This is a genomic window from Dethiosulfatarculus sandiegensis, from assembly GCF_000931935.2.
GTDB lineage: Bacteria > Desulfobacterota > Desulfarculia > Desulfarculales > Desulfarculaceae > Dethiosulfatarculus > Dethiosulfatarculus sandiegensis.
Genome location: NZ_AZAC01000037.1, coordinates 1 through 46,426, shown reverse-complemented (window position 1 = coordinate 46,426; position 46,426 = coordinate 1). Strand labels below are relative to the sequence as shown.

Here is a 46,426-nt window from a genome sequence, read left to right as displayed (position 1 = left end):
TGCGCCATCTTTCAATATGGCTGTATATCCGCTTATTTAGTTTACTGACCGTGCCGGGGCTTACTTTGGTTCCCCAAAGCGCTTCGGTTATGGATTCGACCCGTCTTACGCTTACTCCGGCCAGATACATCTCGATCATCGCTTCTTCAACGGATGATTCCCGCCGCTTGTAGCGCTCAATAATCGCGGTCTCGAAGATGGCCTCCCTAAGTTTTGGCACCTTTAATTTCACTTCCCCTGCCTTGGTCAAAAGCTTCCGCTCGTAATGACCGGCACGACTGTCAACCCGGTCAGGGGATCTGGAATATTTGGGAGCATTGCAGAGTCTATCTGCTTCGGCATCCAGTAAATCGTTTAAGGTCTGCTCCACTGTGCCCCTGACCATTTCGTCCAAATGGCCCCGAATCTTACCCTCGTCGATATACACGACATGCCCGAGCTTTTTGGTGTTATCCTTGTCCAAGGTGGTGGTCCTTTCGTTTGGTGGGTGAAATATTGGCAATTTCGATTTCACCATACGGAGACCACCACCTACTATTAAAAGCGAAAAATATCTTACGTTATCTACAAATTTGATTAGCCCAAGCACTACATGAAAGCTTTTTCCCAACGTTTCTTAGAGTTGCAAAAACGAACGTCTTTAGGATCAAATTCGTTTGGGTCATAAGGATAGTAATCCTTGAGATGGCCTTGTAGCCAGGCCATCTCGTCTTCATATTCCGGGTGATTTGGATTAGCCAGTATCTCTAGAAGGTTATAATAACCCGGGAGGCCTCCGCAATCCTCTGGCGGGCAAGCACCTTCACCGCCAATGCACTGAGGGTATTTAACCCCCTTTTCCTTTAAAATAATTCCTTCCAAAACGATTTCGTGCTGCCAACTATCACCAAAATCGTATTCATAAATTAGCTTCACGCCAGGTTCAATAAAAAATTCTGCGGTTGGAACATCCCAACCTGGAATGGTTGATGTTTCACCAAATTCATTATCCGGTATGCCTATACGGATGATCTTACGCTTATATTTTGGACGTAGTCTAAATTCATGCAAATGGCAATCAAGCCAGCCCATCGAATCTTGAATGGCAACATGCAAATCCCAAAAATTAAATTTGATTGGCACTTGTATCCTTCGCCATATTGCAGGCTCTGTTCCGATCAAGCTGATCTTGAACTGGTGAATCAGATTATTGTTTTGGGCCATATGAAAGCCTCCTCAATTCTCATGATTAAAATCCTTTATCCCCAAGGCTGCATGGGTAAAAATTGGACGCGGAACCACACATTTTAAAGCTCACTATGCCGTACTTCTTATTGTTGAGAAAGTCTAAAATTTATCTTGAGCACCTAAAAGCCCCCGACTGACGCCGACATCCTGAAAAAGCCTCTGCCCAAAAAACACCTGGCCGGTAAATCAGATTCTGGAAATACTTCCTTGTCTGTCTTATTATTCTATTAATATGGTTTTTTTTGGTTTTTTTTGAGAGACTGCCCCCAAAAGCCGATTCCGAAAAAACAGCTCAATATTCACATGACTTGACCGCTTTCAGAAAGGAACTCAGATGGATACCTATTATGATCCCAAAGATTTGGATAAATTCCCCGAGATAGGTAAAGAAGCGCCGGACCTGGCCAAAAAATTTTTTGATTATTATGAGGCGGTCTTTGCAGAGGGAGCCCTTACGGAGAGGGAAAAGGCGCTGATCGCCCTGGCCGTGGCCCATGCGGTGCAATGCCCCTATTGTATTGACGCCTACACCAACGCCTGTCTGGAGCAGGGGTCTGATCAGGCCGAGATGACCGAGGCTGTGCATGTGGCCTGCGCCATAAGGGGAGGCGCTTCACTGGTGCATGGCGTGCAGATGCAAAAACTGGCAGACAAACTCTCCATCTAGTCAACATCGGTTGGAAGAGGTCATATGGTTTCCTTTGCCCAGACCCTGAAACAACACCATATCAAGCTGACCAGGGCAGAAACAAAAACCCTGCAGATCAACTTGGGACTGGTCTGCAACCAGGCCTGCAAGCACTGCCATCTTGAATGCGGTCCGCACAGAACGGAATCCATGTCCAGGGATACTGCCCGTCAAGTCATCGAATACGCATCGCAGTGCGGTTTTCACAGTATAGACATCACAGGTGGCGCCCCGGAACTAAATCCCAACACCCCCCGGCTTTTGGAAAAATCCAAAAATCTGGCCCAAAAGGTCATGTTCAGGGCCAACTTAACCGCGCTAACCGATGGGGAGCACGATGATCTCATCGCTCAAATGGCAGAACTGGAAATCGTAATCATGGCCTCCTTCCCCGCCTTGAACGCCGGACAGACCGATTCAGTGCGGGGCAAGGGGGTCTTTGATCGAACCGTCAGGGCGTTATCCATTTTGAACAAGGCGGGTTACGGTAAAGAAGACACCGGCCTGGAGCTTAACTTGATAACCAATCCGGCCGGTGCCTTTTTACCGCCGGACCAGCAAAAGAGTGAGCAGCGTTTTAAAAGGCAGCTTTTAGGCAAGCACGGCATTTCCTTTAACAACCTTTACAGCTTTGCCAATGTGCCCCTGGGCAGGTTCCGCAACTGGCTACAGGAAAAGGGCCTTTTGGACGACTATCTGGGGAGGTTGGCCACTGCCTTTAATCCCGGCGCCGTGGAACAGGTAATGTGCCGCAACCAGGTTTCGGTTAATTGGGACGGTTACCTGTATGATTGTGATTTTCACCTGGCTGTGGATAAGCCCCTGGCAGGAAGAAAAACCCATGTAAGCAGTCTTTCCCAGGCTCCTGAAGCGGGAAGCCCCATTCCTTTATTGGACCACTGCTACACCTGCACGGCAGGAGCAGGTTTTACCTGAGGTGGGGCCATTGTCACCTGAGTTCAGGGAAAACTCTTATTAAGATTGGATCGGTAAAACGCCTTGGCAGCCAAAAGTATTGCGCCGTGAAAAAAAGCACTTTAACAAAATTTGTCATCTCGGGGGTTTTAATTCTGGTTTTAAGCCTTTTCTTTGGGTTGGACCTGCATCGGGAGCTTACCTTTGCCAACCTGGGAAAGCTTAAAAATCAGCTGATCGGGTTCCGGGAGGCAAATTACGCGTTCACCCTGGCCGGTTTTTTTCTGCTCTATGTCCTGGTGGGGGCGTTTTCCCTACCCGGAGCCGGGCCCATGACCCTTTTGGGCGGGGCCATATTCGGTTTTTGGCCTGCCTTGATAACAGTCTCCTTTGCCAGCACCATAGGGGCCACCCTGGCCTGTTTTTTCTCCCGCTATGTACTGGGAAATTGGGTTCAAAAGCGCTTTTCCGACCAGATAAAACCCATAAACAGAGGCATGGAAAAAGACGGTCTGTTATATCTTTTTGCCCTGCGCCTGGTGCCGGTGTTTCCCTTTTTTATAATCAACCTGGTTATGGGCTTGACCAGGATCAAACTGGTTTCCTTTTACTGGGTCTCCCAAGTCGGCATGCTTGCAGGCACTGTGGTCTTTGTGAATGCAGGGGCTCAACTCGGAGCGATCACCTCGCCCGAGGATATCCTCTCGCCTGTGGTGGCGGCCTCCTTTGCCGCCCTGGGACTGTTTCCCTTGATTGCCAAATGGATGCTAAACAAAATCAAGGCCTCAAAAAGCCTTGATCAACCAAACTCTCATGGCAAATAGAAAACCAAACTCCTCCCGGCTTAACTTTTTAAGATTCAAAGGCAGCCGGAACAAAGGAGACAAAGCCGATGTCTGATTACGAATATGATCTGGGCGTAATAGGAGGCGGCGCGGCAGGCCTGACCGTGGCTGCCGGCGCGTCTCAACTGGGAGCCAAGGTTGTTTTACTGGAAAAGGAAGAAGCCCTGGGAGGAGATTGCCTTCATTTTGGCTGTGTCCCCAGCAAAACCTTGATCAAGTCAGCCAAGGTTTTTCATCTTATGAAAAACGGCCCGGTGTTTGGACTGCCCAAAATCCAGCCTCCGCCGGTTTCCTTTGCCCGCATTGCAGCCCATATTGCCGAAGTCCGGCAAAAGATCCAAAAACATGATTCAGAGGAGCGCTTCTGCGGCCTTGGGGTGCAGGTGGTAAAGGGAAAAGCCTGTTTCACAAGCCCTCACTCTGTTGCCCTGGATGACAGAACATTCACTGCCAGGCACTGGGTTATCGCCACAGGCTCCAGCCCGGCTGTTCCGGATATTGAAGGGCTTGAATCAACCCCCTTTCTCACCAACAAAGACCTCTTCACCCTGGATTGCCTGCCAGGCTCTCTTATTATCTTGGGCGCGGGGCCTGTTGCCGTTGAAATGGCCCAGGCTTTCGCCAGGCTCGGCAGCCGGGTTTCCGTTGTTCAGAGAAGCGGCCAAATCTTAAGCAAGGAAGACAAGGACCTGGCCGACCGAATCATGGAAAGCCTCAAGTTCGAGGGAATTGAATTTTACTTGAATTCATCAGTAAGCCGGGTGAACTCAGTACACGGGGTTCCTGAACTGGTAATTAAAAATGAAAACAGCGAACAGATTCGCCTTAAAGGGGAAAAACTCCTGATCGCCTTGGGTAGAAAGCCCAATCTGGAAGGCCTTGGCCTGGAAAAGGCCGGGGTGGAATATTCAAGCAAAGGCATTACGGTGGACAACCGGCTGCGCACCAGCAATAAGCATATCTTTGCGGCGGGAGATATCACGGGCCAATACCAGTTTACCCATGCGGCCGGTTATGAAGGAGGCGTGGTTCTGGCCAACACCATATTCCGGCTGCCGAAAAAGGCCGACTACACCTGGCTGCCCTGGTGCACCTATACGGATCCGGAACTGGCCAGTATGGGGCTCAATGAAAAAAGGGCCAGACAAAAAAATATTGAGTACAAGGTATGGCAAGAGGAATTTTCTGAAAACGACCGCGCCCTGACCGAAGGCCAAAGCCGGGGCTGTATAAAAATGCTGGTGGATTCCAATGAAAGGCCCTTGGGCGTCCAGATCCTGGGACCCCAGGCCGGTGATCTGCTCGGCGAATGGGTGGCTGTGCTTAACGCCAAGGTGAAAATATCGACCCTGGCCTCTTCTGTGCACCCCTATCCAACCCTGGCCGAAATCAATAAAAAGGTGGCCGGAGATCTTATGGCCCAAAAACTGTTCAGCGAAAAAATCAAAAAAGGCCTTAAGCTGATCTTTAACACCAAGGGAAGGGCCTGCACCCCGGAGCAGCCTTAAATGGCCGCTCAAAAAATCACCTCAAGAAGGCTTATTGTATTCACCCGTTATCCCAGGGCTGGAGAGACCAAAACCAGGCTCATTCCAACCCTGGGCCCGCAAGGCGCGGCCAGTTTACAAAAACGCCTTACCGAACGCACCATGGCCCAGGCCCGCAGGCTCCGGCTTATGCTGGAACTTGAGCTGGAGGTGCGGCTTCCGGATGAACTGGAGATGGCCCGCAAGTGGCTGGGGCCTGATCTTTTGTACCGGCTTCAGGGTCCTGGAGACCTGGGCCTGCGCATGCAAAGAGCCGTTTCAGAGGCATTTAAACAAGGAAAAGGCCAGGTTGTGCTGGTGGGAAGCGATATCCCGGAATTGGATTCCGCACTTCTGGCCCGGGCCTTTGAGCTGCTTGACCAAAAACCAATGGTTCTGGGCCCTGCCCTGGACGGCGGATACTATCTTTTGGGGTTGACTAAAGACCAGCCTGAACTTTTTGCACCGGGCAATTGGGCAAGAAGCCGCCCGCTATTGCAAACTGCAGGAAAATACGGCCTTGACGCCCGGATTCTGCCCGGCCTGAGGGATTTGGACAATAAAGAAGATCTGGCCTGTTGGAAGGAAGCCAAACAAAGAAGATCTCAGACTATAAGTGTGATTATCCCCACCTTAAACGAAGAAAAAAACATATCAAGAACCATTGACCAGGCCAGGGCGGAGCATCCCCTGGAAGTGATAGTGGCGGACGGTGTTTCAGAAGACAACACTCTGGACCTGGCCAAAAAGGCCGGAGCCCTGGCCTTTACCTGCCAAAGGGGAAGAGGCGGGCAAATGAACGCAGCCGCCAGGCTTGCCTTGGGAGAGCACCTTGTTTTTCTGCATGCAGACACCAGGCTCGCTTCCGGCTGGTCAAAAGAGGTGTTAAAGATTCTGGCCCGGCCCCATACAGCAGCCGGTGCTTTCACCTTTAAACTGGACAATAAGTCCCCGGGACTTTGGCTCATAGAAAAAACCGTGGCCCTGCGCTGTTCCCTGGCCTCCCTGCCCTATGGGGACCAGGCCCTATATGTAAAAACAGATCTTTTCCGGTCTGTGGGCGGATTCAGGAATCAGCCCATTATGGAGGATTGGGACCTGATAAAACGACTCAAGCAAAAAGGCAAGATAAGGATTTCTCCCCTGCCCGCAGTCACCTCTGCCAGAAGGTGGGAAAAGCTGGGGATTTGGCGCACGACCCTGGTCAATTACCTGATACCCGCAATATACATGTTGGGAGGAGATGCGGATCTTTGCTACCGTATTTACTACGGCTCAAAAACCACCCATAACCTGAAAAGTAAAGAGCCATGAACAAAAAGCAGGCAAACAAGGAAACCATAACCAGCCTGATCAGGTCTTTTTTGGCTGACCCGCATAACAACAACCTGGGAGAACCTGACCAGGCCAGGGCCTGGGACGATCCCCTGGTGGGTTTTGCCCGGGCCGACGATCCCCTTTTTGAATTCTACCAACAGGATATTGGTGACTTTTACTGGCTTCCCCGGGAGGCCTTTGGCCTGGTTCACGGCCCGGCCAGGGACCAGGACCTGACTATCATAGCCTGGGTCTTGCCCCAGACCGAAACCGCCCGCCACGACAACCGGAAAATGGATTTTTACCCCTCCCGGGCCTGGGTGAGGTCCCGCTGGCAGGGCGAGGCGGTCAACAGCGCCTTGAGAAAGCACCTGGTGCATAGGTTGGCCGATCTGGGCATCAGGGCGGTTGCGCCTCTGTTGCTTAAAGACTGGCAGATAAAAAAATCTCCCAAATACGGCAGGTCTTCCTGCTGGTCTGAACGTCACGCCGCATATGCCGCCGGGCTCGGCACCTTTGGCATCTGCGCCGGGCTGATCACCCCGAAAGGCAAGGCCGTGCGGGTGGGCTCGGTGATCGCCGAGATAAACCTAACCCCGGATAAAAGGCCCTATAAAACCCACATGCAATATTGTCTCATGGCAAGCCGGGGCATCTGCGGACTTTGCATGGAACGCTGCCCTGTGGGGGCCATCACGCCAGAAGGCAAGGACAAGGCCAAGTGCATGGCCCACAGCAGGGGCAAGGTGGCTCCATACCTTCTCAGTGAATACGGGATTAAAGGATACGCCTGCGGCCTTTGTCAGACCGGGGTTCCCTGTGAAAGGTCCATACCCCGGCCCCAAGATCTTGAGCGACTGAATCGTAAAGACTGATTTCAGCCTGACCCGTTAGCCGCCAAAATGGCCTTGGCGCAGACCAGGCCTGAGGCCGAGGCCTGGATCAGACCCCTGGTTATACCCGCTCCATCGCCTATGACATAAAGGCCTTTGATCGCCGTCTCCAGGCTGGAGGAGAGTTCAATACGGTGGGAATAGAACTTCACCTCCACGCCATAAAGGAGAGTATCCCTTTCCGCCAGGCCCGGAGCCAGCTTATCCATGGCCTGGATCATCTCGATTATGTCCTGCAGTATCCGGAAAGGAAGCACATAGGAAAGATCACCGGGCGTGGCCTGCTTGAGGGTGGGCCTGGTGAGGCAGCGGGCCAGGCGTTCGGGCGTGGATCGCCTTCCGGCCAGAAGATCACCCAGGCGTTGCACTAAAACGCCCTCTCCCAAAAGATTGGCCAATTTGGTAACGGAACGGCCATAGGCTATGGGATCATCAAAAGGCTCGGTAAAGGTGGCTGAGACCAAAAGGGCGAAATTTGTGTTCTCTGTTTTTTTCCTGGCATAGGAATGACCATTTACACTTATCAGATCCCCGGCCTTTTCCATAACCACCTCGCCATAGGGGTTCATGCAAAAGGTGCGCACCTTGTCGTCAAAGGTGGAAGAATAGTAAACCAGCTTGGATTCATAGAAAACCTTGGTCAATTCCCGCATCACCGCGGCCGAAGTCTCCACCCTCACCCCTATGTCAACCGGATTGGGTCTGGTGGCCAGACCAAGTTTAGCCGCCTGGGCCTGCATCCAGTGATTGCCCACCCTGCCCGGCGCAACAATCACCTGAGAGGTTCCAACAAAATCACCATTATCCAGGGAAACGCCTTTAAGTACACCGTTTTCAACCTTTATCTCCGTGGCCTGCACCTGGGTCAGGACATCGCATCCCTTATCCAAAAGGTATTTGTAAATATCAGCCAAAAGTTGACGGCAATTTTCAGTGCCCATGTGGCGTACAGGCGAAGGCACGAAAATCATCCCGGCCAGTCTGGATTTAAGTTTAAAATCGGCGTTCTGCTCGGGGTCCCCCTGAAAAACCTGCTCCGGGGCCCCGAAATCCAGCCAAAGACGGTCGGCTTCGGCCATGGCTTCGCTTAGTTCCCTTGGGCTTAAAAGCTCACTTAAAAAACCACCCACCTCGGGGCTCAGGGTGAGCTTACCGTCAGAAAAGGCCCCGGCGCCTCCCCAGCCCTTCAGGATATCCGGCTTTCTTGACCTTGAACGCTCTTCAATGGACCTGCCTTGCTCAACTATCAAGATCGGACAATGGCCGGATTCACAAAGTCCCAGGGCGGCAAAAAGGCCGGCCGGACCCGCACCAATAACAACCGCTTTGTAATCAGGCATAAAGTCTCCGGATATGGTTTATTGTCATAATGCCAAAATAACTCTAACACTACAATATTTGTAGCCTAAACACAAAAGATTGACACCTCTGACCTAAAAGCGTAATCTTGATTTTCCTGGAATGCGCCTCAATTTTTTATAAAATTCTTCCGGCTTTTGCGCAAATGAGATTCCATTTTTTTGAGCAATCCTGACTTTTGCATGAATCTGGCCATGGATTTTTGTGAACGTTCAGTTACAGGATCAAGCTCATGAGAACCAAGGGCCGGTTTCAGGAAAAATAAAAAAACAACCAATGCGGCTTGAACAGGCAAAAGGCAGAAAAAAAGTTTATTCCATTTATTGGGCGCCTCCTATTTATTCTCAGAAACCTGTATGAAATGACCAATCACTCCTTCATCAAAAACACGGCCTGTTTAATACTACTTTCCACTGTTCCGGTAACATTTTTTTTCGGACTCATTCTTTGGGGAAACGGAGGTGAACTCAGCGAAGCCCTCTGGTATATGGCCGGCGGCTGCTTTTGCATGGCCTTGGCCGCGGCGCTGGTGGCATCCTTTTATTGGCACAAAAGGCTGGCTCGTCAGGCAGAAAATCTGATCGACTACTGCAACTCCCTTGCCCTGGGCAATTCAGAGGCAATCTACAACCCACCGACCGACCTGCCCGATTTAAGCAATCTGGGGCTTGCCATTCAGGTAATGCGGGATGTGCTGGTGGACTACTTAAGCCTGTACCGCCGCTTTTTCGAGGCCTCGCCGGATATGTTTCTGTCCCTGACACCTGCCGGAGGCCGCATTCTTGATGCGAATCAATCCTTTTTCAAGGCTCTGGGGATGCTCAGAAAGGAAGTCCTGGGACAACCTGTAGATAAATTTGTCAAACTGAAAGCTCCATTGGAGGAAATTTTAGCCTCCCCTCAAAGTGACCGCTTAAAAGCCAAATTGGATTCCGCTTCCGGGCCCCGCCAGGTGGAGATGAGCATCTCCTGGGAACCAACCCCACAGGGAAGGCCCTGGGTGTTGGGTGTAATGCTCAGGGATGTCACGGAGCGCGAAGAACTGCATAACCGATTGCTTCAAAAATCAGCAGCTTTGGAGAATGCCTTGGAAGAAATCAAGGGAATGGAAGCCTTGAAGGATCAGTTCCTGACCACCCTCACCCACGAACTGAAAACCCCCCTGGTTGCCTTGAAGGGGTTTATGGAATTGTTAAAGAGCGGTAGGGTGCCGGAGGAAAACAAAGAGGAGTACCTGTCCATCTGCTGGAGAAACCTGGAAAAGCTGGAAAAGCAGATCAACAACCTTTTGGACTTGGCCAGACTGAGCCACGGCCGGGAGCAGGTGCAAATGGTAAAAGTGGATCTGGCCGCCCTTTTGCACAATGAAATTGAAAATTTAAAACCAATGGCCGCTGAAAACAAGGTTGCACTCTTGGTCAAGCGGCCTGAGAAACTGGTTGTAAACGGGAATGCGGAAAAGCTTATTCAGTTGGTGGATAACCTGCTTTTAAACGCCATAAAATACAACAAGGAAGGCGGTGAGGTTCAGGCTCTGCTGCAACAAAAGGAGCAGAAAGCCGTCCTTATGATACGCGATACCGGAGTGGGAATTAACCGTGAGGATATTGCCCATATATTCAACAGGTTTTATCGTTCACAAGAGGTCTCTGGTTCCGGCAGGCTGGAGGGCTTGGGTATCGGGTTGAGCCTGGTGCAGGAAATTGTGAAGCTGCATAAAGGTAATGTGCATGTAGATAGCACCAAAGGAAAGGGGACTACCTTTACAGTGGAAATTGGGGCTGACTGTTAAAAAAAATACTATCAACACTTCGACAGGTGAATCAACCGCTGCCATCAATCTTACCTTTAAGCCCGAATCGGGTATTTTATAGTATTAATATCGGCAAAAACAACCCGATTTATGTTTTAAACTTTAGTAGTACTAATAAGCTGAATCATATTTCAAAAGCGACACCTTCCCCCCGGAAGCGCACGCCTTAAATTTTTATCAGCTATTTATTATATTTAAAAACAGACAGTTATATATCGTCAAGCAATAATAGAGAAAAAAAGTTGCGCCCGCACAAGAACCCTCCCTGCCTGCCCCTGTTAGGAGAGTGTAAACGTGCCGAGCGCAACCATTCCCAATAGGATGCAATACCTATGCCTAATTCCACATATGTCTAATACATATGAATTAGAGACATCCAACGCCTGAGCCAACCCGAAAAATCTAATAAGCGCCTGGGGTGGCGCTGTGGGAAATTCATTTAAAGTTTTAGCGGTGCCTCGCGAATTGAAGTAAAACCTTGAGACAAACTCGTTTAGTGGATTTTCCGTATATTTCATTAATCCTAATAAATTATCTAACTAATTAATTAATTCTTGTATTATAATTTTTTATGAGTTAAAAAATTTTGTAGAGCTTCAAATATTCTATCCAGACTGCTCACTAAAAGTATACAAATATGACACTGTTTTTAGATATTCAAACTCCTCTTCCCCTTACCGGTTCCGACCAACTACCAGCGTGGCCCCAGGAAAAAATAATCTACATTTCCCATACGGTAAATGGTGCAGACGATCAAAACCAGCTGGTTAAGTTGAGAGACTGCCTACTGTTTGAAACCATCGATAAACGCCTGCCGCGAATTGAGCAACTCCGTTACAAAATCAAAGAATCTCCAATATGCATCTTTTTCCACATCAAGGGCGGAATGAGGTTCAAGCCTGACTGTTGCGCCCAAAACGATCTGGAATACATAACAACCACAGGCACATCTACTATTTGCTGGGCTCCCCATAGCCAGGGAACAGTGCAATTTGACAGCAGTTCAGGCTGCACTCATTTTTCCATCTTTGCCGCGCCCAGTTGCTTTTTGGAGATAATGGGAGAAGAGCCGCCCGCCCCTTGGCGTCGGCTGGTGGATTTACTGAAAAACAAAGACGGAAAAGGTCCCTTTTTCCATTGCTCGGCTATGCTCCCGGCCATGGAATGGATAATAGGGCAGTTGGTTAACACCCCATATAAAGGGACGCTCGCCAAACTGTATCAAGAAGCCAAACTGTGGGAGCTGATCGCAATGCGGCTCAATTTTGGCAATTTTTCAGCAAGTTCAGCAAAACTGCGACAGCCTGAGCAGGAGCAAGTGCGCCATGCTCATTTTATTCTGTTAAACAACCTTAGTGATCCGCCGGATCTCATCAAACTGGGCCGCATGGTCGGGCTTAACCGGAATAAACTTAACAGGGGATTCCGGCAACTTTTTGGTGATACTGTTTTCGGGCTGCTGCGAAAGGAAAGGCTGGCTCAGGCTTACCGTTTACTGGTCAAGAGCGACAAGCCCCTGGCGGAAATTGCGCAGTCCGTGGGTTTTGCCAGTCAATCCAGCTTTTCGCAAGCCTTTTTTTCCCATTTTGGTCACCCACCTGGAGCCGTACGCCGCGTCTTGCATCAACTCCCCTGCCCGGACAGCTCTCATAAAACAGTGCGGTACGCTAAAAAATAAGTGCTGTGCTCGAAAGACCCTCCTGTTTTAGATTGTTATAACAACCCCAAATTAGTGATAGCGGTGTTTCTTATAACGGGTGATTTGGTTGATGTATATTCTGTAAAGTAAGAATTAATCATCAGTACTAAACACCTCAATTAGGTGGAAAGCCGTCCCAAAATAACCACAAAAACAGGACACAAAACAACTCGAAAGTTGCACCAGTTTTGGGGATGCGGAAAGCCGACCAACACGGCCGCCAAACTTTATTTTTTTCGATTCAACTAGTTGTTTTCATAAATAAAAATTAATAATATTTCACAATTCAGCCCTGGGGATTTTTATGGTTTTAATGTTTTGTCGATCTGTTCACTGATCAAGACCGAGGCCATATCAAATCATATCAGAAAATACTGTCATTATATGTGTTGATGCTTCTTCTTATTACCTTTGCCACTGGGTAACAAGCTTGCGTTAATTTAAGGGGGTATGCAGAAATGATTATTGTGTATGAAAAGAATAAACATCTAGAAAAAACAATCAAAAAACTGGTTTTAGCATTCTTTTTACTTTTGGTTATTATTCAATTGCCAATCTCCGGGACCACCTGGGCAAAGGAATCGGCAGACGAAGGGATTGCTTCACACCAGCTTGGAAAGATGGTGGTAACCGCACAGAAACGCGAGGAGAACATTCAGGACGTGCCGGTGAGCATAACCGCCTTTTCCGAAAAAGACTTGGAAGATGCCAATATAACGAACATGGCGGATGTGGCCCGCTTCACCCCCAATGTCTACATGTATGAAAGTCAAGCTGAAAATGTCATTGTGATACGCGGTAATTACAGTTTCCTGGCCTCAATTTACTCACCCACCGGTTTATACGTGGATGGCGTGGCCATGCCGCTTCATCTCATGCACAACCCGGATCTTTACGGTGTGCAGCGGGTGGAGGTGTTAAGGGGACCGCAGGGAACCTTGTATGGCCAGAATACCGAATCAGGGGTCATCAACATAATAACCCGCCAGCCTGACGGCGAATTCACAGCCGGTGTGTACGGCGATCTTGGTGTCTATGATACGCCTCACGACCGTGAACCCTATTACCGCATGGGCGCCAACTTGATGGGCCCCCTGGTTCAAGACAAACTTTTCACGGGTTTTTCCGGGCAAATCACCCTTAGCGACGGTTTCATGACCAATGATCTCACCGGCCGTGATGACGCGGCAAAAATCGACCGTATGGACGGCAGGTTCACCCTGCGTTGGACCCCGAAAAAAGAGTGGGACATAAGTTTAATCAGCGATTTCCAGGACTGGGACGACAAAAACGGCACCTACCGTTTCATGACTGGATACAGAAAGGCCGACCGATGCGCCATTAACTGGAACAGCAGAAACCTGCTTGAGCGGAGGGGAAACGGCCAGGCCCTGAAAATAAATTACTCCGGCCATTCTTTTGAGTTAACCTCAATCACCGGACACCGCAAAACAAAAATTGATCACACCCAGGATATGGACACCGCTTTTCTTAACTGGGGCGATGCCGACGTTTTTTATGACAACGAACTGTGGAGCCAAGAGGTGAGACTGGCCTCGCCACAAGGTTCCTCGCCTCTTAACTGGCTTTTCGGACTGTATTTTTCTCATGGGAAAAATGACGTGATTTCAGATTACCCGTTTTTCGCCCAATACCGCAGACTGAATTCCAAAAGCGACAGTCAGGCCGCCTTTGGACAGGCCACCTACACCCTGTGGAATAAGCTGCATCTCACTGCCGGGGTTCGCCTTGACTTCACTCAAAAACAGGGGGACGGGTTATTTTTAGATCAAGGAAGCAACTCTACTTATTCCAAGGATCTTGACTATTGCGAATTTTTACCGAAATTAGCCGTAGCCTATGATATCCAGCCAAGCCTGACCACCTATGCCTCCATATCAAGAGGCTATCTCTCAGGTGGATACTCTCATGCCTTTGCCATTAACACCCAAACCTTCACCTATGATCCCGAATACACACTGAACTACGAGGTAGGCCTTAAGGGACAATGGCTTGACGGAACCTTATTCGCTGATTTGAGCCTCTATTACATCCAGATTACCGACAAACAGGTGGTTGAACGCAGCAATCAGTTCATGGTCAATCACGTGCGCAATGCAGCGGAGGCCTACTCCAGAGGCGCCGAGTTAAGCGTGGCCTGGATCCCGCTGAAAGGGCTGAACCTGCAAGCCGGCATGGGAATTTCAGAGGCTAAATTCGAAGATTGGAGTGCAATGGACAGCGACGGCTCCATCTTTGATTACGCAGATAACTACACACCCAACGCCCCCAACTATACATACAACCTGAGCGCGCAATACCAGTGCGCATCCGGTCTGTTTTCCAGGTTGGACCTGTTGGGTGTGGGCCGCATCTACCATGACCCGAAAAATTTCCTGGAGGCGGATCCCTACCTTACAGTCAACCTGCAATTGGGTTACCGCGCCCGGAACTGGGAAGTGACCTTATGGGCCAAGAACCTCTTTGATGAAGAGTACTATACGGCCTTATGCGATTGGGCGGGAGACACCATCGCCCAAGACGGAGCCCCGCGCTTTGTGGGAGTCAGACTTTCCTACAACTGGTGAAAAAAATATTTCCCAATTAAACCTGGAGAACCAAGAATTATGACCGGCATGCCAAGGCCCGACCAAGATTGCGAACCGCTCTTCTCCATCTTCACTGATTTGACCGCAGGCAAACTGCTCATCGTTGCCATTGATTTGGATTTGTTCAATCTTTTGCATAAACCAATGACCGTTCAAGAGGTGAGCCAAGCCTTGGAAAGCCACCAGTCAAACACCAGGCTCTTTCTGGACGCCCTGGTGGCCGTCGACCTGCTGAAAAGACAGGGCCCGCATTATCAAAACAGCCGACTATCTGATTTGTATCTCACAGATGACAGCCCTTATGCCATCGGCAAGATGCTGCGGCAAAGTTATGACGAGCAAACAAAATATCTGGACCATCTGGAAGACCTTGTCAAAACCGGGAACTCGGCTCTTCGATTTTCCGGCCAGAGCATGGATCAGCCTGAGATATGGCGAGATATGGTCAAGGGTATGGGCAACTATTCGCGTAGCTCAGTGGCCCAGGATTTGGCCGCTGTCATTAAGCGTCAAAAGAGATTTCCTCAATTAAACAAAGTGCTTGACCTGGGAGGAGCCCATGGGGTCATGGCCCTGGAGCTTCTCCTGAATCACCCAAACTTGCAGGCCGTGATAATGGATCGGCCCGAGGTGCTTGAGGGCGCCAAGGGATTCATAGCCGAATACGGCTTGCAGGACAGAGTGTCGCTAAGGGGTGGTGACTATGTGACAGATGATCTGGGAGAAGGCTATGATCTGGTGCTGGCATGTTCCACCTTGCATTTTCATTATGAATTCCTGACCGACCTGTTGAAAAAAATCCATGCATCCTTAAAGCCAAAAGGAATCCTGGCGGCCTTGAACGCCGGTTTGACCGAAGAAGGATGCGCCCCAAGGGAGATTGTCTTAACCATGTTGCCCTGGCGGCTGGCGGAACGCTCCAATTGCCTGGATCAAGGCGAAATTGCCGATGCGGCTTTCCTGGCGGGCTTCAGGTCTGTACGGTCCATGACCATAAAAACTCCGGGCGGTCCCATGGAACTGGATATCGCCCGAAAATGAGGTGGCTTGATCGGGGGAAAAAACTAAGGGTCAACAGGCCGTTACTGATTAAAAAATCCGTTCTTCTGGCTGTCATGTACACCAGTCAGAGCCTCCCCTTGGGATTCACCTGGGTGGCGCTGCCCATAATAATGCGCCGGAATGGATATGATCTCCAATCAATAGGCATGTTGGCCCTTTTATACCTGCCGTGGGCGGGAAAATTCATTTACGCCAGCGTGCTGGACCGCTACTATTTCTCCTCCATGGGCAAGAGGCGCTCCTGGATTTTACCCTTGCAAGGGTTGGCATCGGTCCTGCTTTTTCTTTTGGCCATTTGCCCAAATACAGCCGGCGGCATGCTGCCCGCGCTTGTGCTCATATTTACCTTGAACCTGGTCGTTGCCACCTGTGACATTGCGGTGGCCGGCTATGCCGCTGATATGCTTGAACCAGAAGACATGCATTTGGGCGGCATGATTCAGACCTTTTTCGCCCTCCTGGGCACCATGCTCGGCGGTGGTGTCCTTTTCATGGCCTATGATCTCCTGGGCTGGCAAAATTCCTTTTTATTGCTGGGCATATTGGCGCTGGCATTAAGCCTTCCGGTTTTATTCCACACCGAAAGAGACCTGTTGGCCAAGGCCCGGCAAAAAACCCAAACCTTGAGACACAAACCGAGCCTCTTTAATTTCGCCACCCGGCCGGAAACAAAATGGTTTTTGTTTTTCATGTTTTGGATGGCCATCGTTTCAATGGGAGGTTCGCAGCTTTTCCCGCCCATGATGAATGATCTGGGGTTAAGCCCGGCTCAAATCGGTTCCATCATGTTCTGGTGGGCCCATCCGGCCGGACTGGCGGGTTCCTTCATCGGAGGACCGCTGATGCGTTACCTGGGGGTGCGCAACCTGGTGAGGGCGGCTTCTGCGGCAGCCATAATTTTATGCTGGCAGATAGCATTGGTGGCCAAAGGCCATAGTATTGATCAAAGTTTGGCCGCGGTTCTTTTAATGGGGCAACATCTCATGCAGGGGATAATAATGACCTGCATGCACACGCTGATGATAAGGCTCAGCGCCGGTCCGCAAGCAGCAACAAACCATGGCTTTCTATGTGGTTTTAACCATGTGGTAATGCTGACCCAGGCTCCGCTGGAAGGCTGGATAGGCAATATGTTCGGCTATGCGGGTCTCTACGCCACCCTGTCGTTTGTTCTCCTTTTTTCCCTTTTTGCCGCGGATTGGACGCTTAAGGCTCGGCTCAGATCACTTTCATGAACAACAAACATTGCCTTTTCCTTTGGGATATACTCGAATAGCAACCAAAAGCGGCGCTCCGAACAGGCGGCTATATTCACGGTTAAACTGGGAGGGGCTTTCATAACCCACCTGAAAGGCGGCAGTGGAGGCATCCAGGTGATCTGTCAAGATCAGCCGCCTTGCCTCATGCAACCGAATTCTCTTTTGAAATTGCAAGGGAGTCATGGCGGTCAAGGCTCTGAAGTGGTGGTGAAAGGTTGAGGTGCTCATACGTGCATGAGTCGCCGGATCTTCATTTTGATCCGGTTGGTGTAATTTTCCCTCAGCCAACCAATGGCCCTTGCGATTTACCGGAGCCTTTGCCCCTGTTCTCCCACCAGAAGGCGCTAGATAATTTCCTTTTGGACAAGAGGCGCAAAGATGGGAATATCATCCGGTTCTTCAAGTAAATCAATTAGGCTTTGCAAGGCGCTTACGAGAGATGGGGCAACCTTGCGAATCTGCTGGGACTTGAGGGCGAGGAAATCACTTCCACCAAAATGGCCTATGAACACGGCCTGGGAGAGATCAATTTAAGGCGTCTGAAAATCCGGGAGGTATAAGGTTAAGCTTGAAGGTGGTGTGTCTGGTCGTGTTCCTATTTTTTTTAGCCTGAATATGGGCAAATTAAGTCTTGATGCACCACCATTTATTTGCCGAATAGTGGAGATGAAATTGACAAAATTCAATCTTACTTAAAAGATTCAGGCTGAGCCCGGGGGGAATATCAGCCCTGAACTGACCTCCCGCATTAGTCAGTAATGTTAATTAGTTGGGGCAGGTGGAGATTAGCGTATGAATGAGATGGCCTAATCGGCCGACAGATTAAACACCGGTCGAAAAGGCCATCTATATATTTCCTTCAAACGTCGCCAAACTTGAACAGGAAGAGCTATAGTTCATCCAAGGCCCTTTGATAGGCATCAAGAGCAGTCTGGTCAAAAAGCACCATTTTGATCTCCTTGAAAACACCTGCATGAGCCATTAAGTAATCCCTGACAGCACTCAATGCCACCAGGGCCGCCTGATCAAGGGGATAGCCATAGGCCCCGGTTGATATGCTGGGAAAGGCTACTGTGGCAAGCCCGTTTTCCCGGGCCCTTTCCAGGGAATTTACATAGCAGTCGGCCAGCAATTCCGCATCCTTGGGAGAACCTCTGTAGATCGGGCCCACGGTGTGGATCACCTTCAGGGCCTTCATGCATCCTGCCCCGGTTATCACAGCCTGGCCTGTGGGGCAGCCCCCTATTTCACGGCATTCGGCCATGAGTTCAGGTCCTGCGGCCCGGTGTATTGCGCCATCCACACCTCCGCCGCCTGCCAGGCGGCTGTTGGCCGCATTCACCACAGCCTGGGTCTCCACCTGGGTGATATCTCCTTTTTGCAGGGTAAAAAGGGTGTCACCCCAATTTGCTTGCAGCATGCCGTCTCCTTAGCTGAAAAACACCGTGAGGTCTTACTAAAACGCTAATTTTTCAGTCTCGTTTTGGCGCCAGGAAAAAAAGGTTACCCGGGTATTTCATTCTCCCGGCCAGGCTGCCTGCCTGGTCTCCGCTGCCAAAATAAAGATCCACCCTGCCCGGGCCCCTGATGGCCCCGCCGGTATCCTGATTAAGCACCATTCTGCCCATTGGGGCTGTTTTTCCTCCCGGCGCCGGAATCTCTCCGACAATATAGGCGGGAGCCAAGCCGGGGAATATGCGCCGATCCGTTGCTATGGACCTGCCTGCGGTGAGGGGCTTGCCAAAACACCCCAGGGGGCCATCTCTGGGGGGCAAGGGGCGGAAAAACACATAAGACGGGTTGTGAGACAGAACCTCTCTTCTTAATTCAGGTTTTTCCTCTAAAAAGGCTTTTATGGCCTGCATGGACATGTTATCCAGACTCATAAGGTCTTTTTGAATCAATAATTTTCCAATCGACCGATAGGGATGGCCGTTCACACCGGCATAACCAAGCCTCAGATGGGAGCCGTCCTTAAAGACCACCTGGCCGGATCCCTGTATATGCAGAAAAAAGGCCTCCACCGGATCAGCCAGATAGGCCAAAGGCTCTGCCTTTTCCTTTAGAACCCCGTTAAAGTCAATCTCCTCCCGATCATAGTAGGGAATGACTTTATCACCATAGACCCGGGCCACCAGATGACGCTTGTCCGCCTTGATCCCAAAGTCTCTAAGGTCAATCTTTACCAAATCTGTTGGAATGGCGTAAAGCGGATACACAAAAGGCTTCTCGGGTTTCATTCTGGCTGCCAGCACCGGTTCATAGTAACCAGTGAAAAGCACCCTGCCCTCACCATCGGAGCCAATGGACTTGAACAATAAAAATTTTCTTTTCAAAGCCTCGGTCCTGGCCCTGGGATCCGGCTCCCTTACCAATATATCCCTCAGCTGGTTGAGCGCCGTGATCATCTCACTTGCGGTTCTTTTGTGTTCACCAAAGGTAAAGGTTCTATCCGGCGGCACCCTTTCCAGATAGGCCAGGGATTCCATACAGGCCTTTTCCAGGCTCTCTGAATCCATGTCATCATAAAAAACCGGCCAATCGGTGGGCGGAACCAGCTCCAGCACAGCCCTTTCACCTGTGGTCGAAGTGGTTTGGCTGGGCGTACAGCCAAAAAGACCGAGACACAATATCAGGGCGCAGATTAAAAGGCCCATTTCCTTTAGTGTTTTGTATTCAGTATTGTTTTTCATTTGCATTTTTTAACACGGCATGAGTTTCAGGGGTAAAAATTGTATAGATCGCAAAGCAACTTTCTCCGCTTCTGCAAACCGGTATAAAAACGGTATTTGGCGCCGAGTGGCTGACAGACAAAAAACGTTCTTATAACAATACCTTGATTTTAAACAAACTCCTCTGGTTTATTATTAAAAAACCCCGCAGGCAGAGAAGCCATTAATCCTTCTATTGCATCCGGTTTGATTCCCAAAGAGGACAACTTGGCGTAAATATCATCATGAGCCATCCTCTCTATTTCCAGGCCGGGAGCGTATCGACTCATAAGAAGATCAGCCAGATTCACCAGTTGAACCAGTTCCGGCTGCAAGTTTGCCTCATGGGGTGCGTGATGTTTCTCTATCACTTCACAAATATTCTCCGGAAGCCCCCACCTGACAGCCAGCCAATACCCCACCGTCGCATGATCCTGACCAAATATCTTTTGCTCCACCTCCATAAGGGTGTGTCCCAGATCATGGGTGGCCCTTAGAAGAAAGTTCCTTGTCTTTTCGGCATGCTGATCCAGAGCCACTTTCCCCAGATCGTGCATCAAACCCGCGGTGTAGGCCACATCTCGAGGGACCAGGGCTGTTTTTTCGGCCAAAGCGGCGGCTAAAATGCCTGTTCCGAGCGAATGCCTGAAGAGACCGCCTTTTGCCAGGGAATACCCATCACGGACGCGGGAAAAGGAATCCTCCACTCCGGCTGCCAATAAAAGCCGAACGATATTTTGCTCACCTAAAACAGCCAAGGCTCGATCAAGGGAATCCACTTTAAACCTCAGGCCGAAAAAGCTGGAATTACACTGCCTGAGCACCTTGGCGGCCAAAACCTGATCTTCAGAAAGCATTTCAGCCAATTTGCTGAAATGGTAGTCACCATGGTTTATCATGATAACCAAGTCAAAAATAATGTCTTTTATGGGCCTTATATTGGCAAAGGTAAGTTCCATCTTATCAGGTGTAAGAAAAACTTCCTTCAAAGGGACACGACGGCTCTTTATATCCAACGATCTGATATTGCAGCTAAAGTCGTGCCCCCTTAACTCCATTTTGCATGAATAATGCTCTTGTGTTTCAAAATCGGCCTTTATGGAATGAGCCCTGAGAAAACGCTCCACCTCCAGGCGCACCCTGTTTCCCAGATCCAAATGCGCTAAATTATCCGGGGTCAACGATCCCCCCCCGGCAACCCAGGCGGTCAAATTTTCCGGTTTTGCGCCCAACTCACAGATTGCCTTATAAAGAAGCGGCAACCCCGTCTCGGCATATTTGGCGGGCTGGCTCCTGTCGGCGGATTCCAAGGGCTTTGGCAAAAGCAAATTGATCATACCGCCGACTTTATTGAGGCGGTCTGCCAGGCAAACGCCGACACTGGCCCCTAAAAAGGCTTCCAAGGTGGCTTTTTCATCTTTGATTACCTTGTAGCCACCGGGTTCAACCACCTCGTAATTTATGACTTGCTCCATTTGACAAAACCCGACCTTAAATTGTTTTATTTCAGGTCAGCTCTGCAAGATCCTTTTGAAGATCCGCAACCAAGTCCTTTAACCCATCAAACAGTTCCACCGAGCCTTCCAGCTGTTCCTTTCGCCCCATCTGCTCCAGATTCAAAGCCGCCTGAAAAGTCTCATCCATCTCGAAGTTACCCACAATCCCCTTTAAGGCGTGTGCGCTCTCAGCCAACAGAGCCGCATCCTGTTTTTGCACAGCCTTTTCAATCTCCTTGAGGTGAATCTCCGACTCCTCCTGAAAAATCTCAATCAGCATGCCAAGGCTATCACCGAATTTTTCTTGCAAATGTTCGGCGTTTACCATTTTTTCATCTCCCCCCAAGTCCACTTCCGGCTCTTGGGAAACAGGTGGTTGGTTTATATCAGAATAATTCTTATTTAATATGTCGGTAATAGCTTTCATTATATCTTCGGGTCGGACCGGTTTGGGAACATAACCGTTCATACCCGCTTCCAGGCACCTTTTCCGATCACCTTTCATGGCGTGGGCCGTCATGGCTACAACCGGCACCGTGTGATCCAGCACCTTGCTTTGGGGGTCGCGAATCGCTCTGGTGGCGGTAAAACCATCCATTACGGGCATCTGCACGTCCATAAAGACCAAATCGTATTCCTTTTCGGCCAGCGCATCCAGGGCCTCTTGACCGTTTGCGCAGATATCCGCCCCATACCCCAGTCGATTTAACAAGGCCAAAGCGACCTTTTGATTGGTCTTGTTGTCCTCCACCACCAAGATACGCAAGCCCCTTTTTTTGTTTTCCGCAAGGGTGTGCCTGGTGACAAGGTCTATCTCACCAGGCTGCGCCCCCTCTCTCGGGGCGCGCCCCATCAGGGTGGCCAAACATTCATGAAGCTGAGATCTTTTCACGGGCTTGGTCAGGTAGGCTTCAAAACCGATTTCCTTCAACAAGGCGGCATCCCCTCTGCGGGCCAGAGAGGTGACCATAGCCAAACGGATGTCCTTCAGTAAGGGGTCGGACTTGATCTGCCTGCCCAATTCCTCCCCATCCATACCGGGCATATTCATATCCAAAAGAGCCAGGGTGAAAGGGGCTCCCTGGTTATGTGCCTCGCGCAGCATTTTCAGGGCAGTTCGGCCCTGATTCGCCTCACTGCATTCCATACCCCAGGCCGAGAGATAGGAATTAAGCACCATGCGGTTGACTTTATTATCATCAACCACCAGCACCTTGACACCTAAGAGGTCTCTGTCGTCCGGACCGGCCCAGGAATCTGTTTTTTCGGCCTGCTTTTTTAACCTGGCCGTGAACCAAAAATTTGAGCCTTCTCCCGGTTTGCTCTTAACCCCAATGCTGCCATGCATCATCTCCACCAGTTTTTTGGATATGGCCAGGCCAAGGCCCGTACCTCCGTATTGCCTGGTGGTGGAAGCGTCCGCCTGGGTAAAGGCCTCAAAAAGCAATTCCTGGTGCGATTCCTCAATGCCTATTCCAGTGTCCCTCACCTCAAAAAAAAGGGTTGCCGATTCGGAATCTTCTTCCTTGACATTGACCTCAAGAACGATCTCGCCTTTTTGGGTGAACTTAATGGCGTTGCCCAACAGATTGACCAAGACCTGCCTTAGCCTGCCGGGATCTCCTTTTAGAAGTGAAGGTATGGAGGGGTCAATGTAGCCGGCATATTCCAATCCCTTTTCCTGGACCCGTATCCCTACGGAGTCGTTTATATCGTCCAAGGCGGTGCGCAGGTCGAAATCAATCTCCTCCATCTCGATCTTGCCTGCCTCAATTTTGGAAAAGTCCAGGATATCGTTGATGATAACCAAAAGGGCGTCCGCACTTCGGGTTATGGTATTGGCATAATCCCTTTGTTCTTCAGTGAGTTCAGTGGTCAACAGCAGGCTGGCCATGCTCACGACCCCATTCATGGGGGTGCGAATTTCATGACTCATGTTGGCCAAAAACTCGCTTTTGGCCGCATTGGCGAGTTCCGCCTCAAGCGCCATCTGATTTGCCCTGGCTATGGCCTCTTCCAGTTGCAGGTTACTTTCCTCGGCCTGCTGATGGGCCAAGGCCGCATCCTCGGCTATGTTCAAGGCAATCAAACGGTTTTCTTCCAAATTGGCAACCTTTTCGGCCACCATACGCTCCAGGCCCTGATTGCGCTTCCAGACACTTAGGTCGGCAGACTTGAAAAGCTGAACCAAATCTTCAGCCACCATCTCCAAGTCCCCCATTACATCACCAGGGCAGGCCCTGATCTCCGGCAGCCCAAACCCACTGCCCAAAAAGGCCAGTTTACCGGCCAACTCGGAAAGCCGTTCTTCCAGGGATCGGGCATCGACCCATTTGCTTTTCAACAAGGCCCCGGCCTCGAGGCTTTCCTGGCTTTCCAATTGATCCGTAGTTTCAATAAAGGGTTCCTCGGGCAACTGCGCCGACCCACCTGCCGGGGAAAAGCCGATCGAGGCGGCCAGATTATTCAACCTGGCATTTAGAACATCCTTGATTACTTTTTGGTGATCAGCCTCCGAGCCTGCTTGCCCCAAGTGTTTGGCCTGGGCCAAGATCCATCTGGCCTGCTGATCTGAAAGCACCGGAGAAAATTTCACATGGCCGTTAGCATCGAGCCTCTCACCCAACCCGTTATCGAAAACGCCTTTTAAAAGGTTTGTGAGCAATCCTGAATTAATGTCAGTGAGATACTCAGGCCGTGACAACTCCAGGGCCAATTTTTCCAAATCATCCGGTGCAGCCTTGCGAAGTTGATATAAAGCTTCAAGTACTGCTTTAACAACAGCCTCATGGGTGCCCGGCCTTTTTGAAATAAAATCTTTTCTGAAGCCCAAGCCGTCTGCAGGGTGATTCGGCCAGATCTCACTGGAGAGCAGAAAAATAAAACCGAATTCTCCGGTGGCCGCTTGGGCATAGGGTTCCGGGGCGAATATGCCGTCCACCCAGCCCTCTTTAAGGTACAAGGGCATATGCCTGGGTGAAACTTCCAGAATGCTTACGTCAACTAAAGGATCCAGTTTATTTTTAGCTAAAAAGGAGCAAAGCAGGAGATGGGCCACTGAATATTTGTGAGAGACGGCAAAGGATAAGCCCTTCATTTGCTTTGCGTTTTTCAAATCCTTGTGTCTTCGGGCCAACACCAGGGCAAAACTGTTTAAATTGAGCATCACAGAAAGAGAGACTTTGGTTTTTCTTCTCTCAAGCCCCAGGCCAAGGGCAGTTGAGGCCGGAATCACCCCACCATCCAGGTAGTTGTAACTCATGAGGTTTTTAATGGCCCTGGGCTCCGTCACCTTATGCAACTTTATGAAAGCCCCGTACTTTTCAAACAATCCATTCATCTGCGCCCAGACCAGGGGGGCAACCGAAATCAGGGGTGCAAAGGCTAATTCCAGCGACTTGGTTTGCAGGCCTTTTTGGGTGACAGCGCCAAGGTTGAAAGCGGATTCAAAAGGCTGGTCCGCCCTTTGACCTAATTTGGGTGTTTTTTCTTTCTGTTTTTCCTTTGCCTGCTCTTCTTCTGCAAACTCAGGGGAGCGTCCCAACTCCCCCAACAGCTCATTCACCCGCCTTTTTAACTTCATCACCCTTTTTTCACGGCCGGTCATGACCCTGTTGAAGCGTTCGACTTCGGCTATGGAATCGGTAAGTTTTTGAGTTGTCTTTTCAGCATGCTCCTTGGCCAGACGAAGTTCGTCTTCCACTCTTCTGGAGTCTGTAATGTCAAGACCCGCACAGACCACAAAATCCACCTTGCCGTCGGCATCTATATGCGGGGTTTTGGACACCTCAAGCAGCCTGGCCTGCCCCTTGTGATCCACCACCCACTCCTCTGAGTAACCCGTCTCCCGACCGGAAAAGGCCTTTTGATTACCCTGGATGCACACGGCAAACGAATCGGATATCAGGCAATCCTGAATATGCTGGTTTTCCAGTTCCTCTTTTGCTTTTCCCAGGAAGGCGGCTCTGGTTTGGTTGACAAACCCGCAGGTTTCAGGGTCTGTCATGCACCAGATCTGAATGGGCAGGGTATCGAGCAAGGTAAACTGCTCTTGTAGTTGTCTGAACTTAATAATCTTTTTTTTCTCATTCTTTTTTTTACGGCTGTTTAGGAAGCTTTTATCCCTTTTGCGGTTCTCGGCCCAAAAAACACCTGAACCGAAAAGGAAAATTAGGGAAAATAAATAGATGAGGCCGGTAAATTCGGTCAACTGGTTTTCTATGGAAGGCAAAGCCGCTCGGGCCGCATGAGCAGGACAGGACGATATACCGATAAATACAAGAGAGAAAAGTATTCCACGATCAAATGTATCAAGGCGACTGTTCAATCTAACCTTCCCATGGCGGATGCCGGTGAGAGCGATTTAAAATGCGCCGCTTCGCGGGCTCTCGCAATTTCAAGGCAGCAAAGTGTTGGCAAAAGGCGGTCCGACACTTTGCAAAACCTGATTCGGCAAATCAGGCAGATTCCGCCAATAAGTCAATTCTTCAAATCCGCTTAAAGGCCTGCAAAGAACAAACCGATATAAAAAAGGCAGCATTCTCATTTATATTGCTCTTATCCTCTTTTAAAACGACCGGATCCATATTCAATAAAAACCAAGTATAACCGACAGGCCTTACAGCCACCCCCCAATCAGCGGCATTCTTGCCGCATCTCGGGGTGCAGCTTTAGAAACCATATAGCCGCAAGCCGGGTTTTGCCAAAGTGGATACTTAAAAAACAGCCCTTTTTTAAATAATAAGGCAAGAATAAAGAGACCTCAAAGGGCAAAGGAAATTTATCGGATAATCAGTTTGCCGTTTGGAGCAATATTTTTGCATTTGTAAAAAGTACTTATCATTTTTATGAGTTCGCGTCATCGTGGGCCCAGACCTGGCCACCCCCATATAACCATAAAGATTACAGAGCTATACTTAAAATATGAAAAGCCACGATACGCCGTATAAAAAGACGGGAAAAGCGGCCCGTCAGAGCAAATCCAACAATCTAACTATTTTCCGAAAACATCAACCGGTGTTTTTAAACGGTGTGATAAAGAGGAGTTTCTCACGCCTGTCGAAGGTTTATTTAAGTACACCGCGGGTACGATAGGGTAACTTTGCAAAAACCTCGGAAAGATTTCCGGAACAGCCCAGATGTGAACGGCGCGCACTGCGGCCTTTTGCAGACAGGATTTTAGGCCTTATGGTAGGGTGAATTGGCCAATATGCTGTAGGCCCGATAGAGTTGTTCCAAGGTGACAAGTGCGGCCAGCTCATGGGGAAGGGTTGCCGCCCCCAGACTCACCTTTTTATTGGCCCGCTCAAGAATCTGCCGATCCAGGCCAAGAGCGCCGCCAATAACCAAAACCAGGCGCCTGGGACCCGACAACCTGGCCTTGTCCAGATGACGGGCCCATTCTTCGCTGCTCCAGGCAGAGCCCTGGCGATCCAGGGCCCATACATGGTCCCTGGGGTCCAGTCTGGCCAAAAGATTAGCAGCTTCACCAGCCATGACCTCCTGGTCGCTGATGCCCTTTCCTGCCCTGACCGCCTTGACCTGGACCAGCTCACAGCCGCCGCTTTTTTTAAGGCGTTTCTGAAATTCAGCCAGGCCCAAGGCCACATATTCGGCCTTGGGCTTGCCCACTGTAAGCAAACAGTTTTTCATGATCAATCTTTAGGCATTAAAAACTTGGCAGTGGCCTGGGCCAGATATTTGTCGGAACCGGCCAGGCTCACCGTAGCCATGGTCTTGACCATCCTGCCTCTGGTTTCGTCGATCCAGCCTTTTACCAGAAGCCGGGTCTCGAGGGGGACCGGTGCACTGTAGCGGGTCTCCATGGAAGCCGTCACCCCGGGGCCTTTGAAATGCAAAACCGCATGGGCCATAACCTCGTCCAGCAAGGTGGAAACCACCCCGCCATGGGCGATTCCGCTCCAGCCCTGGAAACGCGTCGGCAATTCTATCCGGCACAGCACCTGGTCTTCGGTATATTCCACCTGCATGCCAAGACCGGCGGGATTATTTTTACCGCAGGCAAAACAATATCCATCGTCCAGCAGGGCGTTTTTGCCGCTCTGATCCATCAGCGCACCTTAAGGCCAAGCTCTTTGGCTATCAGTTCGGCTGTTTTGCTGACAAAAGCCTTGAACTCCTCGCCTTCCAGGGGATTCCCCGGTGCGGGTAAACGGACCAGACCCGAAGGAACTGCTTCCCTGGGATAATTCTGTAATTCCTTTTCAGGGGTGACGCCCATCTCTGCCGGGAAGTTATCCTCAAAGTACATTTGCTGGAACCCAATGAACTTGAGGTGATGGGCCGTGGCATCAAGCACCGCGGTGTGTTCCTTGCCGACTATGCCTTTGGCCATGGCGGCCTTTAGCCCGGCCAGAGACTCACCACCCTGGGTGCAGGCAATGTGACCGTGTCTGTTGGCCTGAATCATGCTGTCCATTATGGCCTGTTCGTTCACCTGAACCACATGAAAGTTGCCCGCCCCGGCCGTTTTTTCGTAACGCCGGGCCAATTCCACCACCCTGGGCATTGAGACCGGATTTCCGATCATGGCGGCCTGGGCAACTGAAGGTTTGACAGTCATCGGCTGCCACTCGCGCTTTTCGGGGTCCGGCTCGGAATAATATTGGAACACAGGGTCCGCATGATGGCTCTGCACGCCCAGGATCATGGGCAGCGAGTCTATGATCTCGAGCTCATACATCTTCATGAAGCCACGCATAATAGCAGAGATATTGCCCGCGTTGCCAATGGGGACCACTATCACTGTGCCCTTGAGGTCGTAGTCCAGCTCCTGGGCCACTTCAAAGGCATAGGATTCCTGGCCCAAGATGCGCCAGGGATTCTTGGAGTTTAAAAGTGCGACCTGGAAATTCTCCGCCAGGTGCTCCACAACCTTCATGCAATCGTCAAAAACACCCGGCACTTCAAAGACTTGAGCGCCAGAGCCAAGAGGCTGGGCCAACTGCTGGGGTGTGACCTTGCCCTTGGGCAAAAGAACACTGGAAGCGACATTCGGAGACAAATAAGAGGCATAAAGAGCGGCTGCGGCCGAGGTGTCGCCGGTTGAGGCGCAGACACTTAAGATCTTGCCCGCGCCTTTATACTTGATCAGGTAATTGATATAGGCCATGGCCGCGGCCATGCCCCTGTCCTTAAAGGAGGCGCTGGGGTTCTGGCCGTCGTTTTTATAATAGAACCTGGCGCCGACCTGGGATTGAAGCAGACCGGAAGCCTCCACCATGGGGGTGGACCCCTCGCCCAGGTAAATAACGCAGTCAGCGGGAATCACCGGGGCCACCAGTTCATGGAACCGGAATATGCCTTTCAAGGCCGGGATATTCAAGGTTTTGCGAAGGTCGAAAATCCTCTGCCACCTCTTGCCGCTTTTTTTCTTAAGCTCTGAAAACTCGTTGTTTTCTATCAGTAAAACCTGTCCACATTCCGGACAGGTATACAAAAGTTGATCAATGGGATGCTCTTTTTGGCAACCAAGGCAACGATAGACCAGCCCCTTTTGGGGCTCTGGCAGCAGATCACTTTGATCCTGAGCTGAAAAATCCTCTAATTTCATTACAAGCCTCCATATGAAGAAGCGTACTATATATTGCTAAGAGAAAAGTGTCAAAAACGAGGCTGCCGAGTATTCAGGTGCACCCCATCTATGGGAAAACAAAAAACCGATCAATCATTTTTGACCTGGAATTTTCTACCAATTTAAAAAAAACAGGCCAAAAAAATATTATTTATGAACCGGTTTTTCTATTATTGGCGAATTTTTCCAGCCAGGCCAGGGTGTGGGCCGTGGCCTGCCTTTGATCCTCCGGTTTTGAAAGCTGGTGATCCGCTCCGGTTAAAATCAAAAAAGCCCTGGGGTCGGGAGCGCACTCATAGCCCGATTCAGTCTGGTCAACCGGCACCACTTCATCCAGCTGACCGTGGATAAAGAGCAATCCGGGCAATTTCTTGATAATTCCCTTTAAATCATGTTTGGGAATATCTTCGACCATCAGGGGTAGATCCGGCGGGGGGTCCTGTTTTGAAATCTTTTCCATCAGGGCCTTCATATCCGTGGGAGCGGACCAGGCTATGGTGCATACGGGCGGCCTTATGGCCGAAGCAGCAATGACGGCAGCGCCGCCAAGTGAGGATCCCATATAGGCCAAAGGCAGCTCAGGCTCCAGATCTGAGAGGGCCTTGGCTGCGCTCAACACTTCATCCCGCCTTTGGGTGAGAGTGACCAACCTTTCCTCGCCAGGCGAATCCCCACAGCCTGAATGATCAAATTGAAGCGTTAAAAAACCGAAATCAGCACAAGCCCGGCACAAATTTGTAAGTTTCCTGCTGGCCATGGAAGACTTAAGCCCGTGGGAAACGACTACTGCTATTTGTGGTTTCTTCGAAGGCCGGTGGAGACGTGCGGCCAGGCTCAGGCTGTCATGGGCGATCTCAAAAGACTCTATCTTATGAGCCATGTGCTTTTATATCCGATAATAGATTATACTGGTAAACAAAAGCGTCCTCTGAAGGGAGGAACCCAAAAAGGAAAACTTACAGCTAATGGATTGGATCGTGAGACAATTCTTCATTGTTTTGGCTTGTTGAACCTTTTTTCAAGGCAGCCTCTTCATGCGCCCTGACCAGATAACCAATGATCAGAAGGCTGGAATGAAAGCGCTTGGGATCCATATCCCCCAAGGTTAACTGGCCGCCGAACTTGTTGAAGACATCTATTATCTCGGAATCCATTTCCGCTTCAATCATTTTAGTGACAAACTCACCCGAGTCTTGCCCCAATTTGGTAAAAAATTCTGCGGCCAAGTCTTTTTTTGTCATAGCAGATCTCTCCATAATTAGGGGCGAAACCCTTAAAACATACCTTTCATCAATTATGGCTGCAAGTGAGTCAAAAACCAATCAAAAGGAGCTCCAGATGCAGGCAGAAAGACAATGGTTTCACGAAACAAGGGCAAAAGCAGTGATCCAGGCCCTTAAGGGCAACCGTATAAACGGATATTTTGTTCAAAACCGTGTTAATGCAGTTGAGCAGGTGCTTCAACTGATACCAAACCAAAGCCTCATTGCCATGGGCGGATCCATGACCCTGTTCGAAACCGGTATTTATGATGCCATCAAAAAAGGAAATTACAACCTTATTGACCGATTTGAGAAGGGGATTTCTCAAGATGAAGCCCTAACCCGCCTAAAAACGGGACTTACGGCCGATATTTTTCTGGCCGGGGTCAATGCAGTTACCGAACAGGGCGAACTGGTTTTTGTGGATGCCTCCTGCACCAGGGTGGCTCCTATTTTATTTGGCCCTCAAAAGGTGATACTGGTCTCCGGCTGCAACAAAATCGTACCCAACCTGGCCTATGCCCAGGAGCGAATCCGCCATTTTGTGGCGCCGGCCAATGCCAGGCGGCTTGGGCGCAAAACACCTTGCGCCAAGACCGGTAAATGTGAGGACTGTTCCAGTCCCGATCGCATCTGCAACGCAACAGTGGTCATTCACAAACAGGCATTTGAACAGAGGCTACACCTGGTGTTGGTGGGGGAAACCCTGGGACTTTAAAAAAGGAGCCGGCCCGTTAACCGGCTTTTTTCAGTTTATACCTGTTAACGGGCCGGGTTGTGCCTTGGGTATGCAAAGCCCGAGCTGATGACCTGTCCCAAAAAAAACGAGCCGCTTCCTAAACCGGCTTCCCACTTTTTATTTAAAAACCTGTCGGCTCAGCAAATCATTTATCGACCGATGCTACATACAAAAACAAGCCTTTTAAAAAAACGGGAAAAATGAAATCACCAACCCGGCAAATGCTTCCTTGTTAAAGTCAAAGGCAGTTTTTTCCACCCAGGGGAAGAAAAGGCGCATGTGAAACGTAACTATTTGCAATAACAATAAAAACCATATTCAATTTTAAACAACCAAACGCTTGGCACGTTACTTGCTTATCAGTTCAGCAAGCTGTTTAACGGGTATTGATCCTTACCCGATCAAACGGCTGCTCTGGACGCAGGGACGCGTCTTTCCCCTTGCAGGTCGCCAAGGAAGGTGACACCCGGTGTCCCCCCGCCCCGCGGATCTGGCGGCGGGGGGATTCACCCCACCACCTGCCTTGTCATTTTTTAAAAATCCTGCCCCAAGACCTTTTCTAAAAACTTCCCGGACTATTTTGGTTTTGAAGCGGTTGCCTGCATGCCATAAGTGGTGTAGCATCAGGGACAAATTGGAGAGCCACGTGGCAACAAAGCGATACAGCAAGTTCAAGAAAACAAACCGCCCCACCAGACGCGGAACCCAGCAAAAAAGGGCCATGGGAAAATCCGGCCAGGATCAGGGCAGGAAATCCGTATTCGCGCCCAGGGTCCATCCCAAGCTGGAGCCGATTCTCCAGGAAGTGGGCTCGCCGGAGATTACGCCCTTTGTGGCGGACCCTTTTCAAACTGAAGCGGTTGAAAAGCTTGCCTTCAGCGATGTGGTGGTAAGCGCCCCCACCGGAAGCGGCAAAACCTGGATCGCCGAACAGGCCATACGGATAGCCTTGGAAAAGGGTCAACGGGCCTGGTACGCCAGCCCGCTCAAGGCCCTGTCCAACGCCAAATATGCCGAGTTCGGTGAAATATTCGGCCCGGAGAATGTAGGCATACTCACAGGTGATCGTAAAGAAAACCCTTCCGCACAGCTGATTGTGGGTACAACCGAGATTCTGCGCAACCAGCTCTACGACTCCATGCACCGGGGACTGGACTTGAATGCCGGGCTGGTGGTTTTAGACGAGGCCCATTATCTGGGAGACTCGGAAAGGGGCGTGGTCTGGGAAGAGGTCATTATTTACCTGCCGGTAAGAGTGAGGCTTCTCCTTCTCTCCGCCACCGTTGAAAACGCGGATCAGATAGCCCGCTGGCTCAACTTTGTACGCGACGAAAAAAGCACAACCGTTATTTCAGACCAGAGGCCCGTACCTCTCTATCCCCTGTTTTTGTTCCCTGACGGAGAAATAAGCCCCCTGACCAACAAAAAAGGCCTGTTCTCCAAAGTAAAACGGTTTTTGGAACAGGACAGGCCCCGCAGACAGGGGCCGCTGCATCATCTGCCACCTGTGAGCCAGGTGCTGAACGCCCTTAATCAGTCTAATCTTCTACCGGCTATTTTCTTCCTCAAATCCCGTGCGGATTGCGACGCCGCCCTGGGTATGGCCGCCGAGGCCAGCCTCAGGATAGAACCCAGCGCCAGGGAAGAGTTGGGGCGTTATCTGGAAGAGTTCATAGAGGCTTATCCATTTTTAAAGGATCATCCCGGCCTGCATGCTTTGCGCAGACTACACGTAGCCGCCCACCATGCGGGACACCTGCCCCATTGGAAACTTTTAGTGGAGAAGTTGATGCAAAAAGGCCTGTTAAAGGCCATTTTCAGCACATCCACAGTGGCGGCGGGAGTAAATTTTCCGGCCCGTACGGTGGTGGTCACCCAAAGCGACCGCTTTAACGGCCGGGAGTTTGTAAACTTAAAGGCCACCGACCTTTTGCAGATGACCGGCCGAGCCGGGCGCAGGGGCATGGACAAGGTGGGTTTCTGTCTCACCGTACCCGGCCCCTTTAATGAAATAGGTCTTTTGGCCTATTTGCTGCACTCCACCCCCGAGCCCATTGAAAGCCAGTTGAGCATCAACTTTTCCATGGTGCTCAACCTTTTGCTCTCCCACCGCCCGGCCGAGGTGAAGCAGCTTCTGGGTCAGAGCCTGGCCACTTATCAACGCCTGGAAAGCACCCAGAAGCATCCCAAATCTGCCGGAGGCCTGCAACACGCCCTGAAAAAAGTGGGGAAAAGCCTGACCGGCTCCCTGTGCCCCGGAGCCGAAGAAGCCGTGATCAGAAGACGCAGGCGCAGGCAGCTGGAAGAAATAAAACGCCGCCTCACCGGCTATATGAACCGCAGATCCGAGCTGGGCAAGCTTTGGGCCTCTTTGCACAGGGGCCGGGTCTTTATGGATATGTACGGCTCTTTAAACGCCGTACTGAGAAGAGAAGACACGGGAAACCAACCTGGAATGCTGGCTGTAAGCCTGGAGCCGGAGAGGCGTCTGCACAAGGGGCATCCCAGATTGGAATTCTTCCCCCTGGACCAAGTCGCCGGTGTTTACAGGGAGGTTCTCCACCTGCCCCGGGCAGGCGGAGGCAGGGTTCTTTCCCAGGCGGTTTTAGACCAGACCCCCAGGAGGCCAAAGGAGTTGACTGCCAAAGAGCAGGACACCCTGGCCAGGGAAAGAGACGCAAGCGACGAAAAACGCATAAAAGAGGCGGAAGCAGAGCTGAAAACCCTTATCTGCTCCCACTGTCCCGCGGAAAAGAAATGCCGACAAAAGGACAGTGACCTGGCCAAGGCGCTGGATCACGCGGAAGGCCTTTTGGTTCGCATGCAGGAAGAAAGCCATACATTTTGGTATGACTTTGTCAGGTATCTGGAATTCCTGCGCACGGAAGGATATGTTGATGATCAGGGGCAGCTTACCGAAGACGGCCTTTGGGCCAGCAAGCTGCGTCTGGACCAGCCCATGATAATCGCCGAAGCCATCCGCCAAAAGGCCCTGCCGGAGAACGACCCGGTGCTATTAGCGGGCTTGGTGGCGCTTTTTGTGGATGACAGGGAAAGGGAAACCGACTCCCCCTACCTGAGCCACAGACTGCAAAAGGCCATGAACCGGCTTAAAAACGCCATCACTCCCTTGATGGACCGGCTCAGGCAGTGGGGCTTCAGCACGGCTGTAATGCCGCCCACAGCCGGGGCCGCGGTCTTTGCCTGGGGCCTTTCGGCTGAATTCAACGAAGCGGTTCTCATTTATGGAGGCGCGGAGGGAGACCTGGCCCAGTTGATCTACCGCACGGCAGACAACCTGCGCCAGCTGACCAGCCTGCATGAAACCCACCCCGCACTGGCGGCCAGTGCCAGGGAGGGAGTGGAGCTGCTGTTGAGGCCGCCGGTGGTGGTGCCCACCTGAACCCCGCCCTGCCCTAATCCGGAGCGATATCCTGCTGAGCCAACCAGGTTTGAAGGGCCAGCAGGATTTTCCTTTCAATGGGCTCAAGCACCGGCGCGTCTTGGGCCTTCTCCAGTTCCCGGGCCAGGTCGGCCGCCTTTACATTAACCCGGCTTTGCAGGGGATCGGCCAAGCGGTTTATTCCCCGGTTCACCGCTTGAGCCAGAATGGTATATTTTTCTTCCCCCAAAAGCGCCAGCCTAAGCCCCAGGGGAGAGGCCTTGGCTATCAGCCTGCGATTTACGGCCTGATACAGGGCATGGGCCAAATCCGGACCGGCTTTTCTGGTTTTTCGTGCAATATCAGCATCATCTAAGCCCTGAGGCTTTTGCAAAACCATCATGGCCCCGGCCCGGCTCATCTTGACCCCATCAAGGTAAAGAGCTTTTCTGGAGTAGGCCAGAGAAGCGGCCCAAGGATATTTTTGTGAGGCTTTCTCCAGATTGGCCAGGCCATAGGCCCGCGACTGCCCCAGATCACCGGCGGTTCTGTTGAAAAAAACCTGCCAGGACTGAACCTGATTATATAGCCCCCTTAAAAAGCCGTTCACCTGCTCGCTGTCTTTGGGGAAATTGTTTCGCACCAGTTCAACAGGGTCAAAGGCTTGGGGCGCTTCACTGAAATACCTTTTACGATCAAATCCCGAAGGCGGCTTTCCTGAAGGAATCTTACCGTAAATATCCAACAAAAAACCGATTACCACCTTGTTATTTACTTGGGAAACAGCCTGCTCAAAGGTTTTGGCATAGATAAAATCCACCTTGCTAAAGGCCCAGGCTGCATTTTTTTTAAAGTTTTCCAGCTCAAACCCGGAATCATCCACAAAACAAATCAAGGGTTTCATGGTCAGGTCACCCCCTTTGAAAAGAGGATATTAATCCCAATCTGATAATAACATTTTTGAATTTTTCTTTTTTGCCTGAAATCTTTCTTCGCTAATCAAAAAAACACGCCCCCAAAAACAAGACAAGTTTTTTGCCTTTCCAAGGGCCCTGAAAACGGGCAAACAATTATAAACCAAATACTTGGGAGTTTTTATTAAATCCTTATCCTTCTGCTTAACCCATATTCTAACATGTCTAATGTACAAGTCCCTTGCTTGACATTTCAATAAAACGACACTAACTGTATCTTATTAGGCATATATTAAGATGCGCCGAAACAAACCCGCCTTTCAGGACATTAAATAAAGCTGCGGGTAACGATATTCAGGGAGAGGCTATGGCTTTATTTGGTGAACCACAGGGCTTTCATTACGAAGGGCAATGCATCAGACCGCCCAGCGAGGCCAACAGCATTCTTATTCAGGCCACCTTGGGTTGTTCTCACAACAAGTGCGCTTTTTGCGGAACCTACAAAGACAAACGTTTTACCATCAAAGACAGATCCATTCTGGAACAGGACCTGAAATTCGCCTCAACTCATTGCCAAAGACAAAATCGGGTCTTTATCATGGACGGTGACGCCATGATAATGCCAATGAAGCACTGGGAATGGCTGTTAACCGAGATCAGCGAAAAGCTGCCCTGGGTCACCCGGGTGGGCGCCTATGCCAATGCAAAAAGTGTAGCCCTTAAAAGCGATGAGGATCTGGCCAGGCTAAGGGAGCTGGGGCTCAAGATCATTTATTACGGGGTTGAATCCGGCCATGCCCAGGTGCTTAAGGATATCAATAAGGGTTCCACTCCGGAAAAACTGATAACCCAAGGCAGGCGTTTAAAAAACGCAGGCATGAAACTTTCGGTAACCGTGCTTTTGGGCGTGGGCGGAGTCGAATTGAGCCAGGAGCACGCCAAGGCGACCGGAGAACTTTTAAGCGCCATGGACCCTGACTTTATCGGCGCTCTCACCCTTATGCTCCTGCCGAACACCCCCATGGGTGAATTGGCCTCCCAAGGCAAATTTCATTTGCCCGATGCCTGGGGAATGCTTAAGGAACTCAGAGAGATGATAGCCCACACAGACCTGACCGGCGGATTATTCTACGCCAACCATGCCAGCAATTATCTGCCGGTCAAGGCCAGGCTGCCCAAGGATAAGGACCAGGTGGTGGCCCTTTTGGATCAGGCCATGCAAAACCGGGTTGACCTGAAACCCGAATGGATGCGCGCCCTGTAGGCACGTTGACAAACAAAAAAGCGGTTCCTCCCGACTTGGAGGAACCGCTTTTTTATATGCTTTTTAAAGCGCCCTGTCCGGCCTTTTTCGCCCACCCTGTTTTAAACGCGACAACCTGGTTTTACCGTAAACGGGGAGGCTCTTTTTCAATCACCTCCGGAACTATGGCCCGGATGGTTCAGCTCGACTTGGATTCCAGGTATTTTTCCAACAGTTTTTTAATATCTTCGGCCGAGACTTCCACCACCTGCCAATAACCTTTTTGTTCATGCCTGCGCATGCCCATGCGCAGGCGGTCCGGACTGTTGGGATCGTTCATCTCAACCAAAGCCACCTCGCCGTTCATGGTGACGCTTGCCGCGGCCAGGATAGTCCAGGAAGAAGGGATATTCTCCCTGTCCGGATCCGCCACCGCCCTTATGATGCGGTCCTTGGCAATATCCACAATCGGCGCCCTGAAAGCGGTCAACAGACCGCCGATGGCCTCTTTGGTCTCATCGCTGAGCCTTCCTTTGGGCACAAACTGATCAACCAGGTTGTTTTCCTGGGAGACAATGACCTTTTCCACATCAACATAAGCCAGGAAAAGACCGGCGTTACGGTCATGCACTGCCTTGCCAATTTGATAAAGGGAATAATAGGGGCTTTTAATGAAGACCCAGCTTCCCCCGAACGCGGCGGCGCATAGCGCCACAAACAGAATAACCAACCAAGTTCGGCGCACGTGAACTCCTATTTAATTTCCGAAGATGCCTCCTTGGGCTTGGGCATGCCGTCTTTTTTGAACAGCACTTCACCCACCACGCGATCGGCCACGTCGGCGGCGTCCAAAAGAGCTTCGACCTTTTCTATCATCTCCATGCGCAGCTCTTCACCGGCATATTCAAAGGCGTCCGCCCAGTCTCCGGATTCCAAATATTCCTGAAAGCGTATTATTTCTTTTGTAGTAAGCATGAAGGGAGTATAGGCACAGCCGGGGCGGGTGTCAATGTTTTGAGTTAAAGGCCGAAATACTCACCGGAAGGCCAAACAGCTTTGCCTTGTCCAGTCCCAGTTTCCGCCTCAAATTGCCGCGGTTCGCGGCCAGCTCCAGGTAACCTGCCGAATTAAAAAGCGCTATTATGCCTCCGGGAGAGGTGTCGCTGTAACTTTTTGAGATCCCCCTTAAAACCAGACCGGCCATGGAAACCAGGGCTGTTCTGCCCTTGAGAAAGACTTGAACCGTATCCTGGTCCAGATTGCTTGTGAGGTTTCCAAAACTGTCCTGGGACAAAATACATCCCGTAAGCCTTGCATCTTTTTGGCTTGGCCTGGGCCACTCAAGCATCACAGGGTCTGTCACGACTGGCCCCAGGTCTTTAAAATCGGCGCCTCCGGCCAAGTGTGCCGCCACGGGGGCAAAAATATCCCGGCCGTGGAAGGTGTTTGAAACCTCTTCCCTGAAAAAAACACTGTTCTCCAAAAGCCGGACCTCGCACTTGGGATCCCTGCTGAACGCAGCCGTGAAAAGGCCGTTATCCGGCCCCACGAAATACATATCAAGCGCCTTTGCGCAGATTGGCCTGCGGGCTGATCCCACCCCCGGATCAATCACCGCCAGGTGCACGGTTCCCCGGGCAAAAACCTTCAGGGCCTGTTCCAAAACCAGGGCCCCGGCCCTTACATCCTGGGGAGGCACCTTGTGGGTGAGGTCCACGATTCTGGCCTCCGGGGTCAGCCCCCAGATGACGCCCTTCATCAGTCCGGCGAAAGGGCCGTCCCCAAAATCAGTTGTCATGGTTATTAATGGTAAGCCCACCTGCTGGAAAACTCCTTGCGGGGAAATCCCATTGGTCTTTAAAACCGGGCCCTGATCTCTCTAAGGGTTACACTCCATACTGTGACCTGAGGCTACAAACTCAAGCGTAACTCTGCTGGTTATTTTACGCCAAACAGAGAAATACTCCAGGCACAGACCGCTCCCAGGGCGAAACCGTATGTAAACGGTTTCGCTTTAATAAAATATTCTGCTTTTTAAAAATCTCTTTTAGGGAGCGGGGGCCGCCTTAATATCTCGAAACGGCGTATGAATTCAGCCGCCCCCCCTCCGGCCGGTTCAGAACTCGATCATGATGGGGACCCCCATCTCGCTAAAGGCAAATTTATTCAGAACCGAAGCTCCGTTGTAATCCACAACCCTGAAATCATCTTTGCTCAAAAGTTGAGCCACCCTTTCAAACTGCTCCTGGTAGCGTTCCTTGACCAGGTCAATCGGGATCTCCATCAGGATCATCCGGTTTATGTCATTAGCCTTTAAACGAGCTGCCAGATCCGGATGAGTGGCTGATTTAAAAGTGGAGACTACTAAAATAGTAACCGCACCCCCAAAGACAACGTAGCAACGCATCCCTTGCTCCCTTGGCGGCGGCCAACATGCCTTCCCGAATCAGGATGATCGGGGTTTTGGAAGAACCTGCCCTCCCCGCCTTGTTTTTTGTGGGCTTTAGATAAGCCTGGCCAAGGCTCAAGACCAAATTGACCAGTGGGCAAAAATGAAGCCTTGATCCCTTCCCAATTAAACCAGGCCATATATGACCATAAACAACAGGTGTTTAATGTGTCAAGACAAGGCAAAGCAAAACCATGGGGTTTTAGCATTTAAATTTAAAAGGAATTTTACGCAGAAGCAGAAAAGTAAAATCCGGCTGCTAAAAACTATATGAATTAGTATGATTTATCCAAAGACCAGACCTGAAAAACCGGCGGGGCATTTCAGGCCCGCCGGTTTTAGATCAACTCAAAGGAAACTTTTTTATCAGTCTGAGGATTTTTCCGCCTTGGGCTTGGTCTCGGTCTTGGAGGCCTTTTCACCCTTGGAATCGCCGCTTGCGTTGGTGGATGAATTTTTGCCCTTATAGTCGGTCACATACCAGCCGCTGCCTTTCAGGTGAAAAGCGTTTAAGCTCATAACCTTGTGCATGTGGCCGCCGCAATGGGGACACTTCTCCAGGGGGTCGTCAGAAAACTTCTGCAGCGCCTCTGTGACTTCATTACATTCTTCACACTGATACTCGTAGATGGGCATGGTTAGCCTCCTAAGTACATTAATCTATTGAAGCTGGCCGCCTCTACAGGGCGTAGCCGTGTTCTTGATAAAGGTCAATGACCTGATCCATCTTAGGCATCTTCAATTTACCCAGCATCTCGGAAGTAAGGGAATGAACCCTTTTCTCCTCTGTTTCCCTTTGGCCCTCAAAGGCATCAAACAAATGCTGGAACTGATAAAAACGCACAACATGCACCAGCTCATGGGTCAGGACGTAGATCAGAAGCGGCAAAAAAATGCCCTTGGCTTCCTGTCTTTCAACCAGGTTCAGAAGGTTGTGATCCTGCAGGCAGATACGGTAAAAATCCCGTGCTCTCAGCCTTCTCTGGTGGGCAGGCTGGCGTAGCCTCACTACCTGGGCCAAGGCCCTGTCGGTAACCTCCCTGGGCGAAAGATCCGCCAAGGTGCGTAATTCGAATCGGTAGTTGGCCCAAGCTGAGCCTGACAAGCGATAAAAATCGCAGACACTTTCCTCAGCCACAAAAAGGGCGTCACTCACCAGGTTTAAATGCCCTTCTGTGAAGCAGCCTGCATTTGCCACAGAACTACCTCCTAATCCTTCACTGTCAAGCGAAAATATAAATCTCCCTTGGCCGGAGGGCAAGCCCTTTGAGGAAGATTTTTATTTTTTTCCCTTTTGAATCCAGTTGTTAATATCACGACATACTTCGGCGGACAAGCTATAATCACCCTATTACATATCACTTAAGGTTAAAATACCCGGCCCACAAGCAAAGTCTGGATAATACCCACGGGGTGGAAGGAACCGGAGGATTGACGATTCGGCCTCAATCAGAGCCCGAGACCGAAACAACCTGGCGATCTCAAGTGAACTTCTCATCCTCTGGCAGGGCTCAAGCGCCGGATCGATAAAGCCGCTTTTGGGGCAAGTTTTTTGAAAACCTGTTTTGCGCGGCCATCCCCCTTGGGATCATGACAACACAAAATATTTAATTTCAAATACTTATAAAACGCCTTCACCTTAATACCCTTAGTTGACAAGCTCTTGGCATACCGTCAGAATGAAGAGCTAACTCGGGAGGAAGGCTGTTATGCTGAGCAACAACAAATCTCACTTCATTTCTGTAGAAAAATACTTTACATTCATCCTCTTTTCCTGCGCTGTCCTATGCCTTTCAGGACTATTCCCCCTGACGGCCCAGGCCCAACCCCAGGATCTGCTCAACCCGGGCATATACCAATGGGAAGACTTTTCTTATTGCGAAGTCAAGAAGCAGGACAACGGCTCATTTTACCTCCTTTTGCGTCAGGGAACCCCGGAGGCCCCCACTCCCAAAGGTTTTGCCTTTTACGGCCGCCTGGTCCCGGATGCCGACCAGACCCGCTACAGCGTTTCCTGGCAAGCCTTGCCTTCATCCTGCTGCCCGGGCAGGGGCAGAGCCGAGATCGAGTTGGTTGAACAGGATAAACTAAGCTTCGTCTCCCTGGCCCCCAGTTCGGACCGCCCGGCTTGGTCCGTTAAAAGCGGGGCTGTATTTGTTCGTACAGGAGACCTTAAGGAAACTTCACTTTTAAAATATCTGGCCGGCTCATGGAATGTTTCCTGGTGGTATACGGATCTTTTGCCCGGCAACACCCCGGCAGACCCGGGGAGTCAGAAAATTTCTTTCCAGGTGGCAGACGAAAAGGCCACCGGGGTTTGGCCCGGCACTGCCAATCCCATAAGCCTCACCCCTTCGGAAAAGGGAATCGCCCTGGCCTACAAAGATGGAAAAAACGGCTATGAACTTACGGCCTCGCTTTTGCCCGAGGCCGGTGGTTTGAGCCTGAACGGTTCTTTTTACTCCACCCTGGGCAGGGGGCGCATGGTTCTGGTCCGAAACGGCCTGCCGGCAAACCCGCCGGGCAACAGAGGAGAAATAGTCGGCGGATTAAGCGGAACCTGGGTCGACCCCAGAACCGGCAATGACTTTTTCCGGCTTAAAGGCACCATCAAGGGATTTGATTTCACAGCCTATGGCGGCAGCAGAAATAATCCCCGTTACCTCACCAAGGGACGGGCCCGGCCCGACGAGGCAGACACCTTTCAGGCCTTTGCCAAGGATGTAAAGGGCCACTGCTGCGGCAACCAGGGCCGAATGATCTTCAAGCTCCTCACCCCCACCCGCATGGAGGTGAAGGCGGTCTGGTGGCCCCAGGGAACGCCGGATCCCCAGACAGAACCGGGATCTCCCTATATCATTGAGAAGATCTCCGCCTCCACGGAAAAAGCCACGGTGGCAACCAGCACCCGGGGACGCTGGCCTGTGGTGACCCCGCGCAGGCCCGGCCTTTTGCCTCAGGACCAAGGCGCGGTAAAGGCGATATTCTCCTACTCTCCCCAAGGTGCGGCCAAGGATCACACCATATTCTCCCAGGGCGGCTACCTGCGCGATTTTGATTTCTTTATCGATACTAAAGACAAACTCGCGGCCAGGATTGCCTGCCAAGACCAGGAACTGACACTCCGTTCGCAAACCAGGGTAACGCCTGAAAAAGAGCACCAGGCCTGGCTGGTTTACCAGGTGGGAAAATCGGCCTCCCTTTACCTGGACGGCAAAAAAGTGGCGGAAAAGCCCATGCCAACTCCCTGGCTGGGTTCCAACTCGCCCTATATCATGGGAGCCAGTCGCTGGCCCCAAAGGAGCTTTGACGGCAAAATCACCTCTGTTAGCCTCTGGCCCACTTTCCAGGATCCCCTCCTGGCCATGGAACCGGCATTGACTATAGATGCACCCCAGGCGGATGAAACAGGCCAGGGCGGCAATCCGCCGGAAAAAGCACCGGAGACAGTGCAGCTTGTGCGGTTCTGGAACCCCACCCGCCTGATTCACGCCTATGCGGTTAATGAACAGGAGATAACGGCTTTGCAAAATGAAGGTTTTGTAAAGACCGGCCCGGTGGGCCGCATCCTGACCTCCCCCCATAAAGACGCCACCGGGCTTTGGGCGTTTACCCATCGCTCCCAAGGCTACACCATCCTGCTCACAGGAGATGAAGCCCCGGCCACACCCAAGGACTGCGACCGACTCGGCAGGCTGGGTTATGTCTGGACCCAGGCAGCACCCGAAAACACCCAGTTATTTGGATTACAGGCATCGTTCAGCGAACCGGTGCGCCGGATTAAGAGCGAAGACCTTTTTTACACAACCAGCCGAGAGAACGCAGCCGCCGCCAGAGAAGCGGGTTACGGCCCCAGAAAAGAAGTGGCCTTTGTGCTGCCGGAAAGGGAAACCCCCTACAAAAATCCCCTCCTATACGATTGGTCCGGGGCCTACCGGGGTGAAGGCTGGGGCAGGTTCTTTATAAGTCAAAAAGGCAACGAACTTTACATGTTCTGGTACTATGGAGGAATAAGCGGCCCCCACTACTTTGGCCGCTACACATTGGGTCCGGACAACCGCACGGCAGAAGGCATAGCCGTGGGCAGGCCCGGCTCCAAGGCCAGCTACTACAGGCACCGTCTGGTCTTTGATCTTGAATCTGAAAAAGGCCCCTCTATAAGACTCACGGCCTGGCGCATGGCCGCACCGCTGGATGACGGAAGGCTGGTGCTGTTAAATAAATCCAAGGCCAGCCAGACCCTGATGATAAAAACCAGCCAGAAGATACCGGCCCGGGAAGAGTCCATACTCGCCAGGCAATCAGCTCCTGGCGCAGTTTCTCCTGCAAAGGCCTATGAACAGGCAGTTCAAAAGGCGAGGCAAGAGAACAGACTGGAACATAGATGACAGATATCACCAAGCAAAAACAAGAACTCAGAGAAGAGCTGCAAGCCAGGTTCCAGGCCCTGTGGCCCCAGGGAACCCAACCGGCCAGGCCGCCTGTTTTCACGGCCCACGGCAAGGCCGCCGAACAGCTGAGGCGCACCAATCTTTACAGAATGTCAAAGGTGGTGGCCGCAATGCCGGATCCGGTTTTGTTGCAGGCCCGCATCAACCTTTTAAACGACAATAAGACCCTGGTGGCAGCCACTCCGGGTCTGAAAAAAGGGCTTTTGCGGGTAATGCCCTCTGAAGTTCCCTATGCCCAAAGAAACCGGCTTTTAACCGGCCATGCCATGTTTGAAGTTGGACAACATTTACGGTTTCCCGGAGCCAGGCCGGGCAAAATAGACCTGCTTTTGGGGCCTTGCCTGGCTGTGGACAAAAACGGCGGCGTGCTGGGAGACGGCAGGGGGCTACTGGATCTTACCGGCGCGATTTTGGGCTATTTAAAGGCCCTCGCACCTGAAGCCCCCCTGGTTGTCCTGGCCGATGATCAACAAGTCATAGACTCCATTCCCACCGAGGCATGGGACCTGCCCGCAGACCTGATCGTCACGCCGACCCAGGTGATCACCTGTAAAGCCAAACGCCCGGAACCGGCTTTTAAAAACCTGCCCAAAAACCTGGCCCGCCTTCCTTTGGTGCGGGGAGTTTTGGGAGAATATGATTTCTAACTAAAAGCCGGGTAATTCGAATTTAAGAAGCGCGCAGCCTTTTAAAGGCCTGCGCGCTTTCCTGTTTGCTGATAAAGCCCGCCTTGGGGGTTTGCCTGAGGACTCGAATTATTCGCCACAGGGAAGTCCAGCAATTCGGCGGACCGTCATTCGGTCCCCTGAAAAATCGAAGATTTATCAGGGGTGGCTCATCCAGGGTCCCCAAAAAACCGAAGGTTTTTAGGGGTGTTCATCCGGGGTCCCCAAAAAACCGAAGGTTTTTAGGGGTGATCTCATGGCCCGCCTTTTAAACCTGTCTAGTCTCTGGTGATCTGCACCCGGCGCGAATTGTAATTATCCCACGGTTGACTAGAAGAATCAGAGTGCAATAATAAATCATTGCATCATAAGGGAAGAAATCCCTTTTCCGTATTAAAAACAGCAGTGGGCTTGCAGGGCAGAACAAGCCGTTGCTACGCAAAATATTTGAAAGATAATTACCCTTTAGCTGTGAATTGCACTTACCTGAAAATATCGCCCGTTCTGTTTACCTGAACCGGAAGGGGATTTGATGCGAGTATTGTTAAATTCTGAATTCCTGCGTCGCCTGGCCCTGGTGGCGGGCCTGTTCTTATCGATCATGATGTACACCACCACGGTCAATAATTTTTTCATACTTGACAGCCCCGACTTTAAAAAAATGCAGCAGGTTGAGATTAAAAAGTCCGGGCAGCATGAAAAAATTCTCATCAAAAAATACCGCTCCTATGAAAAAGCATTCAAGGGCCAAGCCAACTATAAAGCCTATCTTGAAAAACAGCGCTCCCTGCTTGAATCCTATAAAAAGAGCCTGGAGGCTCAGCGCAGCCAGCCCCTGGACCAGTACATAGATGAAACCGTCAAGGGAAAGATCAAGGATATCTCCGGTCCCAAATGGGACTCACCAGTGCTGCAAATTGAGGACTACTTCCAGGGCCGGACGCCCGGCGAGTTTCAAAATTTTGCCGGGACAAACAGGCGTGCAGGAAAGCACCTGATTTTTTCAACTGAACAAGGGCCGTTTGCCGGGCTTGCCCACCAGGCAAAATCCACCTTATTTCTGAGCTATGACCGGGACAATAAAAAACATTATTTACGTTTAGTTAATCTGCCGCCTCGCCTGGCGGATAAATACGTGAAAGACTCTTTGCGGCATCCCTTTCGCGCCTATTTCTGGGCTCCTTTTGTACTGGGGCTGGCCTTGTATCTCTTCATAATCCCAAAGGTCAAAAGGCCCGAGGGCGCTCTGGGTCACCCCAGACTTTGGGGAGTTATGATTTCGGACTTCTTTGGGCTGCTTTTCTCCGGACTGTTTTTCCTGTTCGGCTTTTTACTGATGGTGTCAAACCATGTCAGCGTCCTGACTTTCTCGGGCATGGAAACCGGACCGAAAATCGGAGTGATCGTACTGTGGGTTATTGGTATTTTGTGTCTGTGGGGAACCATGTGGTTCGGAATCTCCTACCGCAATTTCTGGATCAGATTGCTCCCCCTGGGAATGGAAGAACACACCCAAAGCGGCACCCGCTTTTATGCCTATGCAGATATGAAGCAGGCCAATCTGCGCGTCAAGGATTACACTTGGATGGCCAAGCTGGCCCTGCTTTTGAGCGTATTCAGCGACTCCGGAACCACAGCCATGGCCATGAGCATGGACAAAAACAATACCGCGGCCAGGCTGGTCATTGAAATGAAAGACGATGGCTCCTGGTTGATCAAAAACCCGGCGCTTATAGGCGGAATCACCCTGGCCAAAGCCCTGCGGGAAAATGGCGTGCCCATGAATGATAAGCTGGCCCAAGCCTTAAAGGAGTTGGACCGGGAAGAAAAAGGATGACCAGGCGGGCTTTTGGCTACATCTGATTATTACTGAGCCTGGTGTGCGCCGGCCGGGCGGATTCCTCCTCCGCTTGGGCGTCAGCAAAACCGGCAGCCCCGGTTGCTTCGCCAAAAAGAAAGATTTCTCCTCTTAAAATAGAGCAGTCAGGCTGTTTATCAACAGCCCGACTGCGGGCCATGGATGGCCCGCCGAATTGCGAGTCTTTCTAAGATGAGTAATTCGAGCCAGTTGACAAAGTCCAGGAGGACTTTGTCGGCAAACTGAAGTTCTTTTCTTTGCTCTCGTATATTTATTTTGTTCCCGCTCCTTCTCATAACAACTTCGCTGTTACACAAAATTTTTAAAATTATTGTGATGTGCCCAGGGCCTTGGAGCATCTATTCCTGGCTATTTTGTCTTCCGGCTCACCGGGCCTGGGCTATAACGGGCCCCGTGTAAAGCCGGGTGGCTAGGTGTAGTTGCTAAATA

At 50.9% G+C, this 46,426-nt stretch carries 36 protein-coding genes and 1 pseudogene; 17 read left to right on the top strand and 20 right to left on the bottom strand.

Translation table 11 applies throughout. From position 1 onward, the window contains the following. Both X474_RS19550 and X474_RS19545 read right to left on the bottom strand, forming a co-directional pair. Positions 1 to 385: transposase (locus X474_RS19550; protein WP_231688355.1), on the bottom strand; the 385-nt coding region annotated here is incomplete at its 3' end. Positions 386 to 588: 203 nt separating this feature from the next. Beyond that, a complete protein-coding gene (locus X474_RS19545; protein WP_044351318.1) occupies positions 589 to 1,203 on the bottom strand; it encodes a plasmid pRiA4b ORF-3 family protein in 615 nt (204 codons plus the stop codon). 358 nt (positions 1,204 to 1,561) lie between these two features. Here X474_RS19545 and X474_RS19540 point away from each other — a divergent pair, with 358 nt between their 5' ends. The 6 genes from X474_RS19540 to X474_RS19515 all read left to right on the top strand — a co-directional run bounded on the left by X474_RS19540 (position 1,562) and on the right by X474_RS19515 (position 7,393). Next, positions 1,562 to 1,894, top strand: coding sequence for an arsenosugar biosynthesis-associated peroxidase-like protein (locus X474_RS19540; RefSeq protein WP_044351316.1), 333 nt, complete (start codon positions 1,562 to 1,564; stop codon positions 1,892 to 1,894). A gap of 24 nt (positions 1,895 to 1,918) precedes the next feature. Then, positions 1,919 to 2,851 (top strand): arsenosugar biosynthesis radical SAM (seleno)protein ArsS, encoded by a 933-nt coding sequence (gene arsS, locus X474_RS19535; RefSeq protein WP_044351314.1) that lies wholly within the window; start codon positions 1,919 to 1,921, stop codon positions 2,849 to 2,851. A gap of 86 nt (positions 2,852 to 2,937) precedes the next feature. Further along, the gene (locus X474_RS19530; RefSeq protein ID WP_044351312.1) at positions 2,938 to 3,654 is read left to right on the top strand and encodes a TVP38/TMEM64 family protein; all 717 of its coding nucleotides are present in this window, start codon (positions 2,938 to 2,940) and stop codon (positions 3,652 to 3,654) included. A 68-nt stretch (positions 3,655 to 3,722) separates the two neighbouring features. Continuing rightward, positions 3,723 to 5,183, top strand: a complete 1,461-nt coding sequence (locus tag X474_RS19525; RefSeq protein ID WP_044351311.1) for a dihydrolipoyl dehydrogenase family protein — start codon at positions 3,723 to 3,725, stop codon at positions 5,181 to 5,183. Continuing rightward, positions 5,184 to 6,515 (top strand): TIGR04283 family arsenosugar biosynthesis glycosyltransferase, encoded by a 1,332-nt coding sequence (locus tag X474_RS19520; protein WP_052515429.1) that lies wholly within the window; start codon positions 5,184 to 5,186, stop codon positions 6,513 to 6,515. Continuing rightward, positions 6,512 to 7,393 (top strand): hypothetical protein, encoded by an 882-nt coding sequence (locus tag X474_RS19515; RefSeq protein WP_044351309.1) that lies wholly within the window; start codon positions 6,512 to 6,514, stop codon positions 7,391 to 7,393. Before X474_RS19520 ends, X474_RS19515 begins: the two co-directional genes overlap by 4 nt. 2 nt (positions 7,394 to 7,395) lie before the next feature. On the opposite strand, the gene X474_RS19510 is transcribed toward X474_RS19515, so the two are convergent. After that, a complete protein-coding gene (locus tag X474_RS19510) occupies positions 7,396 to 8,751 on the bottom strand; it encodes an NAD(P)/FAD-dependent oxidoreductase (RefSeq protein ID WP_044351308.1) in 1,356 nt (451 codons plus the stop codon). A gap of 527 nt (positions 8,752 to 9,278) precedes the next feature. On the opposite strand from X474_RS19510, the gene X474_RS19505 reads away from it, so the two are divergent. The 5 genes from X474_RS19505 to X474_RS19485 all read left to right on the top strand — a co-directional run bounded on the left by X474_RS19505 (position 9,279) and on the right by X474_RS19485 (position 17,188). Next, positions 9,279 to 10,562 carry a PAS domain-containing sensor histidine kinase gene (locus X474_RS19505; RefSeq protein WP_197282198.1) on the top strand — a complete coding sequence of 428 codons (1,284 nt, stop codon included), beginning with the start codon at positions 9,279 to 9,281 and terminating at the stop codon, positions 10,560 to 10,562. 658 nt (positions 10,563 to 11,220) lie between these two features. After that, the gene (locus X474_RS19500; RefSeq protein WP_052515428.1) at positions 11,221 to 12,261 is read left to right on the top strand and encodes a helix-turn-helix domain-containing protein; all 1,041 of its coding nucleotides are present in this window, start codon (positions 11,221 to 11,223) and stop codon (positions 12,259 to 12,261) included. A 479-nt stretch (positions 12,262 to 12,740) separates the two neighbouring features. Then, complete coding sequence (locus tag X474_RS19495) at positions 12,741 to 14,870, top strand: TonB-dependent receptor (protein ID WP_044351304.1); 2,130 nt, start codon at positions 12,741 to 12,743, stop codon at positions 14,868 to 14,870. 39 nt (positions 14,871 to 14,909) lie between these two features. After that, positions 14,910 to 15,932: a class I SAM-dependent methyltransferase gene (locus tag X474_RS19490; RefSeq protein ID WP_044351303.1), complete on the top strand. Its 1,023-nt coding sequence runs from the start codon at positions 14,910 to 14,912 to the stop codon at positions 15,930 to 15,932. Continuing rightward, positions 15,929 to 17,188, top strand: coding sequence for an MFS transporter (locus X474_RS19485; protein ID WP_052515427.1), 1,260 nt, complete (start codon positions 15,929 to 15,931; stop codon positions 17,186 to 17,188). Before X474_RS19490 ends, X474_RS19485 begins: the two co-directional genes overlap by 4 nt. On the opposite strand, the pseudogene X474_RS26580 reads toward X474_RS19485, so the two are convergent. From X474_RS26580 to X474_RS19430, 10 genes and pseudogenes are all read right to left on the bottom strand, one after another. After that, positions 17,183 to 17,664, bottom strand: a pseudogene (locus X474_RS26580) (helix-turn-helix domain-containing protein); the annotation flags it as partial. The gene X474_RS19485 and the pseudogene X474_RS26580 overlap by 6 nt on opposite strands. A gap of 437 nt (positions 17,665 to 18,101) precedes the next feature. Then, positions 18,102 to 18,632 carry an O-acetyl-ADP-ribose deacetylase gene (locus X474_RS19475; RefSeq protein ID WP_044351300.1) on the bottom strand — a complete coding sequence of 177 codons (531 nt, stop codon included), beginning with the start codon at positions 18,630 to 18,632 and terminating at the stop codon, positions 18,102 to 18,104. Positions 18,633 to 18,684: 52 nt separating this feature from the next. Then, positions 18,685 to 19,905, bottom strand: a complete 1,221-nt coding sequence (gene mltA, locus X474_RS19470; protein WP_197282196.1) for a murein transglycosylase A — start codon at positions 19,903 to 19,905, stop codon at positions 18,685 to 18,687. 149 nt (positions 19,906 to 20,054) lie between these two features. After that, positions 20,055 to 21,398, bottom strand: coding sequence for an HDOD domain-containing protein (locus tag X474_RS19465; protein WP_044351299.1), 1,344 nt, complete (start codon positions 21,396 to 21,398; stop codon positions 20,055 to 20,057). A 31-nt stretch (positions 21,399 to 21,429) separates the two neighbouring features. Then, positions 21,430 to 25,458 (bottom strand): response regulator, encoded by a 4,029-nt coding sequence (locus tag X474_RS19460; protein WP_156360842.1) that lies wholly within the window; start codon positions 25,456 to 25,458, stop codon positions 21,430 to 21,432. Positions 25,459 to 26,597: 1,139 nt separating this feature from the next. Further along, a complete protein-coding gene (locus X474_RS19450; protein WP_044351296.1) occupies positions 26,598 to 27,071 on the bottom strand; it encodes a 23S rRNA (pseudouridine(1915)-N(3))-methyltransferase RlmH in 474 nt (157 codons plus the stop codon). 2 nt (positions 27,072 to 27,073) lie between these two features. Continuing rightward, on the bottom strand, positions 27,074 to 27,490 hold the full coding sequence (locus X474_RS19445) for a PaaI family thioesterase (RefSeq protein WP_044351295.1): 417 nt from the start codon (positions 27,488 to 27,490) through the stop codon (positions 27,074 to 27,076). Next, positions 27,490 to 28,992, bottom strand: a complete 1,503-nt coding sequence (gene thrC, locus X474_RS19440; RefSeq protein WP_044351293.1) for a threonine synthase — start codon at positions 28,990 to 28,992, stop codon at positions 27,490 to 27,492. Before thrC ends, X474_RS19445 begins: the two co-directional genes overlap by 1 nt. Positions 28,993 to 29,164: 172 nt before the next feature. Beyond that, entirely contained in the window at positions 29,165 to 29,893 is a 729-nt protein-coding gene (locus X474_RS19435; RefSeq protein WP_082464513.1) for an alpha/beta hydrolase, read from the bottom strand. A gap of 82 nt (positions 29,894 to 29,975) precedes the next feature. Further along, positions 29,976 to 30,254, bottom strand: a complete 279-nt coding sequence (locus tag X474_RS19430; RefSeq protein ID WP_044351291.1) for a hypothetical protein — start codon at positions 30,252 to 30,254, stop codon at positions 29,976 to 29,978. Between the two features lie 97 nt (positions 30,255 to 30,351). On the opposite strand from X474_RS19430, the gene X474_RS19425 reads away from it, so the two are divergent. Together X474_RS19425 and X474_RS19420 are read left to right on the top strand one after the other, a co-directional pair. Continuing rightward, entirely contained in the window at positions 30,352 to 30,993 is a 642-nt protein-coding gene (locus tag X474_RS19425; protein WP_044351289.1) for a lactate utilization protein, read from the top strand. A 667-nt stretch (positions 30,994 to 31,660) separates the two neighbouring features. After that, a complete protein-coding gene (locus tag X474_RS19420; protein ID WP_052515424.1) occupies positions 31,661 to 34,417 on the top strand; it encodes a DEAD/DEAH box helicase in 2,757 nt (918 codons plus the stop codon). Positions 34,418 to 34,430: 13 nt separating this feature from the next. Here X474_RS19420 and X474_RS19415 read toward each other — a convergent pair whose 3' ends face one another. Continuing rightward, positions 34,431 to 35,300 (bottom strand): hypothetical protein, encoded by an 870-nt coding sequence (locus X474_RS19415; protein ID WP_044351287.1) that lies wholly within the window; start codon positions 35,298 to 35,300, stop codon positions 34,431 to 34,433. A gap of 377 nt (positions 35,301 to 35,677) precedes the next feature. Between X474_RS19415 and X474_RS19405 the strand changes: the two genes are divergently transcribed. Next, a complete protein-coding gene (locus X474_RS19405; protein ID WP_044351284.1) occupies positions 35,678 to 36,574 on the top strand; it encodes a radical SAM protein in 897 nt (298 codons plus the stop codon). Positions 36,575 to 36,752: 178 nt separating this feature from the next. Here X474_RS19405 and X474_RS19400 read toward each other — a convergent pair whose 3' ends face one another. The 6 genes from X474_RS19400 to X474_RS19375 all read right to left on the bottom strand — a co-directional run bounded on the left by X474_RS19400 (position 36,753) and on the right by X474_RS19375 (position 40,200). Then, positions 36,753 to 37,298 carry a DUF2939 domain-containing protein gene (locus X474_RS19400; protein WP_044351283.1) on the bottom strand — a complete coding sequence of 182 codons (546 nt, stop codon included), beginning with the start codon at positions 37,296 to 37,298 and terminating at the stop codon, positions 36,753 to 36,755. Between the two features lie 8 nt (positions 37,299 to 37,306). Then, positions 37,307 to 37,528 (bottom strand): hypothetical protein, encoded by a 222-nt coding sequence (locus X474_RS19395; RefSeq protein ID WP_156360841.1) that lies wholly within the window; start codon positions 37,526 to 37,528, stop codon positions 37,307 to 37,309. 31 nt (positions 37,529 to 37,559) lie between these two features. Further along, on the bottom strand, positions 37,560 to 38,372 hold the full coding sequence (locus tag X474_RS19390) for an SAM hydrolase/SAM-dependent halogenase family protein (protein WP_156360840.1): 813 nt from the start codon (positions 38,370 to 38,372) through the stop codon (positions 37,560 to 37,562). 297 nt (positions 38,373 to 38,669) lie between these two features. Next, positions 38,670 to 38,960: a hypothetical protein gene (locus tag X474_RS19385; protein WP_044351279.1), complete on the bottom strand. Its 291-nt coding sequence runs from the start codon at positions 38,958 to 38,960 to the stop codon at positions 38,670 to 38,672. Positions 38,961 to 39,368: 408 nt separating this feature from the next. After that, positions 39,369 to 39,638 carry an FmdB family zinc ribbon protein gene (locus tag X474_RS19380; protein ID WP_044351278.1) on the bottom strand — a complete coding sequence of 90 codons (270 nt, stop codon included), beginning with the start codon at positions 39,636 to 39,638 and terminating at the stop codon, positions 39,369 to 39,371. A gap of 43 nt (positions 39,639 to 39,681) precedes the next feature. Continuing rightward, positions 39,682 to 40,200: a hypothetical protein gene (locus X474_RS19375; protein ID WP_052515423.1), complete on the bottom strand. Its 519-nt coding sequence runs from the start codon at positions 40,198 to 40,200 to the stop codon at positions 39,682 to 39,684. Between the two features lie 511 nt (positions 40,201 to 40,711). Here X474_RS19375 and X474_RS19370 point away from each other — a divergent pair. The 3 genes from X474_RS19370 to X474_RS19360 all read left to right on the top strand — a co-directional run bounded on the left by X474_RS19370 (position 40,712) and on the right by X474_RS19360 (position 45,955). Further along, the gene (locus tag X474_RS19370; protein ID WP_044351277.1) at positions 40,712 to 43,390 is read left to right on the top strand and encodes a LamG-like jellyroll fold domain-containing protein; all 2,679 of its coding nucleotides are present in this window, start codon (positions 40,712 to 40,714) and stop codon (positions 43,388 to 43,390) included. After that, positions 43,387 to 44,100, top strand: a complete 714-nt coding sequence (locus X474_RS19365; protein WP_044351276.1) for a 5-formyltetrahydrofolate cyclo-ligase — start codon at positions 43,387 to 43,389, stop codon at positions 44,098 to 44,100. Before X474_RS19370 ends, X474_RS19365 begins: the two co-directional genes overlap by 4 nt. Positions 44,101 to 44,650: 550 nt before the next feature. Next, positions 44,651 to 45,955: a hypothetical protein gene (locus tag X474_RS19360; protein WP_044351275.1), complete on the top strand. Its 1,305-nt coding sequence runs from the start codon at positions 44,651 to 44,653 to the stop codon at positions 45,953 to 45,955. Positions 45,956 to 46,426: the final 471 nt, after the last annotated feature.

Coding starts and splice junctions, on each gene's coding strand:
- X474_RS19545 (WP_044351318.1), bottom strand. CDS start 1,203: ATGGCCCAAAACAATAATCTGATTCACCAGTTCAAGATCAGCTTGATC.
- X474_RS19540 (WP_044351316.1), top strand. CDS start 1,562: ATGGATACCTATTATGATCCCAAAGATTTGGATAAATTCCCCGAGATA.
- arsS (WP_044351314.1), top strand. CDS start 1,919: ATGGTTTCCTTTGCCCAGACCCTGAAACAACACCATATCAAGCTGACC.
- X474_RS19525 (WP_044351311.1), top strand. CDS start 3,723: ATGTCTGATTACGAATATGATCTGGGCGTAATAGGAGGCGGCGCGGCA.
- X474_RS19520 (WP_052515429.1), top strand. CDS start 5,184: ATGGCCGCTCAAAAAATCACCTCAAGAAGGCTTATTGTATTCACCCGT.
- X474_RS19515 (WP_044351309.1), top strand. CDS start 6,512: ATGAACAAAAAGCAGGCAAACAAGGAAACCATAACCAGCCTGATCAGG.
- X474_RS19510 (WP_044351308.1), bottom strand. CDS start 8,751: ATGCCTGATTACAAAGCGGTTGTTATTGGTGCGGGTCCGGCCGGCCTT.
- X474_RS19505 (WP_197282198.1), top strand. CDS start 9,279: ATGGCCTTGGCCGCGGCGCTGGTGGCATCCTTTTATTGGCACAAAAGG.
- X474_RS19500 (WP_052515428.1), top strand. CDS start 11,221: ATGACACTGTTTTTAGATATTCAAACTCCTCTTCCCCTTACCGGTTCC.
- X474_RS19495 (WP_044351304.1), top strand. CDS start 12,741: ATGATTATTGTGTATGAAAAGAATAAACATCTAGAAAAAACAATCAAA.
- X474_RS19490 (WP_044351303.1), top strand. CDS start 14,910: ATGACCGGCATGCCAAGGCCCGACCAAGATTGCGAACCGCTCTTCTCC.
- X474_RS19485 (WP_052515427.1), top strand. CDS start 15,929: ATGAGGTGGCTTGATCGGGGGAAAAAACTAAGGGTCAACAGGCCGTTA.
- X474_RS19475 (WP_044351300.1), bottom strand. CDS start 18,632: ATGCTGCAAGCAAATTGGGGTGACACCCTTTTTACCCTGCAAAAAGGA.
- mltA (WP_197282196.1), bottom strand. CDS start 19,905: ATGAAAAACAATACTGAATACAAAACACTAAAGGAAATGGGCCTTTTA.
- X474_RS19465 (WP_044351299.1), bottom strand. CDS start 21,398: ATGGAGCAAGTCATAAATTACGAGGTGGTTGAACCCGGTGGCTACAAG.
- X474_RS19450 (WP_044351296.1), bottom strand. CDS start 27,071: ATGAAAAACTGTTTGCTTACAGTGGGCAAGCCCAAGGCCGAATATGTG.
- X474_RS19445 (WP_044351295.1), bottom strand. CDS start 27,490: ATGGATCAGAGCGGCAAAAACGCCCTGCTGGACGATGGATATTGTTTT.
- thrC (WP_044351293.1), bottom strand. CDS start 28,992: ATGAAATTAGAGGATTTTTCAGCTCAGGATCAAAGTGATCTGCTGCCA.
- X474_RS19435 (WP_082464513.1), bottom strand. CDS start 29,893: ATGGCTCATAAGATAGAGTCTTTTGAGATCGCCCATGACAGCCTGAGC.
- X474_RS19430 (WP_044351291.1), bottom strand. CDS start 30,254: ATGACAAAAAAAGACTTGGCCGCAGAATTTTTTACCAAATTGGGGCAA.
- X474_RS19425 (WP_044351289.1), top strand. CDS start 30,352: ATGCAGGCAGAAAGACAATGGTTTCACGAAACAAGGGCAAAAGCAGTG.
- X474_RS19415 (WP_044351287.1), bottom strand. CDS start 35,300: ATGAAACCCTTGATTTGTTTTGTGGATGATTCCGGGTTTGAGCTGGAA.
- X474_RS19405 (WP_044351284.1), top strand. CDS start 35,678: ATGGCTTTATTTGGTGAACCACAGGGCTTTCATTACGAAGGGCAATGC.
- X474_RS19395 (WP_156360841.1), bottom strand. CDS start 37,528: ATGCTTACTACAAAAGAAATAATACGCTTTCAGGAATATTTGGAATCC.
- X474_RS19385 (WP_044351279.1), bottom strand. CDS start 38,960: ATGCGTTGCTACGTTGTCTTTGGGGGTGCGGTTACTATTTTAGTAGTC.
- X474_RS19380 (WP_044351278.1), bottom strand. CDS start 39,638: ATGCCCATCTACGAGTATCAGTGTGAAGAATGTAATGAAGTCACAGAG.
- X474_RS19370 (WP_044351277.1), top strand. CDS start 40,712: ATGCTGAGCAACAACAAATCTCACTTCATTTCTGTAGAAAAATACTTT.
- X474_RS19365 (WP_044351276.1), top strand. CDS start 43,387: ATGACAGATATCACCAAGCAAAAACAAGAACTCAGAGAAGAGCTGCAA.
- X474_RS19360 (WP_044351275.1), top strand. CDS start 44,651: ATGCGAGTATTGTTAAATTCTGAATTCCTGCGTCGCCTGGCCCTGGTG.